48 protein-coding genes, 1 tRNA gene and 1 pseudogene are annotated in these 55782 nt (G+C 50.3%); 21 read left to right on the forward strand and 29 right to left on the reverse strand.

Going from position 1 to position 55782, the window contains the following annotated elements; translation table 11 throughout:
* Window positions 1–370: 370 nt before the first annotated feature.
* The 3 genes and pseudogenes from J4F31_05150 to J4F31_05160 all read left to right on the forward strand — a co-directional run bounded on the left by J4F31_05150 (window position 371) and on the right by J4F31_05160 (window position 2611).
* Window positions 371–1294 (forward strand): hypothetical protein, encoded by a 924-nt coding sequence (locus J4F31_05150; protein ID MCE2495948.1) that lies wholly within the window; start codon window positions 371–373, stop codon window positions 1292–1294.
* 280 nt (window positions 1295–1574) lie between these two features.
* Window positions 1575–1760: a hypothetical protein gene (locus tag J4F31_05155; protein MCE2495949.1), complete on the forward strand. Its 186-nt coding sequence runs from the start codon at window positions 1575–1577 to the stop codon at window positions 1758–1760.
* Window positions 1730–2611: pseudogene (locus J4F31_05160) on the forward strand (IS3 family transposase). The gene J4F31_05155 and the pseudogene J4F31_05160 overlap by 31 nt, the downstream one beginning before the upstream one ends.
* A gap of 346 nt (window positions 2612–2957) precedes the next feature.
* Here J4F31_05160 and J4F31_05165 read toward each other — a convergent pair.
* From J4F31_05165 to J4F31_05175, 3 genes are read right to left on the reverse strand one after another with little or no spacing between them, the layout of a single operon-like run.
* On the reverse strand, window positions 2958–4772 hold the full coding sequence (locus J4F31_05165) for a lysophospholipid acyltransferase family protein (protein MCE2495950.1): 1815 nt from the start codon (window positions 4770–4772) through the stop codon (window positions 2958–2960).
* Window positions 4769–6019 carry an aspartate kinase gene (locus J4F31_05170; GenBank protein MCE2495951.1) on the reverse strand — a complete coding sequence of 417 codons (1251 nt, stop codon included), beginning with the start codon at window positions 6017–6019 and terminating at the stop codon, window positions 4769–4771. The genes J4F31_05165 and J4F31_05170 overlap by 4 nt, the downstream gene beginning before the upstream one ends.
* Window position 6020: 1 nt before the next feature.
* Window positions 6021–6455 carry a GNAT family N-acetyltransferase gene (locus J4F31_05175; protein ID MCE2495952.1) on the reverse strand — a complete coding sequence of 145 codons (435 nt, stop codon included), beginning with the start codon at window positions 6453–6455 and terminating at the stop codon, window positions 6021–6023.
* Window positions 6456–6577: 122 nt separating this feature from the next.
* Between J4F31_05175 and fbp the strand changes: the two genes are divergently transcribed.
* The 4 genes from fbp to J4F31_05195 all read left to right on the forward strand — a co-directional run bounded on the left by fbp (window position 6578) and on the right by J4F31_05195 (window position 12079).
* Entirely contained in the window at window positions 6578–7552 is a 975-nt protein-coding gene (gene fbp, locus J4F31_05180; GenBank protein MCE2495953.1) for a class 1 fructose-bisphosphatase, read from the forward strand.
* Between the two features lie 14 nt (window positions 7553–7566).
* Window positions 7567–10905: a transcription-repair coupling factor gene (mfd, locus tag J4F31_05185; protein ID MCE2495954.1), complete on the forward strand. Its 3339-nt coding sequence runs from the start codon at window positions 7567–7569 to the stop codon at window positions 10903–10905.
* Between the two features lie 315 nt (window positions 10906–11220).
* Window positions 11221–11583: a diacylglycerol kinase family protein gene (locus tag J4F31_05190; GenBank protein MCE2495955.1), complete on the forward strand. Its 363-nt coding sequence runs from the start codon at window positions 11221–11223 to the stop codon at window positions 11581–11583.
* 31 nt (window positions 11584–11614) lie between these two features.
* Entirely contained in the window at window positions 11615–12079 is a 465-nt protein-coding gene (locus J4F31_05195) for a GAF domain-containing protein (GenBank protein MCE2495956.1), read from the forward strand.
* Here the strand turns inward: J4F31_05195 and J4F31_05200 are convergent.
* Window positions 12073–12552, reverse strand: coding sequence for a MarR family transcriptional regulator (locus tag J4F31_05200; GenBank protein MCE2495957.1), 480 nt, complete (start codon window positions 12550–12552; stop codon window positions 12073–12075). The two genes, J4F31_05195 and J4F31_05200, sit on opposite strands and share 7 nt — an antisense overlap.
* A 98-nt stretch (window positions 12553–12650) precedes the next feature.
* Here J4F31_05200 and J4F31_05205 point away from each other — a divergent pair, with 98 nt between their 5' ends.
* Both J4F31_05205 and J4F31_05210 read left to right on the forward strand, forming a co-directional pair.
* On the forward strand, window positions 12651–14393 hold the full coding sequence (locus tag J4F31_05205) for an agmatine deiminase family protein (protein MCE2495958.1): 1743 nt from the start codon (window positions 12651–12653) through the stop codon (window positions 14391–14393).
* A gap of 133 nt (window positions 14394–14526) precedes the next feature.
* Window positions 14527–14946 (forward strand): DUF1801 domain-containing protein, encoded by a 420-nt coding sequence (locus J4F31_05210; GenBank protein MCE2495959.1) that lies wholly within the window; start codon window positions 14527–14529, stop codon window positions 14944–14946.
* Window positions 14947–15178: 232 nt separating this feature from the next.
* On the opposite strand, the gene J4F31_05215 is transcribed toward J4F31_05210, so the two are convergent.
* Window positions 15179–16423, reverse strand: coding sequence for an ABC transporter permease (locus J4F31_05215; protein ID MCE2495960.1), 1245 nt, complete (start codon window positions 16421–16423; stop codon window positions 15179–15181).
* Window positions 16424–16491: 68 nt separating this feature from the next.
* On the opposite strand from J4F31_05215, the gene purH reads away from it, so the two are divergent.
* From purH to rodA, 6 genes are read left to right on the forward strand one after another with little or no spacing between them, the layout of a single operon-like run.
* Window positions 16492–18012 (forward strand): bifunctional phosphoribosylaminoimidazolecarboxamide formyltransferase/IMP cyclohydrolase, encoded by a 1521-nt coding sequence (gene purH, locus J4F31_05220; protein ID MCE2495961.1) that lies wholly within the window; start codon window positions 16492–16494, stop codon window positions 18010–18012.
* A gap of 43 nt (window positions 18013–18055) precedes the next feature.
* The gene (locus J4F31_05225; GenBank protein ID MCE2495962.1) at window positions 18056–19081 is read left to right on the forward strand and encodes a rod shape-determining protein; all 1026 of its coding nucleotides are present in this window, start codon (window positions 18056–18058) and stop codon (window positions 19079–19081) included.
* A gap of 22 nt (window positions 19082–19103) precedes the next feature.
* Window positions 19104–19934: a rod shape-determining protein MreC gene (mreC, locus tag J4F31_05230; GenBank protein ID MCE2495963.1), complete on the forward strand. Its 831-nt coding sequence runs from the start codon at window positions 19104–19106 to the stop codon at window positions 19932–19934.
* The gene (gene mreD / locus J4F31_05235; GenBank protein MCE2495964.1) at window positions 19927–20433 is read left to right on the forward strand and encodes a rod shape-determining protein MreD; all 507 of its coding nucleotides are present in this window, start codon (window positions 19927–19929) and stop codon (window positions 20431–20433) included. Before mreC ends, mreD begins: the two co-directional genes overlap by 8 nt.
* Complete coding sequence (gene mrdA, locus J4F31_05240; GenBank protein MCE2495965.1) at window positions 20430–22298, forward strand: penicillin-binding protein 2; 1869 nt, start codon at window positions 20430–20432, stop codon at window positions 22296–22298. The genes mreD and mrdA overlap by 4 nt, the downstream gene beginning before the upstream one ends.
* Window positions 22285–23547, forward strand: a complete 1263-nt coding sequence (gene rodA / locus J4F31_05245) for a rod shape-determining protein RodA (GenBank protein ID MCE2495966.1) — start codon at window positions 22285–22287, stop codon at window positions 23545–23547. Before mrdA ends, rodA begins: the two co-directional genes overlap by 14 nt.
* 205 nt (window positions 23548–23752) lie before the next feature.
* Here rodA and J4F31_05250 read toward each other — a convergent pair whose 3' ends face one another.
* Genes J4F31_05250 through J4F31_05280 form a run of 7 tightly spaced genes read right to left on the reverse strand, consistent with a single transcriptional unit; the run spans window position 23753 to window position 31348 of the window.
* Complete coding sequence (locus J4F31_05250) at window positions 23753–25930, reverse strand: peptidylprolyl isomerase (GenBank protein MCE2495967.1); 2178 nt, start codon at window positions 25928–25930, stop codon at window positions 23753–23755.
* A 59-nt stretch (window positions 25931–25989) separates the two neighbouring features.
* Window positions 25990–27252 (reverse strand): HlyC/CorC family transporter, encoded by a 1263-nt coding sequence (locus J4F31_05255; protein MCE2495968.1) that lies wholly within the window; start codon window positions 27250–27252, stop codon window positions 25990–25992.
* Window positions 27249–27464, reverse strand: a complete 216-nt coding sequence (locus J4F31_05260; protein ID MCE2495969.1) for a hypothetical protein — start codon at window positions 27462–27464, stop codon at window positions 27249–27251. The genes J4F31_05255 and J4F31_05260 overlap by 4 nt, the downstream gene beginning before the upstream one ends.
* Window positions 27448–28014: an LPS export ABC transporter periplasmic protein LptC gene (gene lptC, locus J4F31_05265; protein ID MCE2495970.1), complete on the reverse strand. Its 567-nt coding sequence runs from the start codon at window positions 28012–28014 to the stop codon at window positions 27448–27450. The genes J4F31_05260 and lptC overlap by 17 nt, the downstream gene beginning before the upstream one ends.
* A gap of 1 nt (window position 28015) precedes the next feature.
* Window positions 28016–29332: a hypothetical protein gene (locus tag J4F31_05270; protein MCE2495971.1), complete on the reverse strand. Its 1317-nt coding sequence runs from the start codon at window positions 29330–29332 to the stop codon at window positions 28016–28018.
* Window positions 29333–29346: 14 nt separating this feature from the next.
* On the reverse strand, window positions 29347–30618 hold the full coding sequence (locus J4F31_05275; protein MCE2495972.1) for a hypothetical protein: 1272 nt from the start codon (window positions 30616–30618) through the stop codon (window positions 29347–29349).
* Window positions 30602–31348 (reverse strand): type III pantothenate kinase, encoded by a 747-nt coding sequence (locus tag J4F31_05280; protein ID MCE2495973.1) that lies wholly within the window; start codon window positions 31346–31348, stop codon window positions 30602–30604. The genes J4F31_05275 and J4F31_05280 overlap by 17 nt, the downstream gene beginning before the upstream one ends.
* An 82-nt stretch (window positions 31349–31430) precedes the next feature.
* Between J4F31_05280 and J4F31_05285 the strand changes: the two genes are divergently transcribed.
* A tRNA-Phe gene (locus tag J4F31_05285) sits at window positions 31431–31503 on the forward strand.
* Window positions 31504–31559: 56 nt separating this feature from the next.
* Here the strand turns inward: J4F31_05285 and J4F31_05290 are convergent.
* Window positions 31560–33473, reverse strand: a complete 1914-nt coding sequence (locus tag J4F31_05290) for a choice-of-anchor L domain-containing protein (protein ID MCE2495974.1) — start codon at window positions 33471–33473, stop codon at window positions 31560–31562.
* 2 nt (window positions 33474–33475) lie between these two features.
* The gene (locus tag J4F31_05295) at window positions 33476–35617 is read right to left on the reverse strand and encodes a choice-of-anchor L domain-containing protein (protein ID MCE2495975.1); all 2142 of its coding nucleotides are present in this window, start codon (window positions 35615–35617) and stop codon (window positions 33476–33478) included.
* A 108-nt stretch (window positions 35618–35725) separates the two neighbouring features.
* On the opposite strand from J4F31_05295, the gene J4F31_05300 reads away from it, so the two are divergent.
* Entirely contained in the window at window positions 35726–37111 is a 1386-nt protein-coding gene (locus tag J4F31_05300) for a dipeptidase (GenBank protein MCE2495976.1), read from the forward strand.
* A gap of 103 nt (window positions 37112–37214) precedes the next feature.
* Here J4F31_05300 and ccsA read toward each other — a convergent pair whose 3' ends face one another.
* The 7 genes from ccsA to J4F31_05335 all read right to left on the reverse strand — a co-directional run bounded on the left by ccsA (window position 37215) and on the right by J4F31_05335 (window position 45195).
* Window positions 37215–39863: a cytochrome c biogenesis protein CcsA gene (gene ccsA, locus J4F31_05305; protein MCE2495977.1), complete on the reverse strand. Its 2649-nt coding sequence runs from the start codon at window positions 39861–39863 to the stop codon at window positions 37215–37217.
* A gap of 65 nt (window positions 39864–39928) precedes the next feature.
* Entirely contained in the window at window positions 39929–40276 is a 348-nt protein-coding gene (locus tag J4F31_05310; protein MCE2495978.1) for a hypothetical protein, read from the reverse strand.
* 1 nt (window position 40277) lies between these two features.
* Window positions 40278–40784 carry a hypothetical protein gene (locus J4F31_05315; GenBank protein MCE2495979.1) on the reverse strand — a complete coding sequence of 169 codons (507 nt, stop codon included), beginning with the start codon at window positions 40782–40784 and terminating at the stop codon, window positions 40278–40280.
* Window positions 40785–40962: 178 nt separating this feature from the next.
* Window positions 40963–42582, reverse strand: a complete 1620-nt coding sequence (locus J4F31_05320) for a hypothetical protein (GenBank protein ID MCE2495980.1) — start codon at window positions 42580–42582, stop codon at window positions 40963–40965.
* Window positions 42583–42587: 5 nt separating this feature from the next.
* Entirely contained in the window at window positions 42588–43343 is a 756-nt protein-coding gene (locus J4F31_05325) for a hypothetical protein (GenBank protein ID MCE2495981.1), read from the reverse strand.
* A gap of 252 nt (window positions 43344–43595) precedes the next feature.
* Window positions 43596–44048 carry a hypothetical protein gene (locus J4F31_05330; protein ID MCE2495982.1) on the reverse strand — a complete coding sequence of 151 codons (453 nt, stop codon included), beginning with the start codon at window positions 44046–44048 and terminating at the stop codon, window positions 43596–43598.
* 91 nt (window positions 44049–44139) lie between these two features.
* Window positions 44140–45195 (reverse strand): hypothetical protein, encoded by a 1056-nt coding sequence (locus tag J4F31_05335; protein ID MCE2495983.1) that lies wholly within the window; start codon window positions 45193–45195, stop codon window positions 44140–44142.
* 118 nt (window positions 45196–45313) lie between these two features.
* Between J4F31_05335 and J4F31_05340 the strand changes: the two genes are divergently transcribed.
* Complete coding sequence (locus J4F31_05340) at window positions 45314–45469, forward strand: hypothetical protein (protein MCE2495984.1); 156 nt, start codon at window positions 45314–45316, stop codon at window positions 45467–45469.
* 283 nt (window positions 45470–45752) lie between these two features.
* On the opposite strand, the gene J4F31_05345 is transcribed toward J4F31_05340, so the two are convergent.
* From J4F31_05345 to J4F31_05365, 5 genes are all read right to left on the reverse strand, one after another.
* Window positions 45753–46223 (reverse strand): NAD(P)-binding domain-containing protein, encoded by a 471-nt coding sequence (locus J4F31_05345; GenBank protein ID MCE2495985.1) that lies wholly within the window; start codon window positions 46221–46223, stop codon window positions 45753–45755.
* 36 nt (window positions 46224–46259) lie between these two features.
* Window positions 46260–47018, reverse strand: coding sequence for a ferredoxin family protein (locus J4F31_05350; protein ID MCE2495986.1), 759 nt, complete (start codon window positions 47016–47018; stop codon window positions 46260–46262).
* Between the two features lie 67 nt (window positions 47019–47085).
* Window positions 47086–47529, reverse strand: coding sequence for a hypothetical protein (locus J4F31_05355; protein MCE2495987.1), 444 nt, complete (start codon window positions 47527–47529; stop codon window positions 47086–47088).
* Window positions 47530–47577: 48 nt separating this feature from the next.
* Window positions 47578–47721, reverse strand: a complete 144-nt coding sequence (locus J4F31_05360) for a hypothetical protein (protein ID MCE2495988.1) — start codon at window positions 47719–47721, stop codon at window positions 47578–47580.
* A gap of 171 nt (window positions 47722–47892) precedes the next feature.
* On the reverse strand, window positions 47893–49899 hold the full coding sequence (locus J4F31_05365) for a thioredoxin domain-containing protein (protein ID MCE2495989.1): 2007 nt from the start codon (window positions 49897–49899) through the stop codon (window positions 47893–47895).
* A 389-nt stretch (window positions 49900–50288) separates the two neighbouring features.
* On the opposite strand from J4F31_05365, the gene J4F31_05370 reads away from it, so the two are divergent.
* Genes J4F31_05370 through J4F31_05380 form a run of 3 tightly spaced genes read left to right on the forward strand, consistent with a single transcriptional unit; the run spans window position 50289 to window position 52251 of the window.
* Window positions 50289–50663 carry an inorganic phosphate transporter gene (locus tag J4F31_05370; GenBank protein MCE2495990.1) on the forward strand — a complete coding sequence of 125 codons (375 nt, stop codon included), beginning with the start codon at window positions 50289–50291 and terminating at the stop codon, window positions 50661–50663.
* The gene (locus J4F31_05375) at window positions 50620–51129 is read left to right on the forward strand and encodes a hypothetical protein (GenBank protein ID MCE2495991.1); all 510 of its coding nucleotides are present in this window, start codon (window positions 50620–50622) and stop codon (window positions 51127–51129) included. The genes J4F31_05370 and J4F31_05375 overlap by 44 nt, the downstream gene beginning before the upstream one ends.
* Window positions 51130–51165: 36 nt before the next feature.
* Window positions 51166–52251 carry a hypothetical protein gene (locus tag J4F31_05380; protein MCE2495992.1) on the forward strand — a complete coding sequence of 362 codons (1086 nt, stop codon included), beginning with the start codon at window positions 51166–51168 and terminating at the stop codon, window positions 52249–52251.
* Here the strand turns inward: J4F31_05380 and tsaB are convergent.
* The 3 genes from tsaB to J4F31_05395 are packed head-to-tail and all read right to left on the reverse strand — an operon-like array spanning window position 52220 to window position 55491.
* Entirely contained in the window at window positions 52220–52894 is a 675-nt protein-coding gene (gene tsaB / locus J4F31_05385; protein ID MCE2495993.1) for a tRNA (adenosine(37)-N6)-threonylcarbamoyltransferase complex dimerization subunit type 1 TsaB, read from the reverse strand. The two genes, J4F31_05380 and tsaB, sit on opposite strands and share 32 nt — an antisense overlap.
* The gene (locus J4F31_05390; protein MCE2495994.1) at window positions 52894–54132 is read right to left on the reverse strand and encodes an efflux RND transporter periplasmic adaptor subunit; all 1239 of its coding nucleotides are present in this window, start codon (window positions 54130–54132) and stop codon (window positions 52894–52896) included. The genes tsaB and J4F31_05390 overlap by 1 nt, the downstream gene beginning before the upstream one ends.
* A 3-nt stretch (window positions 54133–54135) precedes the next feature.
* Entirely contained in the window at window positions 54136–55491 is a 1356-nt protein-coding gene (locus J4F31_05395; GenBank protein ID MCE2495995.1) for a TolC family protein, read from the reverse strand.
* Window positions 55492–55782: the final 291 nt, after the last annotated feature.

Genomic DNA, 55782 nt, shown 5'->3' on the forward strand with positions numbered 1-55782 from the left:
CAAAACCTATATCGGCCTTATTCCTCTGTTCAGTCCTGTTAATTAAATAATGAAATTTAGAAAAGTCGAACTTAGGAACACTATACCCGTACGTTACCGGATTTCTCCATCCGCTCCATTTGGTCCACCGATGAACAGAGCTATGTAGCGGCATATGGTGGTATTTTTAAAGGGCCGGAATGGGAGTTATCGACCAACGACCTCATGGATACCAGTATCACTTACGCCAACGGAGAGCTCAATAGGGTACATGGAAAGCTATACGTATGCTTTGATGGCATAGCTGAGGTAACCGATTCCCCTATCACCATGATTAGAGGAGCCTCTACCGAATATCAATACCGCGCTCAAAGAATACGGTAAAGACATAATGGCCTTGCGAACCCGTGGCCCGGAACTTCTTAATCAGCAACTCGAAAGAAAACGGGTATTTATTGAGCATACCCCATTGGGTGATTTCGAGATTTGGAATAATCGCATGTTTGCCGGGACTCTGGATGGATTCGTCGTTCAAATGAACGAAAGAGGTAAACGTATTGATTCGGTGTTCACCGGAGTGGTTACCGACCTCTTTTTGTGGCGCGACACGTTAAGCGCAAGCACTCCGGACGGAATTGTTCGTTTAAATTCAAATCTCGAGATCGTCGAACGTATTGAGCACCCCGATGTGCTGCAGTCGGTTCAAATAGGTCGTTATTTAGTATTCTCAACCCTGAACGGACTATTTGCGTATGACCAAGGGCGCATAGTGACCTTGATCCCGAACGTCGAGTTCAATAAAAAAGCACTTTACCTATACGGGCATAACCTTTTCGCAGGCTCAGTTCAAGGACTCTATCAAATCAAGCGTTATTACCTCGAAGATGTTATTCTTCCCAACGCCAACCTGAACATCATCGACCCGGGACCCGACCGATCGTATTGGCCCATCGGAATCGGACTACTCCTGGCCCTTTTGCTCACCATAGCGATTCAAATGCCGCGATTCAGAAAAAAGGAGGAGCAATTTGTTCCTATCGAACCCTATAAAATGGAGTTTCTCAAAGAGCTGATTCTTGAAAATCCGAATATCCAGAGTGTGAACGATTTGGCCGAAAAACTCAACACCTCAACGGTACAGCTCAATCGAAAGCTCAAGAAACAGGGCACTACGCCGGGCAAGTTGATCAACAAGGTCAAGAAAGAGATTTCGCGAAGTCTGTACGAACAAGGAACCCCAGTAAAAGAAATTTCAAGGCGCGTGGGGTACTCAGAACGATACGTGAAGGAGAAGTTTTTGAGGGAGAGTTCTTGATACTCTCTTTGAGAGTTGAATGGTGGATTGGTTGAGTAGTTGATTGGTTTGTCTTGTCCTGAAATAGGTTGACACAAATTAAGTCAACCATGAAGGAAAGAAAAGAAGTTTATCCTATGGGCTTTCTCCTGCGTGTTGCCAGGGAGTATGTTGAAGGAGATCAGAGCAGTTGCCAATTGACCAGAAAGTACAATGTGAGCAAATCGATTGTATTGGTATGGGGGAAAAGTATGGAAAGCGTTTTTGCGAGAATCAGGTATCAAACCGTACCTTGGAACCTATGAAAGAGAAGGGAAAGTTCCGACGAGAAGGAGAGGATACTGCGGCGTACATACGCCGTTTGGAGTGCTCCTTGGAGGAAGCCCAGGACAAGGCTTATCTCTTACAGCGTGTCATCGAGCTCAGCGAAGAAGAGCTCGGTATTGAGCTGCCAAAAAAGTCTATTGCCAAGTCGTTCAAGAATTAAACGAGCGCAAGAGCGTTTCGTATGGATGTAGATTGCTTGGTATGAGCCGTCGGGCTTCTTACAAACATCTTCATAATCGTAAAGAGCGCGAAGAAGGCCATTTTAGGCTTCTTTATGCTGTACGGGAGTTGCGTAAGGCTCACCCGAGAATGGGAGCTCGCAAGCTGCGTAAGCCATTAATGGATCATCCTGATGTTATTGGAAGAGACCGGTTCATGCGGCTATTACGCGAACATGGACATTTGGTTCGTAGGAAACGCAATCCGGTTCGAACCACCAACTCTAATCACATTTACAAGCGTTATTCAAACCTCGTTAAAGGCATGGTCATAGACCGCCCTATGCGGGTATGGGTAAGTGATATCACCTATGTATACCTAGGCGGAAAGCATGCCTACTTGAGCCTGATCACCGATGCGTATTCGCGTAAGATCGTTGGGGCAAAACTGGCATCTACATTAGCGTCAAGACACACCTTGGATGCACTCAAAAGTGCTTTAATGGCGGAAGGCTCTCCTCAGTATCATCACTCCGATAGAGGAATCCAGTACTGCTGTCATGAGTATACAAACGAGTTAAAGAAGTACAATATTCAGATCAGCATGACCCAAACCGGAGATCCACTCGATAATGCCATCGCAGAACGAGTGAACGGCATCATCAAGAACGAATACTTGTACCCTTTTATTAAACGAAATCAAGACATCGACCGCTGTTTACTTCAGGCTCTTGAAGCCTACAACACAGTAAGACCACATATGTCTTGTAACATGGAAACACCACAACAAATCCATGAAGTGTTAACCCAAGTAAGGAATAGAAATCAAGTGTTAACTTACATCAGTCATTAAAGTCAAAAACTGTCAAACAAAATCAGGACGGGACAGTCCAAGTTCATGGTTCATGGTTCATGGGATTCAATAATGGAAGGTCCGTGGCCTCGGATATTAACCCGGGTATCATATAGTTGAATCAGTAACAATCGATAATTAATAGCACACGGATGCGAAATAGCCCCGGGCTTCAGCCCGGGGATTATTGGGAATTGAAAACGATACCCTCGGCCCCGGGTTTTAACCCGGGGGTTTTATAATTGAGTCAAGTATCAAGGACGGATGCGATTTAGCCCCGGGGATTATGAGGTATTTGATTTGAAAAATCGAAACCAACTAAGACCTCAACATTAAGACCTAAGAACTATTGTTTCCCTTCGTCCCGCTTCCTTTGCACAAACGCCTCGATCACCTTTTCATCGCCGATCTCTTCGATGACCTGATTCAAGGTCTCCATGGGCGTATCGAGCAGATCGAGGATCATAAGCCCATCCAGAGAGTTGTTGAATTTCGGATCCACATTGAATCCGATGATACGGGCATTCTGCTTGATGTACTTCTTCAGCAGAATCGGGAACCGCATGTTCCCGGGTTCCATCTCTTCTACGAGTCGATCGATGCGGTTCACATCGTCCTCACTTAAGTCGACCAACATACGATCGGCCTTGGTCAACCTCACCCGAAACGCCTTGCGCGGATGCACATGCCGGGCAATATCGTAGTCGTAGTAGTTCTTTTTGATGAATTCGATGATGAGCGACTTGCTGAACTTCGAGAAGTTGTTGCTGATGCTCACACACCCAATGAAATAGCGATACTGCGGATGTTTCAGGGCGGTTATAGTAAGGCCTTTCCAAAGCAAAAACAGCGGATACGGTTTCATCTGATACTCCTCCACGATAAAGGCTCGGCCGAGTTCAATAGTCTCGCGAAGTAGCGGAACTACGGGCTCATCGAGTCGAAACAGCGACTGAAAATAAAAGCCGCACTTGCCGTACAAATTCATGATATCGGCACCCATTCCGATCCTGTAGGCCCCAACGATCTTCTGAGCATCCTTGTCCCACAGCAGCATGTGCCGGTAATAAAGATCGAATTCGTCGACGTCGATCTCATTATTGGTTCCTTCGCCTACGGCGCGAAATGTAACTTCCCTCAAACGGCCAATTTCCTGCAAAAGCTTGGGTATCCGGCCGCGAGGCAGAATAAACAATTCGAAACTCCGAAAATCGAATTCGAAAAACTCTTCGCGCAAGCTATCGAGTTCGGCCTGAAGCTCTTTGGGGTCGACGGGGTCTATGACCGGCTTCACCTCTTCTTTACGGTGCGATATATGCAGCTTCGGAAAAAAGCGATTCACGCGCATGGCATTTCCCAAGGCGTAGGTCTTCATGCGCAAAAAACGGCCGTATTGGTCGATCTCTGCGAATTGCTCTTGCTGCTCCACGCTGATCGCGTGCCCAATGCGCACCGTGACGTGCCTGTTCTTTTTGGCTACTACCTCCGACGGCAACTTGGCCCTGCGCAGTACGGGGTGCAACATGCCGAGCAGGTGGAACATAAAACTGTTGGTGCCTCGAAAGTAAATCGGAATCACCGGCACCTTGGCGCGCTGGATGATCTTCAAGGCGGGCTCCTGCCAACGGCGATCGGTCACCGTACCTTTTTGAACCTTGTAGCTACTCACCTCTCCGGCCGGAAACATCCCTAAAGGTTTCCCCTCGGCCAAATGTTGCATCGTTGCTCGGAGTCCGCCCACATTCCCTTTGGACTCCTTGGCATTCTCGAACGGGTTCACCCCGATGAAGTTGGGCGCCAGCGGTTCTATGCGCTCGAGTAAAAAGTTCGCCATGACCTTGAAGTCGGATCGCCGAGCCGCGAGCAATTTGATTAAGATTATGCCGTCGATACCGCCAAAGGGGTGATTCGAAACGGTAATGAAAGGCCCTTCCTTCGGAATGCGCTTGAGCTCTTCTTCGGAGATCTCCACTTCGACTCCGAGCTTGTTCAACACGGCATCGACAAATTCTACAGCCGTAGGGGCATCGCTGAACTCGTCGTAGATCGCATTGACCTTATCGAGCTTGAGCAGCTCCATGATGAGTTCGGCCACACGCGGCATCCCCAGCTGCTTCAATCGGGTGAACTGGGCAAACTCTTCCGAATCTACTAAACTCATTTTTCGCTCAATAAAAGTTGTAAAGTTTCTCGCGTACGCTGCTCCAAATACACTTCACGCCCTTCTAAAAGGTGTTCCCAACGGTCGGCGTAATGCCTGACCGTATAAAGTGATAATCCGCCCGTAGGGCGCACATCGAAATGCTGTTGCAGTACTTCAACCAATTTAGGCAATTTAATGAGGTCACGGTCGGTCACTACCGAAAACGATACCGCACTATTCTGCATCATATTGACCCGAAAGCCAAATTTCGCCAGCAATTCAAAGATCAAACTCAGGTGCTGCTCCGCGATGAAACTGAGATCGCGAGCACTGATATTGATCAACACCTGGTCGTGCTTTACGATGTAGCTCGGCACGGCGGGTACCTGGGTGCTTCCGCTCTGAATCAAGGAGCCCGGCGCCTGCGGCGCGATGAACGACTTCACGCGCAAGGGGATGTTTTTTTCCTTGAGGGGCTGTATGGTCTTCGGGTGAATGACCTTGGCCCCGAAAAAGGCCAACTCAATAGCCTCAACGAACGACACTTCTTCCAATAGGGTGGATTCCGCAAACTCGTTTGGATCGGCGTTCATGAGTCCCGGAACGTCTTTCCAGATATTCACCTCTTCGGCATCGAGCAGGTGGGCGAATATGGCCGCCGAGTAATCCGATCCCTCGCGTCCCAAGGTCGTATTGAAGTTTTCGCTCGTACACCCAATAAACCCCTGACTCAGGTAGCGCTGCCCTTTCTTTACGTAACGACTCGCCTGCTGCTGACACAATGGCCAATCGATCCGGGCATCGCGGTGGCGATTGTCGGTCTTAATGACATCGCGGGCGTCGAGCCACTCGTGCCCCCAGCCCTGCTCCGACAAATACGCACTCAAAATGCGCGAACTAATGAGCTCGCCGTAACTAACGATTTGGTCGTAGTTGTAGTCGCACTCCTCGCGGGCCGGATCCTCAATGGTCCACTCCATTTCCACAAAAAGGTTGTTCACCTCATCGCGTACCGGATGACCTTTATCGAACAACTCATCGATCAACGCATCGTGTTGTTGCTTCGACTTCGCCATGAGCGCCATGGCCTTCTCCGTTTCACCAATGTAGTGTTGACCCACCACTTCTTCGAGTAAGTTGGTCGTTTTGCCCATGGCCGATACGATCACCACGGCATCGTCCTCAAATTCGGCAACGATATTCGCCACCCGACGAACGCCCTGTGCATCCGCAATCGATGCTCCTCCGAACTTATGTACCCTCATTCTATCTCTTTTTTGCCCATTCGCGAAGCTCTTCATTGGTCATCTTCCAAAGCTCCCGGCCCGAGTCGCCGGTGATTTCGAACCGCGAATAAAAACGCTTAGCCGGATCGTTCCACCCGAGCACCTCGAATTCCATTCGGCCCGCATCCCACTCGGCGGCTTTATCGAGCACTGCCTCAAAAAGCATGGCTCCAATGCCGCGACCGCGCATCGACTCGCGCACCACGATGTCTTCCAAATGCAAGGTGCGCCCCTTCCAGGTCGAATACCTCGGATAGTACATCGCCATGCCCACGACTTCTCTATCGACCTCGGCCACAAAGGCATCGAAATGCGGCTCGGGTCCGAATCCGTCCTCGGCCATCTGCTCCACCGTGACGGTATGCTGCTCTTCGGCCTTTTCGTAGATCGCCAATTCGCGAACCAAGGAGTGCATGGCGGGTATGTCGTGACGCTCCGCAATGCGTAATTTTACTTCAGAATGGTTCATGTCGAAGTAAAGGTACACATTGGTTTCGACCCTTTTTTCCGATATTTGCCCTAAAGCCACTACACATCATGGCGGTACAAACGCTGAGCGAATTCATCATTGAACGACAGGCCGAGCTTCCACACGCGACCGGCGAATTCACACGACTATTTGGAGACATTACCATCGCCGCTAAAGTGGTGAACCGAGAGGTCAACAAGGCCGGATTGGTCGATATTCTCGGAGCCGCTGGCAGCGGAAACATTCAAGGTGAAGAACAGCAAAAGCTCGATGTTTTTGCCAATACCCTGTTCATGGATCTGCTGCGCAATGGAGGCGAGTGTCGCGCTATCGCTTCAGAAGAGTACGACGACATCGTTGTGCTCGACGGTATTGCCGACGATGGAAAGTACTTGGTCTCCATTGATCCTCTCGATGGCTCCTCAAACATCGACGTGAACGTTTCTATCGGAACCATCTTCAGCATTTTCAGGAGAAAAAAATTCGAAGGACCCGTTACGGTCGATGAATTCTTTAGACCTGGAACGGAGCAAGTCGCTGCCGGATACGTTATCTACGGCTCTTCGACCATGCTGGTGTACACGAGTGGCAAAGGGGTGAACGGATTTACCTTGGACTCGTCGATCGGCGAGTTTTGCCTTTCGCATCCCAATATGAAGATCCCCGAAGACGGAAGCATTTACTCCATCAACGAAGGAAATCTCTTCAGTGCTCCAAAAGGCGTACAAGACTACGTGCACAAGTGTAAGGAACGCCAATACAGCGCGCGCTACATTGGCTCCTTGGTTGCCGATTTTCACCGCAACCTGCTCAAGGGTGGAATCTATATGTACCCTTCAACCGAAAAGGCCCCGAACGGAAAATTACGTTTGTTGTACGAGTGTTCTCCGCTGGCCTTTTTGATCGAACAAGCCGGTGGATATGCCTCTGACGGAAATCAACGCATCATGGAGATCGTTCCGACCGACCTCCACCAGCGCGTGCCATACTACGTGGGCTCTCCAAAAATGGTGGCCGAAGTTGAACAATTGATGGACGGCTGACTCAGTATAGGCCGATGAATCAACAGGAATTCACAAAACTTTACGAAAAAGACTTCGACGTTAAACGCATCGCCGTAAAACTCCACGAACCCGGAGTCCAACGCGTTCACTTGAAAGGACTAGCTGGATCGCTACCGGCCATTATCGCCGCTTCGGTATTTAAAAACTCAACGGTTCCGAACCTTTTCGTACTCAACGACAAAGAAGAAGCAGCTTATTTTCTCAACGACATTCAAAGCATCCTCGGCGAAAAAGACGTACTCTTTTTCCCGGGTAGCTATCGCCGTCCCTACCAAATCGAGGAAACCGAAAATGCCAACGTACTGCTACGCGCCGAGGTGTTGAACCGTCTTTCATCGAGGCGTAAACCCGCCGCGGTGGTGACCTATCCGGACGGACTCTTCGAAAAGGTGATCACCCGAAAGGAATTGTCGAAAAACACGCTCAAGATCTCGGAGAACGACGCCTTGAGCCCCGACTTCCTCAACGAAACGCTGAACGAATACCATTTTGAGCGGGTCGATTTCGTAACCGACCTCGGGCAATTCAGCATACGAGGAGGAATCGTCGACGTCTTCAGCTTCAGCAACGACATGCCCTACCGCATCGAGTTCTTCGGTGAGGAGGTCGACAGCATTCGCTCCTTCGATATCGAAACGCAGGTCAGTGAAAAACGGGTGAAATCGATCACCGTGGTGCCCAACGTGAGCGACAAAACCATGGTGGAACAGCGCGAGAGCTTTTTGCACTACCTCAGCAAAGAGACCGTAATTTGGACTAAAAGTGTCGAATTTGCCGGCGATCGGCTCAACAAAAATTTCGAGAAGGCCGAAGAAGCCTTTGCCGAATTGAGCACGGCGGTGAAACATCGAACGCCCACCGAATTATTCTTGAATAAGGCTGCCTTGCGGCACGAATTGGATGATTTCGATCTGATCGAATTTGGGCAGGGACTTGCCTATCCGGCCGCTGAGGCCGTAGACTTTAACAGTGTCCCACAACCCGCCTTTAACAAGAACTTTCAGCTGCTGGCCGAAAGTCTGCACAAGCACGATGAACAGGGGTACGAGAATTTGATCCTTTGCGCTTCGGCCAAACAGGTGGAGCGCTTTCACGATATTTTCGAGGACATCGATGCCGAGGCAAAGTTTACGCCCGTACTGTATACGCTGCACGAAGGGTTTATCGATCATGAGCGCAAGATCGTGTGCTATACCGATCGCCAAATCTTCGATCGCTACCACAAGTTCCGCCTCAAAACGGGATACGAGAAAAAGCAGGCCATTACGCTGAAAGAGCTGACCAGCCTGCAAGTGGGCGACTTTGTGACCCATATCGACCACGGTATCGGGACCTTTGGCGGACTCAAAAAGATCGATGTCAACGGCAAGCAGCAAGAGGCCATTAAGCTGATCTACAAGGACAACGACATTCTGTACATCAGCATCCACTCGCTGCACAAGATCAGCAAGTACAACGGCAAGGAAGGCACCATGCCGAAGATCCACAAATTGGGATCGGCTACCTGGGCCAAGACCAAGGCGAAGACCAAGAGCAAGGTCAAAAAGATCGCCTACGACCTCATTAAACTGTACGCCAAACGCAAGGAGCAAAAAGGCTTCGCCTGCGGGCCCGATAGCTACCTGCAGCTCGAGCTCGAAGCGTCGTTCTTGTACGAGGATACGCCTGATCAGGAGAAAGCCACCGAGGCCATCAAGGAGGACATGGAAAAGGAAATGCCCATGGACCGATTGGTGTGTGGCGATGTGGGCTTCGGGAAAACCGAGCTGGCGGTGCGCGCGGCCTTTAAGGCGGTCGATAACGGAAAGCAGGTTGCGGTGCTGGTACCGACGACCGTTTTGGCTTTCCAGCATTACAAAACCTTTACGGAGCAGTTGAAAGATTTCCCGGTGACCGTTGAATACATCAACCGGTTCCGCAGTACCAAGCAGCAACGCGAAACCTTGAAACGGCTCGAAGAAGGTAAGGTCGACATACTCATTGGAACGCATCGTATCGTCGGAAAGGACGTTAAGTGGAAAGACCTCGGGCTATTGGTGATCGACGAAGAGCAAAAGTTCGGAGTGGCCGTGAAGGACAAGCTCAAGACCATTCGGGTGAACGTAGACACGTTAACTTTGAGTGCCACACCGATTCCACGTACCATGCAGTTCTCGCTCGTGGGTGCCCGTGATCTCAGTGTATTGGCTACTCCACCCCCGAACCGCTATCCGGTACAGACCGAGGTGCGCGGATTCAACGAAGAAATGATTCGCGATGCTATTGCCTACGAGGTGAGTCGGGGTGGACAAGTATTCTTTGTGCACAACCGCATTGAAAATATTAGCGAAGTGGCCGGAATGATACAGCGGCTGGTACCCGATGTAAAGATCGGCGTGGCCCATGGACAAATGGAAGGCACCAAGCTCGAAAAGATCATGCTGGCCTTTATGGAGGGCGAATGCGACGTGTTGATCTCGACGACCATCATTGAATCGGGCCTCGATATTTCGAATGCCAACACCATCATCATCAACAACGCCAATTTCTTCGGTTTGAGCGACCTGCATCAAATGCGTGGACGCGTAGGTCGAAGCAATAAAAAGGCCTTTGCATACATGATCGCACCGCCCTACTCGGCCATGACCGAAGAAGCGCGGAAACGACTCAAGGCTCTGGAGCAGTTCAGCGACCTGGGCAGCGGTTTCAACATCGCCATGCGCGATCTCGAGATCCGCGGGGCTGGAGATCTGTTGGGAGCTGAGCAGAGTGGATTCATTGGCGACATCGGGTTCGAAATGTACCAAAAGATCCTCGGTGAGGCGCTTGCCGAGTTGAAGCAAGACGAATTCAAGGACCTCTACAAGGAAGAAGAGGACAAGATGAAGCACTTCTTGGCTGAAGAGACCTTGCTCGACACAGACCTCGAGATCTTGATTCCGGACGAGTACGTGAATAACATCGCGGAGCGCCTATCGCTCTATCGCAAATTGAACGACATCGAAACCGAGGAGCAGTTGAAGGAATTTGAGCAAAGACTGGTCGACCGCTTCGGGGAGATTCCTCCACCCGTTCACGATCTACTGGTGAGTGTCCGCCTCCGCTGGATCGGCCGCCAGCTCGGATTCGAAAAGCTGGTGCTCAAGTCGAACAAAATGATCGGCTATTTCATCAGCGACCAAAGCAGTCCATTCTACCAAAGTGCCACCTTTACGCAGATCTTGAACTACCTCAAAAACCACTACCGCACAGTGACCATGAAGGAGCGGAATAATCGACTCACACTAACCTTTCAGGGGATTTCGAACGTCGACGAGGCGATTGAGCAGTTGCGGGGGATATTGTCTGATTAGTTTTGAGTTCTTAGTTAGTTGGATAGCTGGATAGTTGGAATGAAGCGAACTAAGCACTCAACACGAATAACTGAGCACTAAAATGTCGTTTCCATAGGCGAAGGCGAGGAATGAGCGAAATTGCGTTTCGCGCAGCTAAAAAGAGCATGAAGCGAAATGATGAGCGGTTTTGCGGAAGCAAAATCGACATAGGGAACGCCATGATTATTAGGACACTTTTTGATCAAGCAAAAAGTGGCAAATAGAAAATTTGAATAAAGGAGAACTATCAGAAGTTGGAGAGATGTAAAACCTTGAAAGAAACCAATGCTCCGAATGAAAAGAGAGATTCAGTCTTTTAGAGCAGCGTTCAAAGGTCTACTTGAACTCTGGATCAAAGAACGCCACGGTCGTTTTCATTTGCTGGCGACGGTTCTCGCCCTCGCGGGCGGATTTGCATGCGGACTCCAAACATTCGAGTGGATCGCCGTGCTGTTGTGTATTGCCTTGGTCAACGGGCTCGAAGCGTTGAATTCTGCTCTGGAAAAAACGCTTGACCTCTTGCACCCAGATACGCATCCGGCCGTAGGCCGAGCAAAAGACCTGGCCGCCGGTGCCGTGCTGGTTGCAGCCATCGTTGCGGCCGTTGTGGGCCTGCTCGTATTTGGGCCTTATGTCACTGAGGCGATGGGATTATAATTTCGTAATTTCGCTATCTATTCAGCCGACTATGTTACAAGAAGCGAAGCATCAGGAGATACAACTCAAAGCTATTCAGATCATCGATAAAAATCTCAGCATGCGCGAAAAGCAGAAGGCTATTTGCACCTTGCTGCGGAGCGAGATCCGCCACTACGACTGGGTCGGTTTTTACATGAAGGATGCCGAAAAAGACGAGTTGGTACTGGGGCAATTCGAGGGGGAACCAACCGGGCATAAACGCATTCCGTTCGGAAAGGGTATTTGCGGTGAAGGGGCCATCCAAAAACGCACGATCAACGTGAGCGACGTGTCGGCGGTCGATAACTACATTGCTTGCAGTATCGAAACCAAGTCGGAACTGGTAGTTCCGATCATGGACGGAGATCGTTTCATCGGGCAAATCGACGTGGATTCGCACACGCCGAGCGCCTTCAACATTCGCGACGAGCGGCTGCTCGAAGCCATCTGCAAGCGACTGGCCGAGTATTACTGATCCTCCTCCGGAGTTTGACCGTACGCGGCGCGAACCGCATTCAAAGTTTCATTGAGTCGACGTAGATCCTCCTCGGGAATATCCTTGAGCACCTCGCTTTGTTCCGGGTGCTCTGCCGCTACCTGATCGAGCAGTGCCAAGCCTTTCTTAGTGATGAAAATATCGACCTGCCTACGATCGGTCTCGCAAAACTCGCGCGTGGCCAAATCCTTTTGAACCAGCTTGTCGACCAAGCGGCTCACATTACTCGATTTATCGAGCATTCGCTCATTCAATAGCTTCACCGTGGCCGGCTCACCCTTGCGTCCGCGCAGAATCCGCAGCACATTATACTGCTGGCGCGTAACACCGTACGATTTAAAAACCTGACTCTGCTTCAGGATCAAAAAATTGCCTGTATACACCAGATTTATGATGGCCTTCTCGTGCTCCGACTTGAACTTGGGCTGTTTAATGGCTTCTTCAATTCGCATTTTGCAAAAGTACGATATTTTTCAATGTACATACATTAGATACATTTGTGCCTACGGCACGTTTGGCACCTTCGCGGCTATATCTTATTTTTCGACCTATGAAAAGTACTATCACCCTTCTTTGTCTGGTTTTTACCTTTATCGTATCCGCGCAAAACGAGGCCCTCCCACGTTATATGACTCCGGCCGAAACTGCGGCCATGAGGAGCTACACGCTTCCGACCCCAGAGGGCATACCCACTCCTCCACCCGGCCCAATTCGCACCATGGCCGAATGGGAAGAGATCGAATACCTCACCATCACCTGGACCGGTTGGACCGATATTCTTGCGCAGATCGTAGATGCGGCTCAAGAAGAAGTAACCGTGATCATCACTTGTAACGACAGCAACAGCGTGATCAACAACCTGGCCTCCGACGGCGTTCCGAATCTAAACCTCCGTTTCATAGAACAGGGATTCAACTCAATTTGGTGTCGCGACTACGGACAAAACAGCGTTTATTTGAACGATGTCGACAGTCTGGTACTGGTCGACTGGATCTATAACCGTCCGCGACCCCTCGACGACCAAGTTCCGGAGGGAATCGCCAACGAATTCAACTACGCCATCTACAGTTCCACCGTAGCGCCGAACGATTTGGTGCACACGGGAGGTAACTTCATGAGTGAAGGAACCGGACTGGGGTTTTCAAGCAATTTGGTCGTTGACGAGAACGGACCACTCGGCCAGTTTAATCAGACCGTCAAGACCCCGGCTGAGGTCGATTCACTCATGAAGGGCTACATGGCCATAGACCCCTATGTGCGTATGGATGAACTTCCGTTCGACATCATCTCACATATCGACATGCACATGAAGCTGATCAACGAGAATACTCTATTGGTCGGTGAATTTCCACTCGGGGTGTCGGACGGACCCCAATTGGAGGCTAACTTGCAATACGTGCTCAGTAACTTTACCGCACGCGACGGAAATCCGCTCCGTTTGATCCGCATCCCTATGCCCCCAAGCACCGGTGGCAACTACGCGCCCAATGCGCACTACCGCACGTACACGAACAGCATTTTCATCAACAACACCGTGTTGGTTCCCACCTACCGCGAAGAATTCGATACCACGGCGTTACGTATTTACGAAGAATCGTTGCCCGGATACAACATCGTACCGATCAACTGCGAAAGTATTATTCCGGCCGCCGGCGCCCTGCATTGCATTACACACAGTATCGGTGTGCGCAAGCCTCTCCTGATACAACACTGGAACCGAGACACCATCGTGTACAATACTTCAATCTCAATTGAAGCGGAGATCCGGCACAGCAGTGGTATCGCCTCGGCCACCATGTACCTCCGCTATGCCGGCAGTGGCACCTTCAATGCGTTCCCCATGACCAACACTTCAGGCGATACGTGGTCGGCCTACGTGCCCATAGTTGTGACTCCATTGGAGCCTTACGACAAGATCGAATACTACTTCGAGGCCACATCGAACAGCGGCAAAACGCAACTTCGGCCCATGCCGGCTCCAACCGGATACTTTTCGACCATACTGCAGCATCCGATCGCGCTTGAAGAGCTCGAACCGGAATTAAAAAATGTATATCCCAATCCGGCTTCGGCCATCACCTGTGTACCTGTTGTAACACCTGCAGGCGGATACGGAAAAGTGGAGCTATTGAATGCCCAAGGACAAATCGTTGCCACGCTTCACGAAGGTGACTACCAAATCGGCACCAACCGCTTCTTTTTCGATGCGCGCGGCCTCTCGGCCGGATGGTTTGTCGTACGGGCGGTTGTAGACGGTGCAGAGTTCAACCAGAAGATAGCCGTAAGCTTCTAACCGTAGCTGAACTTCGTTGATTGATTGATTGTGAAAACGGCAAACCATGTATCCGGTAAGGTGTAAATGATGCCTTCAATACATACACGGGGGTTGGGGGTGGAATCGAAACTAACTAAAAACTAAGAACTCCTTGACCCTTCATTCCGACCCAGAAGTAGACAAAGTATTTAACGCGTATCCGGAGCACGTCCGTGGTAAGCTTGTCTACTTACGTGAGCTCATTATTGATACCGCTCGTGAGACAGAAGGAATTGAGTCACTCGAAGAAACTTTGAAATGGAGCGAACCGAGTTACCTTGCAAAGAAAGGAAGTACGTTGCGGATCGACTGGAAGTCCAAAACACCCGATCAATACGCCATGTATTTCAAGTGTACGAGTCGATTGGTAGATACCTTTAAGACCGTTTACAAAGAACAATTCAACTACGAAGGAACGCGAGCTATCGTCTTCAACATGGATGACGAAGTGCCCGAAAAGGAACTAAAATCCTGCATCCGAGCGGCGCTGAGATATCATGTGATTAAGCATGAGCCTTCGTTGGGGATGTGATTGGTTGATTAAGAAAGTTATTGGTTAATGGGATTAATTGTCCCCCGCTGGGGGTTGTGGGTGGAGTATTAGGGAATATTGACAACGTCAATGTGAATTCGCGCTTCGCGCGAGTAAATTCCTACGGAGTTAATAGCGATTTTACTCGCTCGCAGAGCGAATTTACTTAGGCAAAGCCGAAATGGACTTGCGAAGCCAATTAAGCCTTAATAATTCAGAACTAAGAATTCCATTAAATCCCTGTCCGGATCGCCTCTACCGGATCGAGACGAGAAGCCGTGAAGGCCGGGACGAATCCGCTGATGATGCCAATAAGGGCCGAAATACTTACTCCCATGATAACGTTCCCGACGCTCATGGCGATATTAAAATCGGCTGTTAACCTGACCAGTGTCGCTCCACCAAAGACAAGAAGGAGTCCGACGCCACCACCCAAAACGCAAAGGAATACGGATTCGAAGAGGAACTGCAGAAGAATGAATGAATTCTTTGCCCCGAGTGCCTTTTGAATTCCGATTTGATTGGTTCGTTCTTTGACGGAAACGAACATGATGTTCGCGATACCGAACCCACCCACGAGAATTGAGAAACCTCCAATAATGGCTCCGGCAGCGCCAATGATATCGAACAAGCCCTCTATTCCGGCCGAGACGACACTGATCTCATTCAGTTGGAAGTCGTCCTTGGCTTTAGGCTTGAGTCGGCGCACGTTGCGCATAACTCCGCGAAGCTCGTCCTTAAGTTGTGCTGCCGCGACATTGGGTTTGGCCTTGGCCATGATCAATGGATTGCTATGATCGGTGTCGATAAATTTCATAAGAAAATTGATGGGCACCACCGCTAGGTCGTCCGGCGAATTCCCGAACATGCTATTCCCCTGCTCTGCAAAAACGCCGATCACGAAGAGCTTTTGGCCCATAATGCGGATCTCTTTGCCTACGGCTCCTCCCTGAGGAAAGAATTTCTCGGCGATATGCGCACCGATCATGGCGAAGTTTCGCCCAGTCCTAAATTCGAGATCGGTGAAATAGCGCCCTTCGGTAAGGTCAAAATCCCACATGAGGTCGTAATCCTCACTTACTCCGAAAATACCTGCCCGATCGATCGAATTACCTTCGTATTTAATGGTTACCGTGCGCGATGCACCAAAAGTCGCCGCCATGAGGCTAGGTGTTTGTCGCTGAACAACTTCCAATTCATCGTACTTAACCTCGGGCCGTTTCATATACTCCCACCATTCGTACTCACCGCCGCCGCCGCCCCATGGCCATTTTTGGATATAAACGACGTTATCGCCCAAAGAATTGAGATCGGACCGCACGTTGCGCTCCAATGAATCGACTACCGTAAAGACCGCTATAATGGCGAATATACCGATGGTCACCCCCAGTAGCGATAAGACGGTGCGGAGGCGATTCACCGCCAGTGCATGCAAGGCGAACTTGATGCTTTCGTTCAGTAGACGCAGGTAGATCATAGTGTCAAATATAGCGAAGTGCTGGTCAAATTGTTACCTTTGGCCTCCTGAAAAGAACCCCCAACTTCATGGCTGTCAAGAATATCAAAACCGCCCTCATCTCGGTATTTCACAAAGAGGGGCTGGAGCCGCTCATTCAACTGCTCCACCAGCACGGCGTACAACTGCTTTCGACGGGCGGAACCTACGAATTTATCATGCGTCACGGAATTCCCTGCGAAAAAGTAGAGGACCTGACGTCGTATCCTTCGATCCTCGGAGGACGGGTAAAGACCCTTCACCCTAAGGTGTTTGGTGGAATACTGGCTCGTCGTTCGCTTCAATCGGACCTCGGACAACTCGAAGAGTACAGCATTCCGGAGATCGACTTGGTGATCGTGGATCTGTATCCTTTTGAGGATACCGTCGCCGGTGGAGCTTCTGAAAAAGACATCATCGAAAATATCGACATAGGGGGAATTTCGCTAATCAGGGCCGCAGCCAAGAATTTCAACGATGTGGTAATTGTTCCATCGCGTCGCGATTACGACTATCTCCAACGCATTTTGGAAGAAGGCGATGGAACTACGACCCTCGAACAACGCAAGTACCTCGCGGGCCGAGCCTTCAATATCAGCTCGCATTACGACACCGCTATTTTCCATTACTTTCAGCACTACGAAGACCAGAGCTTCAAACACTCGATTCCGGCCGCGCACACCCTCCGCTACGGCGAAAACCCACATCAGCACGGTGTTTTCTACGGCGACCTCGAAGGTATGTTCGACAAGCTTCACGGCAAGGACCTGAGCTACAACAACCTGTTGGATGTTGATGCTGCGGTGAACCTCATGAACGAATTCAACAATTGCACCTTTGCTATTCTCAAGCACAACAACGCCTGCGGAGTAGCTAGTCGCGAGTGCTTGCTCGACGCGTACAAAGATGCATTGGCGGGCGATCCGGTTTCCGCCTTCGGCGGGATTCTCATCACCAACGAAACATTGGACGTTGAGACCGGGGAGGTCATCAACGAACTCTTTTGTGAAGTGGTGATCGCACCGGCCATCGTGCCGCAGGCACTAGAGATATTGAAGAGTAAAAAGAACCGGATCATCTTGATCCAGAAGGAGGTTACGCTTCCGAAAAAACTCTTCAGAACTACCCTCAACGGGGTGTTGGAGCAGGATCGAGATATCGTGACGGACCGCAAGGAGGAGATGGAGACCGTTACGAAAATTGATCCGACCGAGGAGCAATTGAGCGACCTCGAGTTTGCGAGTAAGATCTGCAAACACACGAAATCGAATACGATCGTTTTGGCGAAAAATGGTCAGTTGTTGGCCGGTGGCACAGGACAAACGAGTAGGGTCGACGCGCTCAAGCAAGCTATCGAAAAGGCACACGGATTTGGCTTCGACCTCAATGGAGCCGTCATGGCGAGCGATGCCTTTTTTCCATTTCCCGATTGTGTGGAAATTGCGGATAAAGTCGGAATTACGGCGGTGGTGCAGCCCGGCGGGTCGATAAAGGACCAGCTCAGCATTGACTATTGCGACGAGCATGGAATGGCCATGGTATTCACGGGAACTCGCCATTTCAAGCACTAATTTTTCTACTTTTAGCGTTCGACTAACGAAGCAAGGGGGGACGATGGGATTATTTGATTTTATGACGCAGGACATTGCGATTGATCTAGGAACGGCAAACACCCTGATCATTCACAACGACAAGGTGGTGGTTGACGCCCCTTCGATCGTAGCAGTGGACTCGTACACGCGTAAAGTGATCGCCGTTGGACGCGCCGCACAGCAGATGCACGGAAAGGCGCACGAAGGAATTAAGACCATTCGACCATTGAAGGACGGTGTGATCGCCGACTTCAACGCTTCGGAACACATGATCCGGGAAATGATCAAGAACATCCCGGCACTCAAGAACAAGTTTTTTGCCCCGAGTTTGCGCATGGTGATCTGTATTCCATCGGGGATCACCGAAGTTGAAAAACGAGCCGTGCGCGACTCTGCGGAGCACGCGGGAGCCAAAGAAGTTTACCTGATCCACGAACCTATGGCGGCGGCCATCGGTATTGGGGTTGACGTAACCGAACCCAAGGGAAACATGATCATCGATATCGGTGGAGGTACCACTGAGATCGCGGTTTTGGCCTTGGGCGGTATCGTAGCTGACAAGTCGATCAAAGTAGCCGGTGACGTCTTTACGAGCGACATCGTTTACTATATGCGCGCGCAACACAATCTCGCCGTAGGCGAAAGAACCGCAGAAAAAATAAAGATCGAAACAGGAGCCGCGACCGAGGACCTCGACAATAATCCGGAGCCTTATGCCGTGCAGGGGCGCGATTTGCTTACCGGAAAGCCAAAAGAGGTTACTGTGACCTATCAGGAGATTTCAAAGGCGCTCGATAAATCGATCATTCGGATCGAAGACGCCATTATGGAGGTGCTTTCGATGACGCCACCTGAGTTGGCTGCCGACATTTACAATACAGGTATCTATATGGCCGGTGGAGGTTCCATGCTGCGCGGGCTGGATAAGCGAATTTCGCGAAAGACCGAGTTGCCTGTATTCATCGCCGAAGATCCGTTGCGTGCCGTAGTACGCGGAACCGGAATCGCCTTGAAAAACATCGACAAATTTACGTTCTTAATGCGTTAAAGTTGTAGGCCGTTTTTCATTTATGCGCAGCATCCTTATATTTCTATATCGCTATCACATCACCTTGACCTTCATCGGGTTAGAGCTTCTTGCGCTGGTCTTGATCGCGCGAAATCACAGCTTCCATGGGAGCGTTTTTTGGAATGGCGCCACGCAGGTCACCGGCCGACTCTACGCTTCGGTCGATTACTGGCGCGAGTATTTCCACTTGCGCAAAAGCAATAACCTGCTGGTCGAAGACAACGCGGAGCTGTACAGTCGTCTTCCCGAGGCGGAATTCGACCACCATATCAAGCGGGTCCTACGGACCGATAGTACCCGCGAGCAGCAGTATCAGTTCTTTGGCGGCAAGGTGGTCAATGCCACGTATAACAAGCGCAACAACTACATTACCATTAATCGCGGTCTCAGGCACGGGGTTCGCCCGCGGATGGGAGTGTTCAACACCAAGGGTGTCGTGGGTATCGTAAAAAGCGCGTCGAAGCACTATTCGGTCGTGCTGCCGATCTTGCATCGCGATGTAATGATCTCGGCCAAGTTTCAGGGGAGCGACCACTTCGGCATATTGCAATGGAACGGTCAGGATCATCGATTTGTCAAGCTGCGCGACATACCCGTTCACGCCAAATTTGAGCGGGGTGACACCATCATCACCAACGGCTTTTCGAACATCTTTCCGGAAGGGATCCCATTGGGAACCATTGCCAACGCTGAATTGGTTCCTAGTACCAATTACTACGATATTACGGTTGAGCTCGCCACCGACTTCGGCCAGTTGAGGTATGTATACCTCATCGAAAATAAGCTGAAATGGGAGCGCGATTCACTTGAAAACGCCACGATCAATGAATAAGCCCAGACTACATATTCTGCGGTTCATCATTCTGATCCTCGCGCAGATCGCCTTGCTCAATCAGGTTCAGTTCAGCGGATACGTGAATCCCTATCTGTATACCCTCTTCATCTTGTTGCTCCCACCCCGAATCAACAGATTCTACCTGCTCATTATCGGCTTCGGAACGGGATTGATGATCGACATATTTATGGGGAGTTACGGATTGCATGCCGCGGCGACCACCCTGATGGCTTATTTAAGGCCTTTCGTAGTTCGGCTCTATGCTGTACGCGGTGAAGACAAATGGGAATATCTGGGATTGTCGACCATGGGAACCGTTAAATTCCTTAGTTACACTCTAATATTGGTCTTCGCTCATCACCTACTCTTATTCTTTCTGGAGGCCTTCCGATTCTCGGAGTTCTTCACCGTTCTCGCTCGAACCCTACTCAGCACTGTATTTACGGTGGTCCTCATATTTCTCATTCTGCTCATCTTTAACAGGCGAATCGAATGACCCAGGGCGATGTATTTGAGCGGAGGCGATTACTGGTTTACCTGGTCGTACCGGTCATGGGCCTTATATTTCTCGTGCGTTTGTTTTACCTCCAGGTGATCGACGATCGCTACAAACTCAGCGCCGAGAGCAATGTATTGCGTGCCATCACCCTCTACCCCGACCGAGGCTATATCTACGATCGCAACGGAAAGCTCATCGTCAGTAACCAGCCCGCCTACGATCTCATGGTGGTCCCTCGAGAGGTCAATGACCTCGATACGGCGGCCTTTTGTGCCGATCTTGGAATTGATTCCCTACAGTTCGTTGTGCAATGGAGCACCCTACGCGGGCGGAAGGGGTACTCCTACTACAAGCCGAGTGTGTTCATGAAGCAGATCAGTAGAGAGCAATTCGCCGGCCTTCAGGAAAAGCTGTTCAATTACCCTGGATTCTACGTTCAAAAACGCACCCTCCGCCAGTACCCGTTCGCCTCCGCGGCGAACGTTCTCGGATTCGTTCGCGAGATATCGGAGAGCGCGCTGCTCAGCAACCCGGAGTACGCCCGTGGTGATTATATCGGTGGGGCCGGAGTTGAACAGAGCTACGAAGACGCGCTGCGGGGTAAACGAGGTGTATCATACCGAATGGTCGATGTACATAACCGGGAAAAGGGATCGTTCCAAAATGGAAAGTACGACACCCTACCGCAGCCGGGAGCCGAGGTAATGACCACCATCGACATTGAGCTCCAACAGTACGCCCAAGGCTTGCTGCACGAGAAAAGAGGCAGTATCGTTGCTATAGACCCTCAAACGGGCGAGATTCTGGTCCTGGTGAGTAGTCCGACCTACGATCCAAACTTGTTGGTTGGACGTGTACGCAGTCAGAATTTCAGGGAACTCGATGCCGACACTTTGAACCTTCCGATGTACGATAGGGCCGTGTTGGCCGAGTACCCTCCGGGGTCACCTTTTAAGATCGTCAATGCCTTGATCGGACTTCAAGAGGGAGTACTGACTGAATCGACGGTACAGTACTGTAACCACGGATGGCGATACGGATCACTTCACGTGGGCTGTCACAGTGATCCCGGGGCTTATCGGCTCGACAAAGCCATTGTTGCTTCGTGTAACGCCTACTTCTGCTCTACGTACAAGGATATAATCGAGAATTATCCATCAGCAGCCGAAGGAATGGATGCTTGGAGTGAGCATGTGAAGAGCTTTGGGCTGGGGAAATTCATGGGGAACGACTTGCCTACAGGTCGAAAAGGGCACGTACCGGATGCCGCATACTACAACCGTGTTTATCCGCCCGGATCGTGGAGGGCGGTTACGACGATATCCAACGCCATTGGCCAGGGAGAGTTATTGGTAACTCCGATCCAACTGGCAAACCTATCGGCAACGATCGCCAATCGAGGCTACTACTACACCCCTCATATCGTGAAAGCGATCGATGGAAAACCCATTCAAGACACCAACTTCACCGTTCCGAAATACACGACCGTTGAACCGCGGTATTTTGATCCGATCGTTGAAGGCATGCACGGTGTGTACACCGACACGGACGGAACGGCCTACTGGTCTCAGATCGACGGTATCGACATATGCGGTAAAACGGGTACAGCGGAGAACCCACACGGACAGGATCACAGTATTTTCATTGCGTTTGCGCCAAAGGATAATCCGAAGATCGCCCTGAGCATTTTCGTTGAGAACGGTTATTGGGGTTCGCGATGGGCGGCTCCGATGGCCGGCTTGATCATCGAGAAGCACTTGCGCGATAGTATTAGCAAGCCGGCTATGGAGAAGCGGATGCTGGATGGAAGTCTGAAAGAGGAATACGAAAAACAAGCACAGAAGATCCGTGAGGAACGATAAGAATCCATTTGCGAATATCGACTGGGTGATCGTGGCTCTTTACGGTGTCATGGTGCTTCTCGGGTGGGTCAACATTTACGCCGCGGTGTACAACGACGAATTCGCCAGTATTTTCGATATGAGTCAGAAGTACGGGAAGCAATTCCTTTGGATTCTGACTTCATTGGTTTTAATTCTGCTCATCGTTATCGTAGACGGCAAGTTCTTCAAGACCTTTGCATATGGCTTGTATGGGTTGATGATGGCCGCTCTGCTGGGTGTACTGTTCTTCGGAAAGGAAATCGCCGGAGCGAGGTCGTGGTACGCATTTGGCGGCTTCAGCTTGCAACCTTCGGAATTCGCGAAGTTCACCACCGCTTTGGCCTTGAGTGCCTTTTTAAGCGGGATGAATCCCTCTTTGGCGACTTGGCGCGACAAGGTATACGCATTGGGGATCATTGCTTTGCCGATGATCCTAATTGTACCGCAGCCCGATCCTGGATCGGCGTTGGTATTCACTGCTTTGTTCCTGGTACTGTACCGCGAAGGACTCAGTGGCAATTACCTCGTCATTGGCGTATCGGCAGCCGTATTGTTCCTGTTGGCCTTGCTAATAGATCAATGGTGGCTTAGCGGGCTCCTTCTGGCCGCAGGCCTTGCATTCATTTACATTACGCGCCGAACCAAGCGAGCGTGGATTTTTATTTCCCTGTTGACGATCGGAGCCATTGGTTTTACCCAAAGTGTGGACTATGCCTTTGAGAATATTCTGGAGGACCGGCATCGGAACAGGATCAATATTTTGCTGGGGAAAATGGAGGATCCGCAGGGTGTCGGTTACAATACCGAGCAAAGTAAGATCGCCATTGGGTCGGGTGGATTCTGGGGCAAGGGCTTTTTAAATGGGACTCAGACCAAGTACGATTTCGTTCCGGAGCAGAGTACCGACTTTATTTTTTGTACGGTTGGTGAGGAATGGGGCTTTATTGGCTCTTTTGTGGTCGTGGTGCTCTTCGTGGCCTTAATTCTTCGGGTGGTATTCATTGCGGAGCGGCAACGGTCTCATTTCAGTCGGATCTATGGATACAGCGTGGCAAGTATACTGTTTATTCACTTCGCTATTAACATTGCCATGACCATTGGCCTCGCACCGGTGATTGGGATTCCTCTACCGTTTTTCAGCTACGGAGGATCGAGCCTTTGGGGCTTCACCATCTTGCTATTCATTTTCGTGAAGCTGGATGCTTATCGGATGACCATTCTTAGGTAGCGGTTTCGCAATAGTTGGATGGTCGGATGGTCTAATGTCCGCAGGGATTTATGTGACTATTTTGAAGATAGATTTTTAACCAATGACACACTTTAGTGAACACTCCCAATGTTCATGGTTCATAGTTCATGGTTCACGGTTCGTAGCCAAAAAAAGAAACCCCGCCGGAAGCCGGCAGGGTGTCATCACAAAACTGAAAAATCTCTTACTGGAAACGAGCGCGATTATCAACGATGTTCGCTTGGGCCTTAAGACTTTCGAACAATTGGTTAGTCACACGCGAACCGTACTGGCTACCGATTTGTGAGATCTGTGTAGAGTAATCGGTTTGTGGCGCGGCTTCGGTACGACCCGTAACTTCGATAACGAAAACTCCCGAGTTGCCGACGATTGGAGCAGAAAGCGTATTCACCGGCATGGTCATTGACTTTGCAGCGATTAGCGGCTCTGAACCTACGCCAGAAACACTATTGTTGGCAAACGTTACACCTGATGCCGAAATAACTTGAGTTCCGAGGCTCTGAGCCAAGTCGTCCAAATTGCTCGCCCCTTCCATTTCTTTACTAAGCATTTCGCCTTTCTTTTCACGGATGACTCGGGTCTCCACCTGGTCGCGAACATCTTCAATGGATGCATATCCCTCTTCTTTTATATTGGTGAGAATAGCAACGACCACTTGGTTTTGAACATCGAAAATATTCACGGCACCTTCTTCGATCCCATCCTCGAATGCCCAACGCACGATTGCACGGCTATTCGGAATTCCAGGTACTGCTTTGTCGAGTGGCCGCAAGTTCGTTGCCGGGCGAATGTCTTTACCGAGCTCTTGAGCTTTTGCGCGGAAGGCATCTACATCATCTGCAGAACCCGCTAGGTCACTACTTTGTGCGTACAACCTGTCTTCCGTTTCGTTGGAAGGAAGAATACGCTGATCGAGGATACCCACTTTAGCAACAGGGCCTTCACCACCTTGATCGGTAATTTCGATTACGTGGAATCCAAACTCCGTAACGACCAATCCAATATCTCCTGTATTGTTACTAAACACGTAATTGTTAAAGTTGGTCGTCATCATTCCGGGTTGGAACCAGTCGAGATCTCCACCTTTGGTTTTGCTTGGGCCATCTGAATACTGTGCAGCTAATCCGGCGAACAAAGATGGGTCGTTCTTAACTACGTTGAACAGACTGTCGGCCAAAGATTGGGCCATTTGAGGTGAACGAACAACTTCAGGCGCGGCGCGCTCCGCCCCCTGAAAAGCGATCAAGATGTGACGTGCACGGACAGAGTCGGGTTGAACTCCTTTCTCGATCAGCTTTACTGCACGGAAATAGTCTCCGTCTTTGAAAGGACCGTAGATAAATCCGGGCTCGTTTGCGAACATGATAGAATCGTACCGCGCATCGAGCACCCCTTCGCGGAACCACTCCCCGAAGTAACGACTCTGCTCGCTATTTGCATTGATAAAGGCCGAGTCGTCTTCAGTGTTGATGAATCCACGGAGTGTGTCGTTCGTTTTGGTTTCACTGTTGTACACGATCTCATCGTTCATAAGAGCGTTGAACTCAGCTGCCGCAGCATCGATGTCGGCCTGTGAAGGAACGATGTCAAAAACGACATACTCGATATCACGAGCGTTTTCTTGTTTGTAAAGTTCCTCCTTATGCTGGTTGTAGTAAGCTTTAAGGTCAGACTCTGAAACACTGACAGAGCTGTCACTGATCGTCGTGAAAGGACGATACACCATGCTCAAGTTGGCGGTGGTGTTTCGCTCGCGATATTGCATTTCGGCTTGGATCTTCGTAGCTGATATTCCAGCCGCGATCAAATTGGTATACTTGGACTGAAGCTGGTTCGTATACAATTGATCTTCAAACGATGTCCATTGCTCCCAAGCCTCTTGCATTTGAGGATCGTTAGCACGCTGTTCTTCCAACATGCTGATATATTGACGCACCAACTGCTCATCGAATTGACCGTTGGACTGAAATCCTTGGTTACCTGTTATGCTTTGATTCGAAATGATCACGTCCCAAAGCTCTTCACTGGTCACTTGAATACCCAAATCTTCATATTGAGCGCCCATAACGTGTTCGCGAAGAATCTCATCGTAAGTGATATCCAGGAATTGATCCCGAGAGGCGTTCGTTAAACCTGCATCTCCTGAAGAGGCGATGTAGTCGTCGATACGCTCCTGTACGCGGCGATTGAATTGGATAGAGCTGATCTTTTCTCCGTCGATCTCTAAGATCGTATTTCGGTCGCGCTGCAGAATGGAACCCCCTGAGCTGAGGAAGTCGGTCAGAATAAAGGCAAGCATGGCAAATCCCACAATTCCGATCAAAAGACCCGAACGCTTGCGGATGCTCTGTAATGTGGCCATTCTTATGGTTTTAAATTAAGGCCACGAAGATACAAGTATTGAGAGAATTTTGAAAACCCCTATTCTTCCTCTTTTACCCTGAGTATCACTTCGTCAATTCGGGTATTGTGTGAGCTTTTAATAGTGAAGATAAATGGGTTAATTACAATGACCTCATCCTTTTCAGGGATACTCTCATAGTGGTGCGTAATGAGGCCACCAAGGGTTTCATACTGTTCGCTCTCAGGAAGGTCCAACTTGTACTTTTCATTCAGGTAATCTATCTCGTGTCGGGCGCTGAACAAGTATTTGTTCTCAGAAAGAGTTTCTTCGATCAGATCTTGACTATCGTGCTCGTCTTCGATCTCCCCAAAGATCTCTTCGATTACGTCTTCAATGGTGATTAGCCCGCTGGTACCCCCGAATTCATCCAAAACGATGGCCAAACTCTTTCGTTCCCGGATGAGTAAATTCAGCACTTCGCTTGCAGGCATAGATTCAGGAACCATTGAAAGAGGGAGAAGAATAGAGCGAATCTGCTTTGGCTTCTTAAAGAGTTCGAAGCTATGCACATATCCAATGATATTATCCAAGTTTTCCTTGTATATCAATATCTTACCCAGCCCCGTATCGATGAATCGTTTTCGAAGTTCTTCGATGCTATCTCCAACTTCCATAGCAACCAACTCGGTTCGCGGCACCATGCATTCACGCGCCTTCACCTTTCCAAAGTCGAGCGCATTTTGGAATATCTGGACTTCATTCTCCACATCGTCGCGACTATCATCCTCGGTATGCTGACGTACGTAATTATCGAGATCGATTCGACTGAACATCGGTTTTTCGTCATTGGCATCGGCTCTGAAGATGACCTTCAACAGGAATCTAGAGATCCCCATAATGAGTCCGACCACGGGAAAAAGAACGTAGTACAACAACAACACTGGAAGGGCGAAAATGCGCAAGAGTTGGTTGGAGTACAAAGCGAAGATCGCCTTGGGAACATACTCCGCCAAGATCAGGATCACCAATGTGCTGAACAGAGTTTGAATCAACAATACGGCTACGTCATTCGCCAAGAACCTGTACAAGGTGGGTTCGATCCACTGCGCCATGAAAATACCATAGACGACCAAGGCAATATTATTACCGACCAACATGGTCGCAATGAACCTGCTCGGTTGAGTCATCAGATGCGACAATAAGCGCGACGCGAAATCGCCCTGCTTGTTTTGTAGTTCTATCTGAAGCTTATTAGAAGAGATATAGGCGATCTCCATTCCTGAGAAGAAAGCGGAGAAGAGAATAGATGCCAGTACAATGGCGATCAATGTTGAAATCATAAGCCGTCTTGATCGTTCCTATCGTTCATACGCTGCTCCATTCGGATGCGCTGTTTACGACGGAACCAATACATAAAGATAGCGAAAACGAGAAAGGCTCCGAAAATCCACTTCTTGTTGCCGGGAGTATTCCACAAGCGCACCAGTTCAACGACTGAAACTGCCGCGATAACGACCCACATGATCTCAATGACCTTAATTGCTGCTTTCATCTTCTGAAATATCTATTACTCCGGCCGGTTTTTTGATCTTGTACCACGAAAAGGTCTGATTTGCCTCTAATCCGTAGCCGGTCAGTTGTTCCGTTTCTGTTGTGATTCTAACGAATTCTTCGGTATGAATCAACTTATTGTTCTCATCCCAGGTCAATTGCTCGGTTTGCAGCATTTCCCCTTCTTCGTTCACGACAACGACATTGCGTTGTGCATCGGTGATTCCTCTGTCTTGGTACTGTATAGCGTATTCTGCACTCATACGAGTAGTGACTTCACCTACAGCGTTGTAGAACTCAACTTCAAGACCCTCGGGATATTCCACATAAGGCTTTTCGATATCGGAGTACCTGGCGATCTGAGGAGCATTGAGTTTTAACCGTATAGAGCCGCTATCACTGTACAGCACCTCTATATCGTATGCGAGCTCGTCGGGCACCTCTTTTGGCGCCCCCTGGCCCATAACTCTTGGGTCGGGCTTAGAGCAAGAAAAAAGCATTGCCGCCCCTAAAACGACAATGCTCCCATTATATCTATTAACCCAGTTCAAATTACTCGCGGTCAGGGAAACGCACGGTCGCAGATTCATTGATCCAGCAACCCACCTGCACCGTGCTTGCCTCGTGCTTTCCAAAGTTGAAAGCGGTAGTGTAATCCGGTGCATACTGCGTGTAAGTATTGATACGTTGGTTGGCCTTTTCGGCCGCTGATGGATCGATACTCTTCGCATAATAGTACTTGTCCAGGGCAGCCCAGTATACAGACTTTACTTCGAGCTCATTGGTACCGCATCCCTTTGTTGCCCCATACAAATCACCGATGAGGATAAAAGGATCACCCCAACCTGTGCGATCATTTGCAGCTTTCAAAGCAAATGTACGAGCTGAAGCACGCTGTCCAAGTTTTTGGTAGGCTTGAGCGATCTTCAAATTCGTTTCGGCTCTACGATTGGCGTTTGTATCAAGGGATGCGGCCAACTGGTAGTACTCAACCGCTTTGCCCCAGTCTTCACGGGTCATACTCATGTTACCTATAGCGATACCGGAGATCACCCCGGGATTCAAACCGAACATCTGAGCAGAAACTTTATAGTACAAGTCGCTATCGGTACATTCTTTACGCTCGAGCAAATTGGCAACACGGGTAAGACGGTACTCGTCGGCCGCGAAGTTATCATAGTTCTCTTCGAAGAGTGGGATCAGGTCCTCACATTCGAAAAGCGGTCCCAACATTCCGTTGATCCCATTCTGAGCTTGCTCGTAGTACTTCATGTGCTTCTCTTCACCAAATTCCAGGTTGTAATCGATGTATCCCATCGTATTCTGATAGATATCGATGAGCTCGAGCTTGTCGATCTTGTCGGCGTTGTACATCATAGCGCTTGAACGCACGTAGTTGAATAGATCGGCCGCACCTGACTCGCTCTCTTCGGCTTCGATACTAGCTTTCAACAAAGTATATGCTTCTTCAAAGGAAGAATCACGACGAAACTTCATAAGGATGTCCGCTTTTTCGCTTTGAACATAGCTCAACTGGCCAGGGTAGTACTGGTCTCTGGCATCCCAGACCATCAACAGGGTATCGACCAACCCTTCTATTACGGCCGGATTATCCTCATTAGCTTTCAATTTCGCATGGAGCAAACGAGGCCCAATAATGTAGATATTCTTGCTTGAGGCCGGACAATTATCGAACGCCCATTTCCAAGGCTTGTATGCATCAGCATAATTCTTTGCCTTGTAGAATTCGTAAAATACCGAAAGCTTTTCCGAACAAGTCAAACTATCGGTACCGTAGCTTTGGGCTTGGGCCTTTCCGAAAGAAAAGGTGAGAATCAGGGCCATCCCAAGGATGATCTTCTGTTTCATTTTATTGAAATTAATTAGTCTATTTTTCTCTTTGTAAACCATTTATCGTTGAGTGACAGACCGATCGTAAACCGGGAATACCGCTCTCGAATCAAGTCGTTCTCCAATGTTCCCTTCTGCCCTAACTGAACTCCAAAGTTCAAAGTTGACAAGGACTTATTGAGGAACGGTATAGCTAGTCCAAAGGTCATGCCGGCATCGTTGATGACCTGACCGCGTAGCTTTAAATTCGTTGCCCCGTAGTAAAAACCGGCTCTATACTGCACTCGCGCCCAGTAGTTTCCGACCGAGCTCCAATTGGGTACCCAATAACCACCTACGGCAAAACGGTAACTATTGTTCAAAGTATCGCCGATCCCGTACTTGTTGTATTCGCTCCAATTCTTGAACTGGTAATCCGCTCCCACGAACCACGCGTTGTTCTTACCAAAACCGACCCCAACACTACCTTCGATCGGATAGGCTATGCTCCCCAAGACCTCATTCTGGCTGATCAGCGTATCTTTTATACTGATTTTATTCAAAATAGTTCCGGTATAGCTGTAGCTTAAATAGTCGCTTTCAACAGATAGTTCGGCCTCAGGACCGAGCGTTGCGCCAATGGTCAAATACTTCTCGTTACCGAGATTGGCCTTATACTGAAGTCCATAACTGAGGAAAAAGTTCGACACTCGTAAAGTTGACAGTTCACGTGTGTTATAATATCCGGTTGAATCGAACTCGATGCTGCTCGAGCGATCTTGCCGCCCGAAAACATAATTGAGGTTTACTCCAATGCTCAATCCCTTGATCGGCATGTACGATACGCCGGAAGTAAAGAGATTCACTCCTCCCGATCCCGTATAGTAGTAGTTTACACCACCGATATCGTCCACTTCTTCTTTTGAACGAAGGTTGTATCCCAAAGTAGTGTATGGATAAAGGGTAAAGCCCGCGCCGAATTTTTCTCCGAGAGGGAGTCCAATCGCGATATGGCTCAAGTAGGTCGAGCTATTCGTTTCTGTAATGTTCGAGGTAGCGAATTGCGTGAACGAATGAATGGCGCCAAATTCGAATGCCGTAAGCCTTAAATGCGCGTAACTAGCCGGATTGCTCGGATTCACGTGGAGTGAGTCGATCATAGGAGCGAGTAGACCGCCCATTTGTTGATTTTGACCCAATCCATAGAATTGCACTTCGCCCGGTCCAAATCTAGAGTATGGACTAATGGAACTGGTTTGCGCCCATGCCGTTCCGACAGGAAGCGTGAGTACAAGTGCAAAAAGTAACTTATTTAGTGCGCGCATGGTGCCCATAAATCGCGTTCAACCCGCGTAGAACGTAAAACGGGTCGGCAAAGATGCCCAATTTTTCAGTCGATTCAAAGTAAGGCGCATCACCGCCAGTTAAAATAATGTTAAGTTCGGGGTGTTCTTGCCTGGTTTCGTTGACATACCCACTTATTTCTAGTTGCCAGCCTTTTAATGCGCCTGTCCAGAGCGAATCGTTGGTGCTTTGCCCAGGCCAGCGAAAGGTATCCGACCGGAGCTCCACATGTGGCAATCGCGCCGTGAAGGCGCTCATTGCTTTTAATCGCATAGCGAGCCCCGGACTTATAGCTCCGCCCACATAGCGTTGACCTGGGGCAACGAGGTCGTAGGTAATACATGTACCGCAGTCGATGACCATCGACCATTCCTCGGGGTAATCCATGGCGGCAGCTACAGCAACGGCCTTGCGGTCGACTCCTAGGGTTTCCGGTGTCGAATACCCCATGTTCAAAGGGACTTGTGTATGCGCATCTATTAAGAAGACGGTATATCGGCCTTGGAGGTTGCGCAGAAAGGGTTCGGGCGTTTGGCCGGTTGATGCGGCTACCACATGCTCGACCTTTTGACCGCGAATCCATGGTTCCAGATCGACGAGGGTCGGGTCCGCAAATCGCCCGCTATCAGTCAAATGAACCCCTTCAAAAGCTCCGTATTTCAGGCTCGTATTTCCCCAGTCAAGCACCAAGGTTCTCATAGATCGAGACATTAGAACGCGAAGATAGCCAAATTATAGAGGTCCGATTTGGAGTTTCTGAGAAGAAAGAATTACATTTGCGCCCCTCTACACTGGTACCATAGCTCAGTTGGTAGAGCAAAGGACTGAAAATCCTTGTGTCCCTGGTTCGAATCCGGGTGGTACCACAAAAAAGCCGCGCTCAATGAGTCGCGGCTTTTTTAATTCTGTTCAGTTGACAACCCTAGTCACGGAAGAGGTTTATACTCCCTTTGCGCTCTTCTTCTCCCGGAGCGCGAATGACGTAGTAGTAGGTTCCTTCAGAGCAATCGGCACCGGTGTTGTTCACCTTTCCGTTCCAACAGCCAGAGTCGCCATTATTCACGCAACCACCGCCGTAATCGGTACTCGTAAAGACCGTTTGTCCCCAGCGGTTGAAAACATACACTTCGGTATTCGGGAACTTATCGAGATTCTCGATCCAGAAGTAATCGTTATTCCCATCCCCGTTGGGAGTAAATACATTGGGCACTTCGAACTCACAAATCTCAGTATTGATGGTCACTTCAACTGAATCGCGAGATCCACATTCGTCGAATGCCAGAGCGGTATAACTCACCATTCCCTCTTCGGGTTCTATAACAAAGGTCGAACTGTCCGTGATCAAGGTACCGTCGATATCGTACCATCCAAAGGTAACCGCTCCACCTCCGCCGGTGACAATTGCGTTCAGAGCTTGTAAATCTCCCAAGCAAAGATCGTAGTTCGTAACTCCGACCTCTACATCGACCGGCTCGACATCAGACAATAAAGTGACATTGATCGAGTCGGTCAAAGTAAACCCAATACACGCATCCGTCATGGTGACCACATAAGTAGTGCTCGTCATCGGGGAATCTTGCAAGTCGAAGCCTGCGCTAGTTTGTCCGTTGTATTGCCAGTCGAAACTGATCGGTGCTACACCCCCGGAAGGCTGAAAATAGAGGTATAAATCTTCCGGCCCACATAGCGTGGTGTCGGGACTTCGGTAATCTAATTTGAGTGAGTCAATATCCCTTAATAACAGCCCGATCTTCACAGGCTGGAAGCCCAGACAGGCGTCTTGAAAAGGAAACTCTATGAAAATGGTTTCATTCGGTTCATCAACGCCATCCCAGAGACCCGTCACAGTAAATTGGATGCTATCCGAACCAGCCGGAATCAATAGTTGAGAAGGGGTGATCACGTAATCCACTCCTTGAGTTGCCGTACCTGTAAGGGTGTACGGCGCAATCGAATCAGTAGGAGTTACGCGGTTCAATTTTACGGTGACCAAGGCATCTCCACAACCTTCGAGTATTGTGGTATCGTTTTCGGTATAGGACGAAGTCGAAACGGATGTCACTGTTGCGCCATTAGAAGAGAAACTCGCTGCCTCCATGAACACCCCTGAGTCGTATGAGAAGTCACCTGCATCGGCAATGGCGATCTTGATGTGATAGGGCTGGCTACAAATTACGGGTGCAAGTGCGGTCAACGGCGTCGTAAAGCCATCGTACTGAACCGAGGTTCCACCTGTATTGTCGATATAGTACTGGGGGTTGGACCCAATATTCACGTTGTCGATCGTAACCGGAACCGTAGTACCTGGAATCAACGCAATGTTCTGATCGACGTAGTTACCCCCGGCCGGGTTCGGTCCTGAGATGAAAAAGGCAAAAACATCGTTAAACAATGAGTTCACGAATTCAGGGTACTCTTCCGATCCAAAAACGAAGCGGAAGCTCGCCGTATCGCTTTCGGGAATAAAGTCGAACTCCAGAACCGAAGCGTCATTCGTCGTATTCGTGGTCAACAGATCGAGCTGTGCATCTCCCGGCAGGTTGTTGCTGGTCGATTGAGACCCAATGTTGTTCGGTCCTACCGCATTGGCAATATCGCCCGTTGTGATCACGATACCACTATCAAGCCCAATGTTGGAGTTTGTTCCATCAAAAAAACCGATCGCGTGGGGAGCACCCAAGAACGTGATGTTGGAGGTCTGAATCCCCTGTCCGATCAGTACGCTGTCCACCAAGTACTGTACGGAGTTGTACGGCGCCACATTCATGGTCGTCAACTGACCGAAGGAAAGTGCCGACACAAAAAGCGCCGCGATGAATAGAAAAGTTCTCTTCATAGTTATCTAATTACTTGCACGTAGCCCGAGTATTGGGGCACCTCGGAGGTCAACGGCAGTTTCAATTCAATCCGGTATAAATAGGTTCCTTGCGGCACGAGCTCACCGTTGTGCGTACCATCCCAAGGTTGATTAACATCGGTAGTCTCGTAGATCTGCTCTCCCCATCGGTTCCAAACCTGCATGTAGTAATTACTGAACCCTTTGCCCGTTCCTCCAAACACCTCATTGTTGCCATCGCCATTCGGAGTAAAGGCATTGGGAATGTAAATATAGAATTCTGAAATAACTTCCACTAATTGTGAGATAGAATCAACACAACCATTTGGACTCCAAGTGGTCAGCCACACGTCAAAAAATCCGGCCTGATCGTACACGTGGGTCGGATTTTCATCAGGCGAAGTGGCACCGTCACCAAATTCCCAAAGGAATTGAGTGGCATTTGTGGTTTGGTTATTGAACGCTATCGATTGGTTTGTAAGCTGTGTGAAGATGTAATCCGCCTGCGGCGGGATTTCCACCTCTACCGGTGCGATCGCACTTACTTGGTTACCACAGGCATCACTAACATCGACTCCAACAGTGGTCGTCGCTGTAGGGTACCAACCAAACGAAGTGTCGACCACTCCATTGCTCCAACTAATGGTCAATGGGGGTATACCGCCCGTGATGTTCGCTTCGGTGAACAGCGAGTCTCCCTCACAAATGAAGGCACTATCCAAGCTCACCGCCAAGGGTGGATAGTTGGGTACCTCTATGGTGAAGGTATCTACGGCCAATTGGGTATCACAGGTATCGCGAACCTCGACTATGTAGGAATTCGTTGTAGTCGGCGCAAAGGTCCTAATGGAGTCCTGAGACCCATCGTCCCACAAATACCTAAAATATCCGAAACCGCCCGTGCCCTGTGCTTGAACCGTGATCGAATCGCCTCCGCACGCTATGGTATCGGGCAGGTCTATGATACCGAGCGGAGGTTGGTCTATGATGGTCAGCACGATGGTATCGGGCAGGTATGTGGTACAATCGGTAACAATACTGTCGGTGTACACGATGATGGTTTCCAATCCCTCTGGTAATCCGTCGGCGAAGCTCGTGAAAGGAATTTGCAATGTGGCGCTATCGGGCAATATGATGATGGTATCGGGCAGTAAGTTGTAATCGACTCCGTTTGTTGCTGTTCCCCCGAAATTCAAAGGCACAATGAGCGAGTCGTCCAGTGCACCGGTACGCAAGAGTTCGATGTAAGCCGACCCACAACTTTCGATCAGTGCCGTATCGGTTAGTCCTTGAGTAAAGGACGCAATGGTGTTGATGGTGAGCGTGGGTGAAGTAAAACTGCCGGCCTCGATGAATACCCCGGAATCGAGAACTCCATCGCCACCATCGGCAATCCCCATGCGTATGGTATATGTAGCTCCACAAACCACATAGGCCTCGGCCTGCATCGGAATGGTGAAGCCATCGTACTGAACCGTGACGCCGCTTCCGGTACCGGTGCAGTTATACGACGGCGCACATGCAGTGTTCGATGGATCATTACAGATATACTGGGCAGAAAAATTTTGGCAGTTCAGTGTGTTGATGGATACAGGAACGGTCGTAGCACCAATAATCGCTAAGTTCACGCTGTTGTACGTACCTCCGTTAGGATCCGGTCCGGTCAAAAGGAAAGCGAACACATCGTTCACCGTGCCGCCCACATACTCCGGATATTCTTCGGAACCGAAGACGTAATTGAATCTGAGGGTGTCGCTTTGGGGCACGAAGTCAAATTCCAGAATTGCCGCATCGAAGGTTGGAAAACCACTGTAAACTGTAAGGTCAGGGTCACCGGGCTGCCCATTTGCACCGGTCGTTCCACCATTTGTATTGGGACCAATGGCATTAGCTATGGTTCCGGAGGTAATGACGATTCCAGAGTCGATACCGATGTTGCTGTTCATGCCATTGAAGAAGCCAATGGCTACAGGTGCACCCGCGTAGGTCCAATTCGATGTTTGAACCCCGGCACCAACCAATACATTCTCAACGAGATATTGAGGCGTATTGTACGGAGCCGCATTGTTGACGACCAACTGGCCCATCGCGCCGAGAGGCGCCAAAAAACATAGCGTAACGACTAGAAGTAGAGCTTTTTTCATAAACCGTTCAACGAGGGTATGTAAAGGTAACGAAATAATAGAGATGTGGATTGGCATAGAAACCTGGTAGTCTCTAACTTGGTGCTTTTAAACGAAAAGAAAACGACCATGTCGAAGATCAATAGCTACATCGAAGAAAATAAAGATCGGTTCTTGAACGAGCTGCTCGACCTACTCCGAATTCCCGGCATAAGTGCGGATCCAGCGTATAAAGGCGACGTTCTGAAATGCGCTGAAGCCGTGCGAGATAGACTCGTTGAGGCGGGAGTGGATAGCGCGGAAATTTGTGAAACTCCGGGGTATCCGATCGTTTATGGTGAAAAATTCGTTGGCGAAGGGCTTCCGACCGTGCTCGTTTACGGACATTACGACGTGCAGCCAAGTGATCCGGACGATCTTTGGGATTCCCCAGCTTTTGAGCCGGTGATCAAAAAGACCGACATCCACCCTCAGGGTGCGATATTCGCTCGAGGGTCGTGCGACGATAAAGGCCAAATGTACATGCAAGTGAAGGCCTTTGAGGCATTGGTGAAGACGGGAGAGCTTCCGTGCAATGTAAAGTTCATGATCGAAGGTGAAGAAGAGGTCGGGTCCGAAAGCTTGGATGGATTCGTCAAGGCCAATCGCGAGAAACTTAAGAACGACATCATCCTGATTTCCGATACGGGAATGTTGGGTAACGATACGCCGAGCATCACGACCGGTCTTCGCGGATTAAGCTATGTGGAAGTTCAGGTTACCGGTCCTAATCGCGACCTACACTCTGGACTCTATGGGGGCGCTGTAGCCAACCCCATCAATATTTTGGCGAAAATGATTGCCTCGTTGCAAGACGAAAACAACCACATCACCATACCCGGATTCTACGACAAGGTGATCGAGCTGAGCGACGAGGAGCGGGCCGATATGGCGCGTGCTCCGTTCAATCTGGAAGCCTACAAAGCATCACTTGACCTCACAGATGTGCACGGCGAAAAAGGGTACGTTACCATGGAGCGTAATTCGATCCGCCCTACACTGGACGTGAATGGTATCTGGGGCGGATACACAGGCGAAGGCGCCAAGACCGTCATCGCGAGCAAAGCCTACGCTAAGATATCGATGCGCTTGGTACCGGATCAAGATCCAAAGGAGATCACCGAGTTATTTACGAAACACTTCGAAAGCATTGCGCCCCCCAGCGTTCGGGTTAATGTAACCCCACATCACGGAGGCCACCCTTACGTGGCTCCGACCGACACCCCAGGGTATTTAGCGGCGAGTAAGGCCATGGAAGAGACCTTCGGTAAAACGCCGGTACCGGTGCGTAGCGGTGGAAGTATTCCGATCGTAAGTCTCTTCGAAAAAGAGCTCGACAGCAAGAGTATTCTGTTCGGCTTTGGTTTGGATAGCGATGCCATCCACTCACCCAATGAGCACTTTGGATTGTTCAATTTCTACAAGGGAATTGAGACGATTCCATTGTTCTACAAGAACTTCGCGATGAATTCTTAATTGGCTCATAGTCCACAAGTCCATTGTCCACAGTTCATGGTTGATTGGTTGAGATTTCTTAACTAGTTGATTGGCTTACGGCCTATGGCAATGAAACTAAGAACTAAGAACTCCTAAGCCTTCTCCACCTCATGTAGGCCACCGAGCTCAACAGCACTAACGAAATCACGGCTATATACACCCACTGTGGAATGGGAACAGGATCACCGGCGGCGTAGCTGTGGAGTCCACTGAGGTAGTAATTGACCCCGTAATAGGTCATGATCACTGATGCCAGTCCGAAGAGGGTGCCGACATTAAATGCGAACATATTCCTAAAGGCCGGAATAAAACGCATGTGCAAGATCACGGCATAAACCAATATCGAAACGAGCGCCCAAGTCTCTTTGGCATCCCAGCCCCAATAGCGTCCCCAGGACTCGTTTGCCCAAACCTCACCGAGGTAGGTTCCGACCGATTGCATGAAGAGTCCGGCCGTGAGCGTTATCTCACTGATGGCACTTAACTCTTCGATTTTCGGCCGCGTCTTTTTCCATCGTTGTCGACTCGCCGTTGCGATCAGCAACAAATTGATCAGCCCGATGATGGCACCGAGCATCAAAAAGCCATAGCTACCGGCCTCCAGACTCACGTGGATAGTGAGCCAGTACGATTTAAGCACCGGAAGGAGCGGGGTGATCTCCGGATTCAAATAGCTGAGCATGGCGATCAGCAGCACCACCGACGCCAGAATATTGGTTGCCGCCAAAGCGCCGACCGAACGTCGCGCGAATAGGGTTCCGGCCAAAGTAGAAGTCCAGGCGATGTAGATCATACTCTCATAGCCATTACTCCAGGGTGCCCGCCCGCTGACATACCACCGCAGGCCGAGTCCAACCGTGTGAAAAATAAAGGCCAACATCAGCGCTCCGGTCAAAATCCGAGCCCATCGGCTATGTAGTGGCTTTTCTATGAACACACCGGCAAACAGCAAGGTCAGGAACAACAAACCCAGGAACAGGTATACCAAGGCTAGCCTATTGAAGGGCTTCCATTCGTTAAGCCAAATCTCGGCGCTGCGCTTGGCATCGGTCGGAACCAAATCCGTGCCTTGATTCCTCTGATAGCGATCGAGGTCGGCCGCTAGGTCATTAGCTTGTTGGTATTGGCCCTCTCGGGCCGATGTCCTCAATGCGCTTCGATACGAGTTAAAGAAGCGGGCCGCCACCTCGGTCGGTTGCTCACTGCGATGGTGTGCGCCTGAAGACCACCGCCGTGCAGGGTCATCCGGCACGGGCACCAATCGAAAAAGCATGCCTGAAAACACCATGTTCATGATGTTCACCCGCTCATCGACACTGATCAAGTTTTTCTCATAAACGCCTTTCTCGGTAGCGTCCATCATATTGGCACGAGCGACCTCATCGCCCAATTTGTACGATCCGTCTTCGTTGAAGAAATCGCGATAAACCGCTTTATCCCCCTCTACTCCAACCAATTGGTTTAATCGCTCTGCCTTGCCCAACTTCACGAATTCAACCGCATACCAAGCCGAAGGCTCTGTCCACGTACTCAATACCACTTGGTCGGCATTGAGACCCGACCACGACTCACTTCCGTGGATTTTGCGCAAGATTTCCCGGCTCAGTGTGTGCATGGGCTTCATGCGCCCTCGAACGTCCTGAACGATCAGTTCCGAAAAACGCTCGGCATGGTCTTCGTCGATCTGAGGCACGGTTTGACCTTGAACCTGACCGGCCCAAGAGACCGCTATTAAAATCGCAATCGCTGCTCCCCTGTTCCGAAGCTTGGTCACGCGCTGTCCCAATTCGGCAAATCGCGTGTTTTTTGAGAACAGCGTCAACAACATACCCAAGGTCAGCAGTGCATAGCCCAGATAGGAAGTCCACGTTCCTAAAGCATCGTGATTCACACTGAGGTAGATCCCAAGCTCATCGCGATCGTAGCTCGATTGAAATAAACGATAACCCCGATAGTCCAGAATATGGTTCATAAATATGCGAAACGGGCGATCAACACCGCGTTCCTGATCGTGAATGATGACCTCGCTCGCAAAACTTTCCGGAGAGTTGGTGCCCGGGTATCGCGTCATTTCAAAATCGAGCAATTCGAGCGAAAAAGGCACCTTCACTCGTTTTGCCCCATAACCGGCCCCTACAACATCGCCAACGACGACCTGCAATACACGGCCTTCAAGCCCTTTTTGACCCGTAATCAGCAACTCTTCAGCTCTCCCATCGGCCGTGACCTCCAACCTTAGTCCATTGGTAGATCCGCTAACCAACTTGGAGCTGCCCGGCAACCATTGTAGTTCACCGGACGGCATAAAATCACCAAACACGAAGGCCCCGTAACTCGATTGGTACAGGCTTCGGAAACGCAGCATATGCCACTTATCGAGCATCAGGGTGTCCATTGCTCCCGTGGCCATGACCCGCTCTATCAAGGGCGCATCGGCCCGTAGGGCCATAGAATCACCACTCCACCTCAAAGAAAAGGACCGCGGAGACGGATCATCACTAAAATCAAAGGGCACGCCTTGAATGAGCCGCTGATCACCTGGCGAGAGGTAGTACTCGCTTCGACCATTGGCCCCTCCAAAAACCACCTTGAGCAATGGCTTACCATTTTCAGAAGACCGTGCGCTGATACTCGCGTTTGGCAAGAACTCCAACAGGCGAACGCGGATCGATTTTCCGTCGAGCTCAAAGATCTCGTCAAACGCATTGGTGCCGAGCGTACCAAAAAGCACTTTTCGATCGATCTAGTACGATCGGTCCCCAACTTCGAATTGAAGCCCGACGTACGATTCGCGACTTAAAAAGTAATTCGACGAATCCCCTTCACGGATGTGCATGGTGCCTTCAAAACCGTAAAATCGAGTGAAGGCCAACCCAACAGGATCACGAGCATCGCCCCGTGAAAAATCAGAACCGTCCAACGCCGTCTTTGAATGAGTTTGAACTGAATGATGTTATACACCAAGCTGCCGCCGAACAAAAAAAGCAGTGTTTCGAACCAAGTCGCCCTGTAAACCACCTTCTGGGCGGTATCGGTGCCAAAATCGTTCTCCACAAAGGTGGCCGCACCCACGGCAATGGCAAACACAGCCAAGTACAACAATGCAGCTCGCCTACCCAACAACATCTCGAACACCTTCTTCATATCAACGCGTCAATCGTGCATCCTCCAAAATGAAATCGTACCGATAGCCGGCACCAAAATCCCGATCCGCTCTAAATGTCCCTTCAAAAGTCAATTCGTGTCCGGCCGGAATCTGCTCCGCCGTAGTCAATACAAAGTCAAACGAATTCATGGTCCCGTCCGCCAAATGCACCCAATTGCGGTCCATGATGTTCGGATTCACCTTCACCACACGCCCGGTCACTTTGACTTGTTTGCCGACGTATTCTTCTGAATTCGCTATCAATTCTTTAATGGATACGGACCCTACGGGTCGATCGAGGGCTTTCACGGGTTTCTCAATTTCCTGCACGGGCGCCTTGGTCATCCAGGCCCGCCTACCTTCCGATTCCTCCGACTTCAGATCCGACACCAAGTAGATCTCTTCAAAGGTTCTATCGAATTCGGTACTGTGGTAGTTCGTTTTGTACAACCCTTGGTGAAAAACGTAGTGCCCACCAACTTCAAAGAGGCCTTTTCGCGTAGCCAACCACGTTTACGAACCATCGGACATACGAACTTGCAGGTACTGATATCGCTCTCCTTCGAGCATCTCCGGAACATGCATCTCGCGGTGCGATGCGTCGTAATCCGAAACCGTTTTAGACTGACCCGGCTCGTTGAAGACATCGGTTTTATAAGACTCCTGTTCAGTACCTACGGAGTCATTAGCTTCGAGTGAAGTTTTGTTTTGTCCGCAAGCTACGACGAAGAAAAGCGCGCTTGTTCCCCTGCTTAGAATATTCGCCGAGTGCGCCCAATCGCCAGGCCGATGCCAGTCGGGTGTTCGCCTCTACACCGTAGTAGTGTTGGCCGGGAACTTGAATGTCAACAGAAGTATTCTCATACGACAAGCCCCGGTAATAAATTGCCGAGTACGCTTTTCCATCGAAGAAATTTCGGCTGTATCGGGCCGACCACAACCGGGTCGACAAATACCTCGATGTTGTTCGGCCATATCGCGCTGATAAATTGCCACCGATCCACGGTAGTCGATACATTCCGTAGATCTGTACGAATTGACTGTAGTTCTCGGTATTCAGCTCCTTTCGGTAATTGTAGACCGCCCCGATCGACCAACCTCCACTCGATCGGTAATTCAGGCGAACTCGGTAACCTTGTCGTATGTTTTGTTCGGCCAGCAATCGCTCGATCTCGGTGTCGAATTGCTCAAAGAAGATAATGCGGTCCCTCGAGTCGAACGATGCAAAGGCCGTCCAATGACGATTGAATCGATAGCGCAACGATGCGTAAATACTCGTGAGCTTGAATGTGCTTGCCGCTGAGGCCGTATCGAAATTCTCGTAAAGGTCTACTTCTCCCGAAGCGAAGGCATACCATTTACCGACGGAGGTCGACTGTTGCAAATAAAGATGCCGTCGATCTACATTCCTATTATTCCGCTGCTCTAAAAACCCGAGTGTAGCTTGGGTCCACCAATCGCCCTTGCGCTTGTCGAATCCGCTGTATACTCCGTATTCAAAAAGCGATGGGTCGTAGCCAAAGTCATCGAGATCGGGTCGCGAACCCACTATGGCACCAGCGTAGAATGCACCCCAATACTTTTCGGCTTGTAAACCATCTATAGGTCCTAGTGACGATGCCTTGTGATTAATGGCACGGCCCGGGGTGATGCGGAGTGAATCGCGAGCGTGGCAGGTAATTGCAGCTCTGTAGATATTGACCAAAGTCGTAGGGCCACTGCTCGGATTATTATCGGACCGTATATACTCCTGATAATTGAGATAGGTATTGAACGAAAAGCGAGAACCAGCTATGCGATCGGCATTTACATAGGCCCTTCCCACAAGCCGGGTGTACCCTCCCACGTTGTCGTCCGGGGTATAATTGCTGTAGCTCGCAAAGGAAATTCGACCATCAACATGGTCAGGTCTGGCTTTTTTTACTTCGGGTTCGACCTCAGGTTCCTCGGTCGTGGCCGCGGTGTCGACCTCGGTACTAGAGGTGGCAACCAGAGCTGCAACCGCGGGCTCGGCTTCGGGAGGTCTCTTTTTAATCAGGATCACTTCGTCGCCTTTGGCGGGATCACAATCACCAATACGCTCCGTTACCGCCGATACGGACGAGATCTGCATCACGCGCAAGCAAGGTTCGCCCCCAAAAAAGAGGGTATCGCCTTGGGTTAGGTCCGAGGTGTTCGAAAAACGCACATACACGTTCTCCGATGCTACATAGCTCACCTCTCCCGACACGGACGTGTTTTGGGCCACAGTAGCAAATCGTGCCGTAGGCACTAGAAAAAGTAAAAGGACAAAACGTTTAATCATGGCTACTATTCGGAACCGTCCGGATGACAGTTGTAGCAGGCGGTACTTTGGTAAACATAGCCGTTCACCTCATCGTGTTCATCGGCTAAATCGTTAGGGTCATCGTGCTCGTGGCAGTCGATACAACTAAATAAGGTGTAGTTGTTCGGCGTCGTATGGCAATCGATACACGTGTTCCACTCGCCTTGGTGGTTACCCGAATAGATCGGGAAGCATTGACCGTCGTGATCCGTAAAACCGGCTGGGGTCCAGCCGGGGTCGAGGGAGTGGCACAAGGTACACTCGGTACTGAAGCCTTGGTCGGCGTGATTCGGATCGGTGGTGTTGTTGAAATCGTCGATATGGCACGAGGCACATTCGCTACTGATCTGTGTATAGTCCGCGCTCGTATGACACGCGTTACAGTCGGCGACATCGTGTACTCCGGTCAGGTGGAACATGGAGTGAAATCCGGGGATGTTCCAGCCGATGGTGTTGGGATCGTGGCAATCGGTACACGCCATGGAGTAGCCCGATGCGTTGTGGTCGGGTTCTGTAGTGGCCAAGAAGTCGTCCGTATGGCACGAGTTGCATTCCGAGGAAATATTGTCGTACGGCATGCTGGTGTGACACTCGACACAAGCCGAGCCATCGTGATTTCCAGTAAGCGGGAAAGCAGAGTGAAAACCTAGAACACTCCAGCCAATGGTATTGACGTCGTGACACTCGGTGCATTCCATTGAAAAACCTGCAGCACCGTGGTCCGGCTCAGTGGTGGCCATGAAATCATCGGTATGGCATGAGCTGCATTCAGAAGAAATCGAACCATAGGGTTGACTCGTATGGCATTAGTTACAATCGCCGATGTCGCGGTTTCCGGTCAAGGGAAAGCCCAAGTGAAAATCCTCACCTACGCCCCATTCAACGGCATCGACATTATGACACTCGATGCAATCGAGCGAGAAACCCACTTCGGTGTGGTTGGGAACGCCGGTGGTCAGATAATCGTCGCGATGGCAGTCTACGCATTCGTTTCAGATGGGTTGGAAAGCGAGCGGGTTCCCACCGGTATGGCAGTCGTTGCACGAAATAATTCGGTGGGTTCCCTGTAGAGGAAATCCGTTTTGTTCGTGGAGTTCCGGAATATCGAAAACGAGCCAACTATTACTGTCGTGGCATCGGTTGCAGTCGTTCCCGACGGTTTGCTGGTGCACATCCTCATGGCAGCTGAAACAATCCATTTCGGCCCCTTTGAAGCTCAGATCATCGTGGCAATCGGTACATGAAATATTTTTGTGTTGGCCTTCGAGCTCGAAACCAGTGGCTTTATCGTGATCAAAGGTCATTTGGTCCAGCCGAATGTCCCAGCCGCCCGAATGGTGGCAGTCGCGGCAATCGATCTTGAGTTCATCGCCGTGTGGGTTTTGTCCGGAGGCTAGAGCAGGAGCCAGCAGGCAAGCGAGTAGAATTGCCTTCAAAAAATTCATCAACGGTAAAATAGGTGACCTAAAGGTCGTAAATATGACCTCTACCATCAAGAGTGGCAATCGATACAATCAAAACGTTTTATCTTATAGATTATGATGTCGCTATTCTCCTCCGGCTTGTGGCAGGCGTCGCATTTGATCTGTGCGTGTCGGCCTTCGAGAATGAACTGCGTACTGTCGTGATCGAATTTGGCAATGGGCCAGTCGGTAGCAATAGCATGGCATCGAGCGCAATCACTCGAACTTTCGGGGGTGTCGAATTGAGCTCCGTGGGCGATTCGTCGGAATGGCACTCGGTGCAGGCTTTATCGCGTCCTTTGAATTGTTGAGTATCCCAATCTTCACTAAAATGGCAAGCGCGGCAATCGGCCGAACCGTGAACGCCTTCGAGGGGCCAATCGGTTCTGCTGTGGTCGAAGGTGATGGATGTCCAAGTATCGTTGTTGTGACATTCGGTGCAGCCGTTCATCGAGCCGAAAGGCTCATCCATATATCCCTCGTGAATATTGTCGTGGCAAGCGACGCAGCTCTCCGATTCGAGGGTGAAATACCACCGCTGTTCCTCGCTGGGCTTGTGGCACGCAAAGCAAGGCGTGGCGAGGTGTGCGCCTTCGTGGGGGTAGTCCGATTCTTGGTGATCCGATAAGCCGAAAGAGCTGAACGAAAATTCATGCTGCAGATCGTGGCACTGATCGCAGTCGGTAACCAAGCCTTCGATGGAAGTAAAATCACCTTCGTGGTAGTCCTCGTGGCAGTCGGTACAGTTATCGAATGGTATTGGCTGAGAATAATCGCCCGATGTGTGACTATCGGCGCACGATACCTGTTGGTGTTGGCCTTCGAGCGGAAAATGAGTGAGGCCGTGATCGAACCTGTTTCCGGCCCGCAGTTGGCTCCAGCCGTTTACCGAGTGGCAATCGGTACAGGCAATTCCGAAGCGCCCATCGTGCTCATCTTCGTGGCAGTCGGTGCAATTCGCAAAGGCAACCCCAGCGAATTCTTGAAACGCTTGACCATTGCGCCGGGTTTCGCGGTGGCATTCAATGTAATCTACCTCGGTATGCCTTGCCCTCGAGCTGAAACGGCGTTTGTCCGTGATCGAAATACTCAGCCCCTTCGAAAGTGTCAAAGCTGTGGCACGAAACACAATCTTCGGCGAGGGTTCCCCAATGTTGATCGGCATGGCAGGTCAAACACGCTTCTTGCAGTCCAATGAACGTTTCGCTGCGCTTAGCGATCTCTTTATCCGCGATATTATCGGCGGTATGGCAATCGCGACACGCGATGCGTCCGTGCTCTCCCTCGAGCGTATAGCCGGTCCGGTCGTGTTCAAACGCCTCTTCATCGAACCGAGTAGCGTCGAAGGCTCTACCGTGATGTTCGCTGTGGCAGTCGATGCACGATTACTTCTTTACATCTGAATAGGCGTGATACCCGCGATCCGCCGAAATGAGCGTTTGGATTTCCTTGTGGCAATCGAGGCATTTTTGCTCGGAGATCTTATTTCCAATATCGTGGCACTTGGTGCAATTCGATATCCCTTCCAAGTCGGCGTGCGCGGTTGAAAGCTTACCCGGCGAGAATTGAGCCAATGAAGAAAGCGACAACAGAAGCAACAGCAGCGGAATATTCGATTGTATCCTAATCCTGTTTTTATGTAGCTGTAGCTCATTAACTATAATTCTTCTCCCCCCGGTCATCACGCTAATTTCGGTACTTCTTAACGATCTTACCGAATTTCTTTTCGACATCGATACCGGCGTTCTTCAAAAAATCGATCGGCAATTCTCCGCCGATGAAGATGTAGACCAAATCGTTCTCCAGATATCGCTCCGTTCCGTCGGCCGTTTTCAAGGTTACCGAATCGGGCTTGATCTCCGTAACATTCGAGGAGTAAAGCACCTCAATTTCTTCCGCTTCCAACGCCGCTTCGAGTTTTTCTTGATTTCCGGGCTTTATTCGTCCAAATTGATCTTTGCGGTACGAAATACAGACATGGTTTCGATCCTTGAGCAACAAGGCCGACTCCACGGCAGAATCACCTCCACCGACCACGAGTATTTTATTATCCTCGATCAATTCCGGGTCGAGCAACCGATACGCGACCTTGGTCGAAACCTCATCCGGAACCTCCAATTTACGCGGGGTACCTCGCCGTCCAATGGCTATGAGCACTTGATCGGCAAAAACCGGATCTCGTTCCGCAATTTCTCAAGTATATGCGCCTGCGGCGCGATGAATGGCATCGACCTTATGCCGTTCGCGCACCTCGATGTTGTGCTTTTCGATCGCATCGGTCCAAATATCCAATAGCTCATGCTTGCCGGTATTGACCAACTTCACAGGCCCGTACAGTGGAAGGTCCATCGGCCGGGTCATGACCACTTTTTGTTGCGGAAAAGTAAATACCGTTCCGCCGAGCGAGCCTTGTTCGAGGATCACAGCTTTCATACCCAGGCATTTGGCCTCGAGCGCGGCGGCGATTCCGGCCGGACCCGCACCTACGATGGCCAGATCAACTTCGACTTCGGATTGCTCTGGTCTGTTATTGTGCGCCGTTCTAACGGCCTGTATTCCCTGTTCCGCGCTGTTCTTTATAAGGCCCATTCCACCCAATTCCCCGGCAATATAGATCCCCGGCACATTGGTCTCATAATCGGGCTTTACATGGGGCAAGTCAACACCCCGCTTTTCAGTGCCGATTCGCACTGAAATGGCTTCGACCGGACAGGCGTGAAAGCACGTTCCGTGACCAATGCACGCGGTGGCGTTGATCACCGTTGCCTTTCCGTTGATAAGCCAAAGAATATCCTGCTCGGGGTAAGCTCGTACGCAAGCACCACTTCCAATACAGCTACAGCGATTGAGGTCGATGTACGGATGAAGGGACACGGGTTCGAATCGGCCCGATTCCTTCGCTTTGTTCATTTTATCGCGAACTTCGGCCGATTTTCGTTTTCCCTTGCGCACATAGACCGCAACTACTATGATGACGAATAAGAAAGTAAGACCATATGTTATGACTTCCTCGAGAGCATTAAAAGATCCATTTATAACCCAAGGCCAGAGTTACCCCAATGTGGATGACGACGATCACCAACATGATCAACACAAAGGGCCGGTGTACGATATGCCAATAGCCAAACCATTTGTACATGGTCTTGATTCGGCGCATGCCGGCCTCTGATGCGTCGACGTCGGTTTCAATTTCTTGAAGTGATTTGGTTCGACTCGAAACCGACTTGGGAATTTGCAAGTATAAGTAGCGGCCCACTACCCCGCTGAGCACTATCGCCGTCATGCTCCAAAAGGCAACGGAAACGATTCCGCCAAACTTGAAGGTAGTGTGAAAAAGCACGAGTATGGGCCCAAGAGTGCACAAAAATATATGGAACTCGAGCAGGTATTTCAGACGGATGTATCGGTCCAGATAGCCATACATTTTTGCCGTGATGTACATGACCACTCCAAATAAGATCATCGATGTGCCTATGATACCAAGGCCGTGCCCAAGTATACCGGAAGCTTTTTACCAATCGTACCGCGGATGGTAAAACCGCTCTTCAAGAGGCAGCGAATAGAAGTCCCATCCAACCCAGAATAAATAAGCCGTTGCGGCCACTGTAATGGCCGACATGATCAATATGTAAAAAGTGTGCTGTGCTCTTTTCAAAATCCCAATGATCGATATTCATTGAACGACCGAAAGATGGGGTTTTGTATGAAACTACGCAATGACGAATGTTCTGAGGTGGTTGGTTGGTTGGTTGGATAAGAAAGTTAATGGCTAATGGAAGTAACCGACGGCTAGGAGTTGTTTGGTTAAGCTCATGTTGCTTATGGCCTATAGCTTATGGCCTATAGCCTGTGGAACCTCGAACTCCTCGGTAGGAAGCTGGCACGCCCCTTCTTCGCAGAGGTAGAACAGCGTTTTGCCGTCGACGAAACGCCCCGTAAGGAGTGGTAATTTGGAGGGCGATACGCTTCCGGCCGAGAGGCCGAAAGGAAAATAATGAGCATCGATCTGCTTTCGCATATTCAGGGCCTGCGGCCCGATGACCACCACCTCGTAAAATGGCCCTAGCTCGTTGAGGTAGAGCGACAGCCAATTGGAGTAGCCTTCGCCGTAGTGTTCCATTTGGGGCTCCACGGCATTAAGCATTTGGCGGGCGGTGTCGCGATAGCTACGGCGATCGTAGTGGAATCCGAGTCGGTACAACTGATGCGCCATGACGGAATTCGACGCGGGGATCACGTTGTCCGAAGTTTCCATACTCCGCACCACAAGTGCTTCACCGTTGTTCGATGTGTAGTAGAACATCCCCCGCTCATCGGAGAAAAAGTGATCGAAACAGTACAAGGCCCATTGATGCGCCTGCTGCAGATACCGCTCGTCAAAGGTGCATTCATACAGATCGAGGTAAGCCTTGATCGAGAGGGCGTAGTCGTCCAGAAAACCATCGATGCTGCTTTTGCCCTGCTTGTACGACCGCATGAGTCCGCCCGCATCGGTTCCCTGCTGCTCCAGCATCCATCTGGCCGTTCGCCGCGCCTGCTCCAAATATTCCGACTTGTCGAATGTGCGGTAAGCCGCCGCCAAACCACTCACCATAAGCGCATTCCAAGAGGTCAGGGATTTATCGTCGAGCCCCGGCCGCTCGCGTTTTGAGCGCGCCTTCAATAGTTTCGGGAGCACCTCCTCGCGAAGTTGCTTGTGCTCCGGCGAATCGTTGGTCCGGTGCAGAATGTATTTTCCTTCCCACTGCGCCTGCGGCGCGATGTTATAATAGTCGGTAAATTCAGCCCACCGTTCGGGCCGAACCACATGGCGGAGCTCCTCTTCGGTCCACGTGTAAAATGCACCCTCTTCCCCTTCACTGTCGGCATCGAGGGCACTGTAAAAACTCCCACTGGACTCATCGTACATTTCGCGCATCGCAAACTCGATACTCTGATGAACCGCCTCGGCATACAGAGGATCGGCCTGCTGCCGGAAAGCTATGCTGTATAGTTCGATCAGCTGACCGTTGTCGTAAAGCATCTTCTCGAAGTGCGGGATCTTCCATTCGGGATCAGTGGCATAGCGGGCCCATCCACCTCCGACCTGGTCGTAGATGCCGCTCAACACCATTTTTCGCAAGGTGTGGTGAACGTGTTTCACCACAGCCGAATCGTTCTGCCGCACACCGTAGCGCAATAGAAATTCATAGTTGGTCGGCATTGGAAACTTCGGCGCTCTATCGGGTCCACCCCGCTGCAGATCGAATCCTTTTTTCCAATTCTCTACGATCGAATCCACGAATTCCGCTTTGGGCTTAAGTGGGTCTTTGGGGCGCTCAATGAGTTCCATCATCTGGACACCTTCTGTGAGACGAACGGCATACTCCTCGGCCTTTTCGGGTTCGTTGGCCCAGAGCGCAGCTACCTGCTCCAGCGAATGCACCCACTGGTGTTTGGGGAAGTAAGTCCCGCCCCAAATGGGCCGCCCGTCCGGCAGGGTCACACAATTCAACGGCCATCCTCCGCGCCGGGTCATCAGCTGTACGGCATTCATGTAGATCTGATCCACATCCGGACGCTCCTCGCGATCGACCTTGATGCAGATATAGTGCTCGTTCATCACCTCGGCCACATCTTCATCTTCAAAGCTTTCGCGTTCCATGACGTGGCACCAGTGACAGCTGCTGTACCCGACAGAGATCAGCAACAGTTTGTTTTCCTTCTTTGCCTTTTCAAGAGTCTCAGGGGTCCAAGGGTGCCAGTCGACCGGATTATGAGCATGTTGCAGGAGATAGGGCGATGTCTCGTTTATGAGGGCATTGGTGTGTGCGTGGTCATTTTTCTCGGACATACAAGAGCAGATTATTAGAAAGCCGGTGTAAAGGAATAGCCTGATGAAGCGGGTAAAGTTCACATTCTTCAAGGTACGAATCAACTTGGTTGATTGGTTGAATAGTTCATGGAAAAACGCAGCACTGCAGCCCCGGGTTTAACCCCGGGGGTCCATGAGGTGAAACCTTGTACACGATTACCCAACGCACGATCCTTTGGCACCGGGTTTTAACCAGGGGGTTTAAAAGCTCAATTGTAAAACGGAATTTCGGACCTTGTTTTCTGACCCGAAGAACCTGAAGCTGAATCCAAAGCAACTAAGAACTCAACACTAAGAACTCCATAACACTGCCTTAACACTCCAAAAATCTTAGAGTTGCAGCAATTATCCGCATTTGCGGTCAACCTATGGAGACCTTCTATCTTTTGATCGTTGTGGTGCTCGTTGGACTTGCGGCTACGGATTTAGTCGTTGGAGTCAGCAACGATGCCGTGAACTTCCTAGATTCCGCTATTGGCTCCAAAGTAGCCACGTACAAAATCATTATGATCGTAGCCGGTGCGGGTATCTTTATCGGGGCTACCTTCAGCAGCGGCATGATGGAGATCGCTCGGAAAGGGATCTTCAACCCTCAGTATTTCAGTTTTGCGGAGATCATGATCCTTTTCGCCGCAGTGATGATCACGGATATCCTCCTGCTCGATTTCTTTAGCACCTTCGGATTACCGACCTCGACAATTGATCAAAGGGATCAAAGGGGCCGGCTTCGTCAGCGGAGATAGCATCCATTGGATAGGAGACAACGCTCTGATACTCATTGGTGCTTCTCTGGTTTTTTGGGCCGGAATCTTTCAATTGTTGATCGCCTTTGGAATTAACATCCTCAAATGGATCGTGATGTTCGGCACCTTTTCGTTCGCCATGGCCTTCTCCGGAAACGACCTAGTGAACTTCATTGGAGTACCCATTGCCGGACTCGAGAGCTACCTTATCCGGAAAGACTCCGGTGTGCCGGCCAATGAATTTATGATGAACGTACTTTCAGAACCGGTGCGCACAAATACTTGGTGGTTGCTTGCGGCCGGATTCATCATGGTGGTTACGTTATGGTCTTCAAAAAAGGCCCGTACCGTGGTTGAAACACAAGTCGATTTGGGTCGACAAGCGGCCGGAGACGAGCGCTTTGAACCAACCGCTTTAGCTCGTGCATTGGTCCGGAGTGGGCGCGTGATAGGGTCATCCTTGTAGAGTCTGCTTCCGCGAACGACACGTCGGAAGATCAACGTGAGCTATAGACCCGTTGGGGTACCGGAGGATCCCGAAGTGGCTTTTGATCTGGTTCGCGCATCGGTAAATTTGACCGTTGCCGCCATGCTCATCTCCTTTGCGACCAATTTAAAGCTCCCCCTTTCGACCACATACGTGAGTTTTATGGTGGCCATGGGTGCTTCGCTGGCCCATAGAGCCCGGGATTGCGAAAGTGCCGTTTACCGCGTAAGCGGGGTGGTGAACGTCGTGGCCGGATGGTTCATAACGGTCGGAGTTGCGTTTGCCGTGGCTGCTTTGTTCGCGTACATCATACACAAAGCCCATATGACCGGTCTCTTTGGATTAATTCTGGTCGTGGGGTTCATCCTCTTCCGAAGTTACGCCTACCACCGAAAGTCTTCAAGCAGGAAAAAAGCAAAGGGCTCACTCGTGGCCTTGGCCGATAAACCGGAGTTTGAAGTCCGCCAGATGATCGCGCAAAATGTGACGCAAATGCTGAACCTGAGTCTCGAAGCAACGGAAAGCACCTTCGATGCCGTGTTCAAGGAAGGTCGCGATTCGGTCAATTCGGCGATGAAACGGGTCGATAAATACAACGACGAAAGCAGTCGAATGAATACCGATTTCTATCGCTTTTTGCGAAAGGAGAAGGAATCGGACCGCGAACTTCAACAAGGCTTGCTCAAAGTTCTCGATCACTATCAGGATGTGGTGCGAAGTGTGAAATTCATGCTTCAGAGTATCGACGCACATTTGGCCAACAGCCACGCCCCATTCCGCGAAGGACAGGTGGCTCACCTCATGAACTTGTGGCACGGCCGGAAGATCATGGTCGAGAAGGTCAATGCGAATTTGCCTGGATCGGACGAGCTGGTTCAGGAGGAGCTGCGCATTAAAAAGAAAACTTTGATGGCGAAGGTCGATGAATACCTGGCCGAACAATTCGAGCGCGCATCTACGGGTGCCGTGAGTCAGCGAAATCACGAACTCTACATCCTCTTGGTTCAGGAAATGAAGGACCTAGTGGCCGTTACCCCACGCTTCGTGAAGGCCATGAACAAGGTCGAGGTCAAATCAGCTTCTTCGGGATCCCCGCAATAAAATCCTTAAGGTAGAACGGCTCAAAATACGCCACATCCTCGAAGCGCTTGGCCCTAAAGGCCGCTTCGCCCAACGCCACCATGTCGCGCGCACTTGGAAACTGCTGATGCACGTCGGGCCGTAGGCCCAGAGTCACCTCCCTCAATTTATCGGCTCCATCACCCACCAGCATGAAAGGCTCCAAGCCCATAAAAGTGCTCTCGTCCACGACCAGCGCCTCAATCTCGGACAGCGGGTGCCGGTCGCTGTCGAAAGTCTGGCCATATACCTCCATCCGCCGAGCATCGATTACCGTAACGATCTTTTTATCGGGAGCGGCCTCAACGGCCGGATGATGGGCTAGGACGGCGTTTGTGGTCATCGAGATCAAGGGGATGTCAAGCGCAAAACAGAGCCCTTTGGCAGCGGAAACGCCGATGCGCAAGCCCGTATAGCTGCCCGGGCCCTTACTCACACAAACACCTTGGAGGTCGCGGGGCTGCAGGTCGTTTCGCTTTAAAACGCGGTCGATGAACAGATGAAGATTCTCGCCATGCGAATACCCTTCGTTAGCCTGTTCTTCGAGATCGATGAGTGATCCATCGCGCCCTAGAGCCACGGAACAATTGCGGGTGGCGGTCTCCAAATGGAGCAGCAACGCCATTACTTCTTCTCTACGATATCGTTGTTGAGGAGATCCTGAGCCACCGTTCTATACGGTCCGGTAATGATTTCCGTACTGTCCGAAACGCCTGAAGTGATCTCGATAAAGGTATCGTCTTGTACACCGGTTTCAACCGCCTTGAGCACGGCCTTTCCTTCTTCGTAAAGAAAAATGACCTCGAAACGCTCATCGCTTTCTCCGAATCGGTTACCCAATCGGGTGGCCGAACTCGATGTGTCGTTCCGAGTGGTCACAGACTGAATAGGAACCGTAAGGATGTCCTTCGCCACCTCGGTAATGATATCCACGGTAGCGGTCATCCCGGGTCTAAACGGGCTTTTTCCATTTTTTCCCAATTCGGTGTAGCTGTCGCGCAGGATGCGGATCTTCACTTCGAAGTTCGTCACCTGGTCGGCGCTCACGTTCACAAGGTCCGCCGAACTGGCGATCTCCGTGACTATTCCTTTGAATTCGTGATCGAGATAAGCATCGACCTCGATATCCACTGAATCGCCCACTTCAACTCGAACGATATCCGTTTCGTTTACGTTCACCACGACCTCCATATTATTGAGATTCGCAATGCGCATAAGCTCGGTTCCCTGCATTTGATTGGTCCCCACTACCCGTTCTCCAAGCTCAACGTGCAGCGCGGAAATGGTTCCGGAATCGGGTGCGTAAATAGTCGTTCTAGCGAGGTTATCACGGGCTTCTTTCAAGCTCGCCTCTCCGTTCTTCACCATGGCCTCAGCCGATTCTACGCCGAGCTTGGCCACTTCGTATGCACGAACGATCTGATCCCACTGTGCGGTAGAGATCACCCCTTTTTTGTGAAGTGGTTCGTTGCGATCGTAGTTGTTCTCCGCCTCGACCAATTGAGCGCGGGACGAACTCAAATTGGCACGCGACTGATTCAGCGAAGCCTCGGCCCTGTCTACCGCAGCTTCGATCAAATCGGGGTTGATGCGCACCAGAAGCTCACCATTGCTCACGCGCTGTCCTTCAACTACTGGTAAATCCACGATCTCTCCTGAGACCTCAGGTGCGAGTTTGACCTCTTTCTCGGGTTGGATCTTACCGCTGGCACTCACCGTCTCAATGATGGTGCGTCGAGCAGCGTAATCGATTTCCACTTCAATAGAACTGGATTCTCCGAACCAACCTTGTTTTTTGCCGATGACGCCTACGATCATTAAAATGACCACGGCAATAATGATGTAGCGAATCGTTTTGCTCATGACCTATCGGAGTTGCATGTTACCGTAATAGAAATCGAGTACTCGATACTTGAAGATGTAGTCGTACTTGGCCCGAAGTAAGGAAGACTCAGCCCGGGTCAGGTTGTTCTTCGCCACGTTGTAATCGACCACATTGACTACACCTACATTGTATCTTTCTTCCGTGTACTTAAATGCTTCGCGGTTGCTCTTCACGGCCACCTGAGCTGCATCATATGCCTTGAGGGCCGCAACGGCATCGGCATGCGCCTGCTGAATGCGCTGCAAGAGCTGGTTCTTCACGTTTTCGCGGTTGTTTACCGCGCGCAAGTAATTCAAATGAGAGCGGTTGACATTACTCTTGTTCTGACGGCGATTCAGGATCGGAATACTCATATTCACCCCCACTCCCGTATTCCAGTTCTCACTTAGTTGATCGCCATAGGTATTCGCTTCTCCGGTAAACGGATCCGTTTTGAGCCGGTTGGTCCAAAAACTCGAGAAGTTACTCGATAACGATATGCTCGGAATGTATCCGGCCGATGATATTTTTTCATCGAGCTGTGCACTCTGAACACGAGCCTCGGCCGCAGGCAGATCGGGCTGCGTGTTCAACGCGGTCTGATATATCTCGTACGCCGTGTAGTTCAAAAGGGTCGGATCCGGCATTTCAATTTCCGGAGTTTCGACGTCAAATCCCGTGTAGTCGTCGAGCTGCAGACGTTGCGCCAACTGGAGCAATGAAAGGTTGACGTTGTTCCGCGCTACGATCACGTTCTGATTCTCCTGAGCCAACTGAGCTTCGATCTCGTAAAGCTCGCCCTGCGGACTAGAGCCCGCGTCGACCAACTTCGAAGTACGATCGACTTGTTGCTGCGTAATATCGCGCTGTTCAAGAGCCACGCGAAGCTGCTCTTTCCCCAAAAGGATATTGACGTAATCGAGAGCAACGGTCAAAGCCAAATCGTTCTTGGCCTTCTCTAGGTCGAGCTGTGAAGCATTGTAGTTGACCTCGCTCTGAAGGGTCTGATTGTGAATCTGACCACCTCTAGAAATAGGTACGTTGGTTCCGATCCAATAACTATTCTGTCCGGTAAACTCAGTCGTGTTGATGTTGGTGACCGGGTTCGTGTTCAAACCCCAACCACCATTGTAGCTCACTTGAGCATTCAAGGTCGGATACCAAGCCTGTTTCGCCTGCAAATAATTCTCTTGATCGATCGCGGTCTGAATGGTCTGTGAACGTACCGTGAGGTTGTTCTCAACAGCGTATTCAACGCATTCTTGCAGCGACCAAAGCTTTGTTTCGGGTTCAGTCTGCGCTTGCAAACCGAAATCGAATGCCACACAAAGTGCAGCGAGGAGTAGATTCGATTTCATGTGTTTCGTGTTTTCTGTACAAACAAATATAGATTTTTTTCCCAACGCCTGAAGTTTCTGCGCCTACGGCGCGATGCATTTGTCTCGCCGACCTTTGAACTGAATGGGTGGCGCAGGTGTTGGTTGATTCAGTAGTTGGATGGTTGTATTGTTGTATAGTTGGATGGTTGAGAAAGAAAGTTATTGGTTAAAGGCTAATGGTTCTTGGCCAATAAGAGTCTGTTCAGAAAAGTGTGTCACTTAACTTAGTGATATGAAAAAGCAAGAAATATCGAAAGCCGGCTTACAAGA

It is taken from the genome of Flavobacteriales bacterium, from assembly GCA_021296215.1.
Taxonomy (GTDB): Bacteria; Bacteroidota; Bacteroidia; order Flavobacteriales; family ECT2AJA-044; genus ECT2AJA-044.

Coding starts and splice junctions, on each gene's coding strand:
- J4F31_05170 (MCE2495951.1), bottom strand. CDS start 6,019: ATGAGGGTACATAAGTTCGGAGGAGCATCGATTGCGGATGCACAGGGC.
- J4F31_05155 (MCE2495949.1), top strand. CDS start 1,575: ATGAAAGAGAAGGGAAAGTTCCGACGAGAAGGAGAGGATACTGCGGCG.
- J4F31_05175 (MCE2495952.1), bottom strand. CDS start 6,455: ATGCACTCCTTGGTTCGCGAATTGGCGATCTACGAAAAGGCCGAAGAG.
- J4F31_05325 (MCE2495981.1), bottom strand. CDS start 43,343: ATGGCCACCACTGAGCCGGACCACGGTGCTGCAGGTTTTTCAATGGAA.
- tsaB (MCE2495993.1), bottom strand. CDS start 52,894: ATGGCGTTGCTGCTCCATTTGGAGACCGCCACCCGCAATTGTTCCGTG.
- J4F31_05320 (MCE2495980.1), bottom strand. CDS start 42,582: ATGATTAAACGTTTTGTCCTTTTACTTTTTCTAGTGCCTACGGCACGA.
- J4F31_05225 (MCE2495962.1), top strand. CDS start 18,056: ATGGGATTATTTGATTTTATGACGCAGGACATTGCGATTGATCTAGGA.
- J4F31_05295 (MCE2495975.1), bottom strand. CDS start 35,617: ATGAAAAAAGCTCTACTTCTAGTCGTTACGCTATGTTTTTTGGCGCCT.
- J4F31_05355 (MCE2495987.1), bottom strand. CDS start 47,529: ATGATCTTATTTGGAGTGGTCATGTACATCACGGCAAAAATGTATGGC.
- J4F31_05255 (MCE2495968.1), bottom strand. CDS start 27,252: ATGATTTCAACATTGATCGCCATTGTACTGGCATCTATTCTCTTCTCC.
- J4F31_05395 (MCE2495995.1), bottom strand. CDS start 55,491: ATGAAATCGAATCTACTCCTCGCTGCACTTTGTGTGGCATTCGATTTC.
- purH (MCE2495961.1), top strand. CDS start 16,492: ATGGCTGTCAAGAATATCAAAACCGCCCTCATCTCGGTATTTCACAAA.
- J4F31_05275 (MCE2495972.1), bottom strand. CDS start 30,618: ATGCGCGCACTAAATAAGTTACTTTTTGCACTTGTACTCACGCTTCCT.
- J4F31_05150 (MCE2495948.1), top strand. CDS start 371: ATGGCCTTGCGAACCCGTGGCCCGGAACTTCTTAATCAGCAACTCGAA.
- J4F31_05190 (MCE2495955.1), top strand. CDS start 11,221: ATGAAAAGAGAGATTCAGTCTTTTAGAGCAGCGTTCAAAGGTCTACTT.
- J4F31_05165 (MCE2495950.1), bottom strand. CDS start 4,772: ATGAGTTTAGTAGATTCGGAAGAGTTTGCCCAGTTCACCCGATTGAAG.
- J4F31_05310 (MCE2495978.1), bottom strand. CDS start 40,276: ATGAAGAAGGTGTTCGAGATGTTGTTGGGTAGGCGAGCTGCATTGTTG.
- fbp (MCE2495953.1), top strand. CDS start 6,578: ATGGCGGTACAAACGCTGAGCGAATTCATCATTGAACGACAGGCCGAG.
- J4F31_05370 (MCE2495990.1), top strand. CDS start 50,289: ATGGAGACCTTCTATCTTTTGATCGTTGTGGTGCTCGTTGGACTTGCG.
- J4F31_05195 (MCE2495956.1), top strand. CDS start 11,615: ATGTTACAAGAAGCGAAGCATCAGGAGATACAACTCAAAGCTATTCAG.
- J4F31_05260 (MCE2495969.1), bottom strand. CDS start 27,464: ATGAAAGCAGCAATTAAGGTCATTGAGATCATGTGGGTCGTTATCGCG.
- J4F31_05215 (MCE2495960.1), bottom strand. CDS start 16,423: ATGATCTACCTGCGTCTACTGAACGAAAGCATCAAGTTCGCCTTGCAT.
- J4F31_05365 (MCE2495989.1), bottom strand. CDS start 49,899: ATGTCCGAGAAAAATGACCACGCACACACCAATGCCCTCATAAACGAG.
- mreC (MCE2495963.1), top strand. CDS start 19,104: ATGCGCAGCATCCTTATATTTCTATATCGCTATCACATCACCTTGACC.
- J4F31_05290 (MCE2495974.1), bottom strand. CDS start 33,473: ATGAAGAGAACTTTTCTATTCATCGCGGCGCTTTTTGTGTCGGCACTT.
- J4F31_05390 (MCE2495994.1), bottom strand. CDS start 54,132: ATGAGCAAAACGATTCGCTACATCATTATTGCCGTGGTCATTTTAATG.
- J4F31_05340 (MCE2495984.1), top strand. CDS start 45,314: ATGGCAATCGCGACACGCGATGCGTCCGTGCTCTCCCTCGAGCGTATA.
- J4F31_05300 (MCE2495976.1), top strand. CDS start 35,726: ATGTCGAAGATCAATAGCTACATCGAAGAAAATAAAGATCGGTTCTTG.
- J4F31_05250 (MCE2495967.1), bottom strand. CDS start 25,930: ATGGCCACATTACAGAGCATCCGCAAGCGTTCGGGTCTTTTGATCGGA.
- J4F31_05270 (MCE2495971.1), bottom strand. CDS start 29,332: ATGAAACAGAAGATCATCCTTGGGATGGCCCTGATTCTCACCTTTTCT.
- mrdA (MCE2495965.1), top strand. CDS start 20,430: ATGACCCAGGGCGATGTATTTGAGCGGAGGCGATTACTGGTTTACCTG.
- J4F31_05205 (MCE2495958.1), top strand. CDS start 12,651: ATGAAAAGTACTATCACCCTTCTTTGTCTGGTTTTTACCTTTATCGTA.
- mreD (MCE2495964.1), top strand. CDS start 19,927: ATGAATAAGCCCAGACTACATATTCTGCGGTTCATCATTCTGATCCTC.
- mfd (MCE2495954.1), top strand. CDS start 7,567: ATGAATCAACAGGAATTCACAAAACTTTACGAAAAAGACTTCGACGTT.
- J4F31_05200 (MCE2495957.1), bottom strand. CDS start 12,552: ATGCGAATTGAAGAAGCCATTAAACAGCCCAAGTTCAAGTCGGAGCAC.
- J4F31_05280 (MCE2495973.1), bottom strand. CDS start 31,348: ATGTCTCGATCTATGAGAACCTTGGTGCTTGACTGGGGAAATACGAGC.
- J4F31_05330 (MCE2495982.1), bottom strand. CDS start 44,048: ATGAATTTTTTGAAGGCAATTCTACTCGCTTGCCTGCTGGCTCCTGCT.